The organism is Roseomonas gilardii (genome assembly GCF_001941945.1).
In the GTDB taxonomy this organism is placed as follows: Bacteria; Pseudomonadota; Alphaproteobacteria; order Acetobacterales; family Acetobacteraceae; genus Roseomonas.
Map to the genome: position 1 here is coordinate 1,917,303 of NZ_CP015583.1, position 55,524 is coordinate 1,972,826.

A 55,524-nucleotide genomic window follows, 5' to 3' on the forward strand; every position below is an offset into this window, starting at 1 on the left:
CCCGGTTACGCTTGGTCCCTGGCCCCGGCTGGCACGGCAATGCCTTCATGATGCCGGGCGGCACCACAGTCGGTGGCGGCGACGAGAAACTGTACCTTGATCAGCGCCTCAGAAGCGCAGACGGCTTTACCGCGTCCGGATCACTGGAAGACTGGAAGAACGGCGTTGCCAAACTGATACCGGGGAATTCGCTCGGCATATTCTTCATGTCGGCCGCGTTCGCTGGACCGCTGCTTCGCCCTTTAGAAATGCACGGCGGCGGATTCCACATCTATGGGCAGTCTCAATCAGGCAAGACAACGGCTCTACAGCTAGCAGCGAGCGTGTGGGGGAAGCCTGAGAACGGGCTTGGGCTGCATTCGTGGAACGCAACGCAGAATGGGCTTGAGCATCGGTTCCAAACGGCTAATGACACGCTGCTCTGTCTTGACGAATTGCAGGAGACGGGGCGCACCAATATCGCTGACGCCGTGTACATGGCCGCAAACGGCAGTGGGAAAGGACGGCTCAATAGCGACGCCAGCGCAAGGGAGACACGTAAATGGCGTGCGCTATTCCTGTCCACCGGGGAGATGAGCCTTGAAGACAAAGCGCGCGCGCAAGGCGGTGGAGGGCTTCATGCCGGTGCGGATACACGCTGTCCATCAATTCCAATTCCGGATGGGGGTTGCTTCCAGGGGGTCGGAGCCGACGAGGCTCGAAGCACCCTGGCTGGGGTGGTGAGTTGCTCCAACGCAAACCACGGCGTCGCTGGGTTGGCGTGGATCAAATATCTAGCTGAAAACGTCGAGAACCCTGACTTCATTGAAGGGCTGCGCAGGGGAGTTTCCCGAATTCGCGGTGAACTTGCTCCTAAAGGCGCTGACAATCAGGTTGTGACTGTAGCCGAGCGTTTTGCCATTGTTGCCGTGGCTGGTGAAGAAGCGATCAAGGCAGAGATACTTCCGTGGCCGCCGGGGACCGCCGAGGCTGCGGTGATGGCTGCATTCGGCTGCTGGCTTGCTGATCGTGGCGGGGCTGGCAGCAAGGAAGAGTTGCAACACGCTGATTACGTCAAAGGGGAATTGCTGCGCCTGCACTGCTTGGGGTTCCGTGAAATCACCAGCGACGGAACGCCGGGGGGCGAGAGGATAGGTGAAATGTTTGGTTTCAGGCGGGTGGTGGACGGGATGACCGAATACCTAGTTGCCGCTGCGCGGTGGCCGGTTTTCTGCGGTGGGGTCAATGGATCGCCAATGGCCGTTGCAAAATCTTGCCTCAAAGCCGGTATTCTTATGAAGGGCGACGGGAAGAACCTTACCAAAAAGCATCGCGTCGCTGGGTTTGGCAATGCCCGATACCACACCATCCGCCTCGGAAACCACATCGAGCCGGACGAGCAATTCGAACCCAGCGAAACCATTACGCCTTGAACCCGGCTGAAATCACGGCCTGGGCGGAGAGGACTTCAATCACCCTCTCCATTCAAGTCAAAGCTGTTGTGGTCAAGCCCGCGAATGGTCCAATTCCATGCGGGGCAGCCAACGACACCACCGATCACGACGAAGCCGAGGCCAGGGCGATGGCGGAACACTACGCCGCCCCGCCTGAAAGCGCGTGGGACAATACCCCCACTCCGGAGGAACATCGGCGGCGAATCGAGGCGCTTCTGCGCTCGGCTGGCGGGGCTTGGGAGCCGCCGGAAGGATACCAGCGAGCTTGACCCGACTTCGCGGTCGGAACCCCCGCAGCCGCCCGCCTAGTCACGCCCGATCACGCTGGCCCACGCAAGAGGGGTCTTTGTAAGATATTGACTTTGCTTTGTTCCGACGTTCCGACCATTTTCGTGCGAAGGACACCTATATTCTAAATACACACACGGATCGGGCGCGACGACAGTGTGTGTGGCGCTATATATATCTCTCTATCTCTTAAAAGGTCGGAACAGTCGGAACACTCTCAAAAAACAATGTAAGTCCTAGGGTTTTTGCGTTCCGACTTGCTAAAAAGGTAAGTCGGATTAAGTCGGAACGTCGGAACACAGCGCACTTGCCGCTCCGCCCCGCTAGGACGCTTGCCAGGGCCTTTCCTCCCGTCCGGGCATATTCTCCCCCCGGACGCCTCCGGAGGCCGCTTCTGGCCCATCCTGGCGCCTCGGGAAAAGCCGCGCATATAAACAGGGCTGACCATGCACCCCGCTCTATAAACGGACGCGAAAATGATGATCGAGAATGACTCTCAGAACGCCGCTGAGAATTCAGCCCCGCCGAAGCAAAACCCCCCGCACATGTTCCAGCCCGGCCAAAGCGGCAATCCGGGCGGTAAGCCGAAGGGCGCCGACAGGATCGCGCGCCGTGCAATCAATAAAATCCTGCAAGAAGGATCAGTTGATGTGGCCAAGCGGGTTGTTGCCGCCGCTCAGTCCGGCGATATGCGCGCCGCTGAAATCGTGATGAAGCGCATCATGCCTGAACGGAGGGGCGCTGTTGTGGAATTCGAGATGCCGAAGCTCGAAACCGTTGACGATGCGGTTGAGGCGATGGCGCGGATTTCGGCGGGGGTCACGAACGGAGAGCTTACCACTGCCGAGGCGGCCGATTTGGCGGGGGTCGTTGAGACGTGGCGGAAGACGCTTGAGACGGCTGATATCGCAAGGCGGCTCGAAGCCCTGGAAGCGTCCCGAACGGTGAATTGAGGCAGCGGCAGGCCTCTTATAAAGGCTTAGCTGCAATTAGCATTTGCATTACCGCCGGGTGTCAAGATCACTTAGGTCAGCCCTAGAAGGGTGTCCAGTTGGGGTTAAGACACATATCTGAATTCTGCTTTAGCCCCTTATAGCGTTGATCATCCAGCTTTTGCTTCATGCAGGTCAAATCATCCTCGCATGGCGCAGTCAGTTGAGAAAATAGTTTTTTCAGCAACGCTGCATCGGATTGTCCTGCACGAACTGCTGGAAGTGCTTGATTGGCAAAACCAGGAACGGAGGACTGACGCGTCATAAGGTAGCGCTGTAATCTCTGACGCGATGCGGACCATCCCTCATATAGCTGTCTTTGTCCGTCATTTATGGCTTTGCACCATTCGGGGGCATCATCTGAGCAATCAAATAGCTTCGTCGGTGTATCATTTAGCACTGCAATAGCGAAGCCCGCGCAGTAGGAGGCTCGCAAATCTGTATCGCTAAGCTGGGATTGTGCATGGCTTGATAAAGTACACAACAGGAGCGCCACGCTTACAGCGACAGCCTTCCACATGAATGATGCTCTCTCGGCCATATGGCTGCCGGACCATAAGTACTGATCTTCGCTGCTGATAGCCTCAACATACGTGGCCAGCATGAAACCAAAGGAGAGGTACCACGCGTCGGCGGGCCGCGAAGCCTATGCGGAGGGGCTACCCTGCCGGAAAGGACACGGGCGCGACGGGAGGATGCAAGACAGGCAGTGCACCGCCCTGGGGGCCGGAATGTCCGGGCAGTGTCCGGGCGTTTCTCAGAAAACGGAAGGTTCGGTCCCCGCTATCTCATCATAAATATTTGATTTTGATGAGTATTTTTGGTGCGCCCGCTGGGGCTCGAACCCAGGACCCCAAGATTAAAAGTCTCGTGCTCTACCGACTGAGCTACAGGCGCCCAAGAAGGGTCGGCCGGACGGATAGCACAGGCTCCGCGTCTCGCGAAGAGCGCGGAGCCTGTGTCCGGCGCGGAAAGAAGGGCGAGGCCGTGGTGGCCCCGCCCGTCAGCAGGCCGGCTTACTGGCCTTCCGGCACATCTGCCGAGACGCGCAGGCGGATCAGCTTGTCGGGCTCCCGCACCATGCCGCTGGAGCCGCTGCCGCGCTTGATCTTGTCCACGACCTCCATGCCGGAGATCACGCGGCCCCAGATCGTGTACTGGCCGTCCAGGCTGGCGGCCGGGGCGAACATGATGAAGAACTGGCTGTTCGCGCTGTTCGGGTCCTGGGTCCGGGCCATGCCGCAGGTGCCGCGGATGAAGCGCGCCTTGGCCGGCGGGCTGAACTCGGCCGGCAGGTTCGGCAGGGGGCTGCCGCCCGTGCCGGTGCCGGTGGGGTCGCCGCCCTGGGCCATGAAGCCCTCGATGACCCGGTGGAACGGCGTACCGTCATAGAAGCCCTGGCGCGCCAGGGTCTTGATCCGCTCCACATGCTTCGGGGCCAGGTCGGGGCGCAGCTCGATCACCACGCGCCCATCCTTGAGGTCCATCAGCAGGATGTTCTCGCGGTCGGCGGGCGCCGCGGCTTCGGTACTCTCGCTCATCAAGGATCCTCCGGCGATCAACGTCGTGGCGGTCAGCAGAGTGCGTCGCCGCATCTGGAACTACTCTCCCGTGGCATTCCGCACGCGGGCCAGCGTGCGTTCGAGCGTCAGGGCGGGAACGAAAGACGAGACATCCCCCCCCAGCCGCGCAATTTCCTTCACGAAACGCGAGGAAATGAACTGGTTGCGCTCGCTGGCCATCAGAAACACCGTCTCGATGCCATTGTCCAGCCGGTGGTTCATGCCCGCCATCTGGAACTCGTAGTCGAAATCCGACACCGCCCGCAGGCCGCGCACGATCATCCCGGCGCCGACCTCGCGCGCGAAGCCGATCAGCAGGCTGTCGAAGGGGCGCACGTCGATCGGCGTGCCGGTCCGGTCGGTCACCGCCCGCATCTCCGCCTGGACAAGCTCGACGCGCTCCTCCAGCGGGAAGAGCGGCCCCTTTCCCACATTGACGGCGACGCCAATGACCAGCCGGTCCACCAGGCGCGCCGCCCGGCTGATGACGTCCAGGTGGCCGTTGGTGACCGGGTCGAAGGTCCCCGGATAGAGGCCGATCCGCTCGGCGCGGGCGGCCCTAGCCATCCTCCCCCTCCCCGTCATCCACCACGGGGAAGCAGGATGTCACGCGTTCGTTATCGTCCAGGCGCAACATGGTGACGCCCATGGATGTCCTCCCTGTGACACGCACCTGATCCACCGGCAGGCGGATCAGCCGGCCATTGTCGGTGACGAGCATGACATCATCGCCCGGCTTGGCGGGGAAGGTCGCCACGACCTCGCGCCCCGTGCGCTTGCTCAGGCTGATATTGGCGATCCCCTGCCCGGCCCGGCCGGAGACGCGGTACTCATAGGCGGAGGAACGCTTGCCGAAGCCCTGGTCGGTCACGACCAGCAGCAGCTCCTCGGCCGCCTCCAGCTCGGCGAAGCGCTCGGCGGAGAGCGCGACCTCCTCGCCATCCTCCATCGGCTCATCTGCCTCCACGGGCGCCTCCAGGGAGGCGGCCTCCTCGGCCCCCTCCTCCGTCTCGGCACCGTTGCGGCGCCGGGCAGCGGCGGCCTTCAGATAGGCGGCGCGCTCGGCACTGTCCGCCTCGACATGGCGCAGCACGGAGAGCGCGATCACCCCGTCGCCATCCGCCAGCCTGATGCCACGCACGCCGGTGCTGTCGCGCCCGGCGAAGACGCGCAGCGTGTCCGTCTCGGCCACGAAGCGGATGCAGCGGCCGTTGCGGGTCGCCAGCATCACGTCGTCGCCCTCGCGGCAGGTCTGCACGCCGATCAGGCTGTCACCTTCGTCCAGCTTCATGGCGATCAGGCCGGAGGAGCGGACATTGCGGAAATCCGACAGCCGGTTGCGGCGGACATTCCCGCTGGCCGTGGCGAAGACGAGGTGCAGGTTCTCCCACAGCCCCTCATCCTGCGGCAGCGGCAGCACCGCCGTCACCTGCTCGTCCTGCTGCAACTGCAGGAGCTGGCGCAGCGAGCGGCCGCGCGCCGTCGGGCTGGCGAGCGGCAGCTTCCAGACCTTCTCGCGGAAGGCCATGCCCCGGCTGGTGAAGAACAGCACCCACTGGTGCGTGTGCGCGTTGAAGGAACGCACCACCACGTCGTCCTCGCGCGTCCCGGCGGCGGAACGCCCGCGCCCGCCGCGGTTCTGCGCGCGGAAGCTCTCCAGCGTGGTGCGCTTGACATAGCCGTCGCGGGTCATGGTCACGACCATGAGACCCGGCTCGATCAGGCTCTCGTCGTCCTGGTCCAGCACGCCATCGACGATCTCGGTGACGCGCGGCGTGGCGATCTGGGCGCGGACCTCGGCGAGTTCCTGCGACATCAGCTCCAGCCGGCGCACATGGCTGGCCAGGATGTCCAGCAGCTCTCGGATCCGGCCGCCGACCTCGTCCAGCTCGGCGATGATCTTCTCGCGCTCCAGGCCGGTCAGGCGCTGGAGGCGCAGCTCCAGGATGCCCCGTGCCTGCGTTTCCGTCAGGTGGACCGTGTCGTCGATCACGACATTGCCGCTGTCATCCACCAGCGCCAGCAGCGCGCCGACATCGCCCGCCGGCCAGGCGCGCGCCATCAGCGCCTCGCGCGCCGTGTTGGCGTCGGGGCTCTGGCGGATCAGGCGGATCACTTCGTCGATATTGGCGACGGCGATCGCCAGGCCGATCAGCAGGTGGCCGCGCTCGCGCGCCTTGTTCAGGCGGTGGCGCGAGCGGCGGAGGATCACCTCCTCGCGGAAGTCGATGAAGGCCCGCAGCGCGTCCTTCAGCCCCATCTGCCGCGGTCGGCCCTTGTCCAGCGCCAGGATGTTCGCAGCGAAGGAGATCTGCAGCTGCGTGAAGCGGTAGAGCTGGTTCAGCACCACCTCCGGCGTCGCCTCGCGCCGCAGCTCGATCACGATGCGCATGCCAGAGCGGTCGCTCTCGTCGCGCAGGTCGGAAATGCCTTCCACCTGCTTGGAGCGGACCAGCTCCGCGATGCGCTCCAACAGCGTGGTCTTGTTGACCTGGTAGGGGATCTCCGTGACCACGATGGCATTGCGGTTGCCGCGCAGTTCCTCGATCGCGGTGCGGGCGCGCAGCGGGATGCCGCCCTTGCCGGTCTCATAGGCGGAGCGGATGCCGGCGCGGCCCAGGATCAGCCCGCCGGTCGGGAAGTCCGGCCCGGGGACGATCCGGATCAGCTCCTCCAGCGAGATATCCGGCTCGCGGATCATCGCCAGCGTGGCGTCGATGATCTCGCCCGCATTGTGCGTCGGGATGTTCGTCGCCATGCCGACGGCGATGCCGTTGGCGCCGTTGACCAGCAGGTTCGGGAAGGCCGCCGGGAGCACACGCGGCTCCTGGGCACTCTCGTCGTAGTTCGGCTGGAAATCGACCGTGTCCTCGTCGATCCCGGCCAGCAGCGCGGCGGCGGACTTCGCCAGCCGCGCTTCGGTGTAACGCATCGCCGCCGGCGGATCGCCGTCGATGGAGCCGAAATTGCCCTGGCCGTCGATCAGCGGCAGCCGCATCGAGAAGGGCTGCGCCATGCGGACCATGGCGTCATAGATCGCCGCGTCGCCATGCGGGTGATAGACACCCATCACGTCACCGACCACGCGGGCCGACTTACGGTGCGGCTTGTCGGGCGTGTAGCCCGCCTCGTGCATGGCGAAGAGGATGCGCCGGTGCACGGGCTTCAGCCCGTCCCGCGCATCCGGCAGGGCGCGCGAGACGATCACGCTCATCGCATAGTCGAGGTAGGAGCGGCGCATCTCCTCCTCGAGCGCGACGGGCGTCCCGCTCAGCGGAATGCCCGCGCCATTCTCATCCCCGCCGTTGCCGGCGCCGTCCTCGGTCTCGCTCACGCTGTCATCCTAGAAAAGTCTCGGGCCGGAAATCGGGTCGGGCCTCAGAACGGGATATCGTCGTCCAGGTCGCCCTTGGGCGCATCCCAGCCGCCACCACCGCCGCCGCCGCGCGACGGTGAGCGGCTGCCGGAACCGCCGCCCGGGGAACTGCCCCCCTGGGAGCCACTGCCGAAGCCGCCACGGTCGCCGCCGCCGGAGCGGCCACCACCCCCGAAGCCACCGCCACCGCCACCGGAATAGCCGCCGCCCTCACCACCCTCGCCGCCGCCGGCGCGGCCGCCGATCATGGTCAGCTCGCCGCCGAAGTTCCGCAGCACGATCTCGGTGGTGTAACGGTCCTGGCCGTCCTTGTCCTGCCACTTCCGGGTCTCGAGCTTGCCCTCGATATAGACCGTGGAGCCCTTGCGCAGGTACTTCTCGGCCACCTCGCCCAGGCGCTCGTTGAAGATCGCCACGGAGTGCCACTCGGTCCGCTCCTGGCGGTTCCCCTCGCGGTCCTTGAAGGTCTCGCTGGTGGCGATGCGCAGGTTCACCACCTTGCCACCGTTCTGGAAGTTGCGGACCTCGGGGTCGCGCCCCAGATTGCCCACCAGGATCACCTTGTTGACGCTGCCGGCCATTCATCCACCTCTTGCCTGGCATCGGGCCTCTCCATCGCCCCGGCCAGGGGACGGGTGGGACAGGACACCGGGCCGACTCGTATCGCCCCGTGCGGCACGGCCGACAGGGTCGGGCGAACTTACCCAAGGGAAGCCGCGCTCGCCACCCCCAGGGGAATTTCGCCCGGAAAGCGGGCGGAGGCGCCCTGCGGCGACCCCCACCCACGGCGTGGATATGGTATCACGGTTGCAAGAACACAATGTGAACTGACCGGCAAACCCTGCCATAATCCGCCGCTCACAGCATGTTCCGCGGGAACCTTCAGGGACCCATCCGCTTTGCCCGACAGTCTTCCTCCCCGGTCCCCCTCCCGGACCCGCCGTCCCGGCCGCCGCACCGCCTCCGGCCAGGACACAGCCCAGGACACCAGCATGGCCGCCTCCCGCGACACCGACCTCGCCACTGCCGATGCCGCCACCGCCGCCCCCTCCCGGGCGGGCGTGACGAAGCCGTCCGGCGCGCCGGGTTCCAGGGAAGGCCATGGCGAGGGCCACGCCGCGTTCAGGCCGGTACAGGGCCCGGCCATCCGGGTCCGGGGCGCGCGGCAGCACAACCTCAAGAATGTCGACCTCGACATCCCGAAGGACACGCTGACGGTCATCACCGGCCTGTCCGGCTCGGGGAAGTCCTCGCTCGCCTTCGACACAATCTATGCCGAGGGGCAGCGGCGCTATGTGGAGAGCCTGTCGGCCTATGCCCGGCAGTTCCTCCAGCTCATGGGCAAGCCGGACGTGGACAGCATCGAGGGACTGTCCCCGGCCATCTCGATCGAACAGAAGACCACCTCGCACAACCCGCGCTCCACGGTCGGCACGGTCACCGAGATCCACGACTACATGCGCCTGCTCTGGGCGCGGGTCGGCGTGCCCTATTCCCCCGCGACCGGCCTGCCGATCGAGGCGCAGACCGTCTCCATGATGGTGGACCGGGTGCTCGGCATGGGCGAGGGCAAGCGCCTGCTGATCCTGGCGCCCATCGCCCGCGGCAAGAAGGGCGAGTGGAAGAAGGAACTGGCCGAGCTCCAGCGCCGCGGCTTCGAGCGCGCCAAGATCAACGGCACCCTCTACCGGCTGGAGGAGGCGCCGAACCTCGACAAGAAGCGCAAGCACGACATCGAGGCCGTGGTGGACCGCATCGTGGTCCGCCCCGGCATGGAGAGCCGCCTCGCCGACAGCTTCGAGACGGCGCTGGGCCTGGCCGACGGCGTCGCCTATGCGGAGGATGCCGACAGCGGCGAGCGCACCGTCTTCTCCTCCCGCTTCGCCTGCCCGGAGAGCGGCTTCACCATCGAGGAGATCGAGCCCCGGCTCTTCTCCTTCAACTCGCCCCAGGGTGCCTGCCCGGTCTGTGACGGGCTGGGCACGGAGAGCTATTTCGACCCCGCCCTGGTGGTGCCCGACGACCTGCGCCCGTTGGCCGAGGGGGCCGTGGCGCCCTGGGCCGGCGGCTCCTCCTCGGCCTATTATGACCAGACGCTGGAAAGCCTGGCGAAGCACTTCAAGGTCTCGATGAAGACCCCCTGGACCGAGCTTCCGGCCGCCGTGCGCAAGGGCATCCTGCACGGCACGGGCGGCGAGGTGGTGACGCTCCGCTACAAGGACGGGCTGCGCGCCTACGAGGTGAAGAAGCCCTTCGAGGGCGTCCTCCCCAACCTGGAGCGCCGCCTGCGCGAGACGGACAACCCCTGGGTGCGGGAGGACCTGGAGCGCTACAAGGCCGACCGCCCCTGCAAGGCCTGCCAGGGCGCGCGCCTGAAGCCCGAGGCTCTGGCGGTGAAGGTCGCCGGCCTCCACATCGCCCAGGCCAGCGAGCTGTCGATCCGCAAGGCCATGGAATGGTTCGCCAATGTGCACGGCACCCTGACCGTGCAGCGCCAGGAGATCGCCGGCCGCATCCTGCGCGAGATCAACGAGCGCCTGCGCTTCCTGGTGGATGTGGGGCTGGACTATCTCAGCCTTTCCCGCTCCTCCGCGACCCTTTCGGGCGGCGAGAGCCAGCGCATCCGCCTCGCCTCGCAGATCGGCTCCGGCCTGACCGGCGTGCTCTACGTGCTGGACGAGCCTTCGATCGGCCTGCACCAGCGGGACAACGAGCGCCTGCTCACCACGCTGCGGCGGCTGCGCGACCTCGGCAACACCGTGCTGGTGGTGGAGCATGACGAGGACGCCATCCGCGCCGCCGACCATCTGATCGATATCGGCCCGGCCGCCGGCAAGGGCGGCGGCAACGTCATCGCCCAGGGCACGCCCGAGGAGGTCGCGGCCAACCCCGACAGTGTCACCGGAGCCTATCTCTCCGGCCGCCAGCGCATCGAGGCGCCCGCCGAGCGCCGCCGGCCCGACCCGGAGAAGATGCTCCGGGTCGTCGGCGCGCGCGGCAACAACCTGAAGGACGTGAGCGCCGAGATCCCGCTCGGCACCTTCACCTGCGTCACCGGCGTTTCCGGCGGCGGCAAGTCCACGCTGGTGATCGAGACGCTCTACAAGGCCGTGGCGCGGCGCCTGATGGGTTCCGGCACCGTCCCCGCCCCGCACGACCGGATCGAGGGTCTGGAATACCTCGACAAGATCATCGATATCGACCAGTCCCCGATCGGCCGCACGCCCCGCTCCAACCCGGCCACCTATACCGGCCTCTTCGCGCCGATCCGGGACTGGTTCTCGGAACTGCCGGAGTCCCGGGCGCGCGGCTACAAGCCGGGCCGCTTCTCCTTCAACGTGAAGGGCGGCCGCTGCGAGGCCTGCCAGGGCGACGGCGTGCTCAAGATCGAGATGCACTTCCTGCCGGACGTCTACGTCACCTGCGACACCTGCAAGGGCAAGCGCTACAACCGTGAGACGCTGGAGGTCCGCTTCCGCGACAAGTCCATCGCCGACGTTCTGGAAATGACGGTGGACGAGGGCTGCGAGTTCTTCTCCGCCGTGCCCGCCATCCGCGACAAGCTGGTGGTGCTGCGCGAGGTCGGCCTCGGCTACATCCATCTCGGCCAGCAGGCGACGACGCTCTCGGGCGGCGAGGCGCAGCGCATCAAGCTGGCCAAGGAACTGTCCCGCCGCGCCACCGGCCGCACCCTCTACATCCTCGACGAGCCGACCACCGGCCTGCATTTCGAGGATGTGCGCAAGCTGCTGGAACTGCTCCAGGCACTGGTGAAGCAGGGCAACACGGTGCTGGTGATCGAGCACAACCTGGAGGTCATCAAGACCGCCGACTGGCTGCTCGATCTCGGGCCCGAGGGTGGCGAGGGCGGCGGCCGCATCGTCGCGGAGGGCACGCCGGAACAGGTCGCGGCCAACCCGGACAGCCACACGGGCCACTTCCTGGCGCCCCTGCTGCCGGCGCCGAAGGCGAAGCGCAAGCGGGCCTGACCCCCCGACTCCGCGCCACCTGTTCCCAGGCGGCGCGCGGCGGCCCCACACTCCTTTCCGTTCAACAGAGGGAGGGAGAGCGGGATGGCAGGCAGGCTGGCTGGCCAGGTGGCCTGGGTGACGGGGGCCGGCAGCGGCATCGGTAAGGCGGCGGCCCTCGCCCTGGCGGAAGAAGGGGCCGAGATCCTCCTCACCGGCAGGCGGCCGGCGCCGCTGGAGGATGTCGCCAGCCGTATCCGCGCCTCGGGCGGCAAGGCGGAGGTCCAGGCTGCGGACCTGACCGACCCCGTGGCCGTGGAACGGGTGGGACAGGCCATCCAGGCCCGTGGCGGGGCGCTCGACATCCTGGTGAACAATGCCGGGCTCAACATCACCGAACGCGACTGGGGCCGGCTGACCCCTGCCGGGGCACAATCGGTGATCGCGGCCAATCTCGGCAGCGCCTTCTACTGCGTGACCGTGGCCCTGCCCTTTCTGCGGGCACGGGGCGGCGGGGTACTGATCCACACCGCCTCCTTCGCCGGGCGCTTCGTCAGCCCGCTCAGCGGCCCGGCCTATACCGCCGCCAAGCACGGGGTCGTGGCGATGAGCCACAGCCTGAACATGGAGGAATGCATCCACGGCATCCGCTCCACGGTGATCTGCCCCGGCGAGGTCGCCACCCCCATCCTCGACAAGCGGCCCCGGCCCGTCAGCGCCGAGGAGCGTGCCCGCATGGTGCAGCCGGAGGATTGCGGCGACCTGATCCGCTACGTCGCCTGCCTGCCGCCGCATGTGGTGCTGAACGAGGTGTTGATCAGCCCCTGCTGGAACCGCTCCTACGTGGCCCAGCTCCAGCGCGGCGTCTGAACCGGCCCCGTCCTAGACCCGCCCGCGCAGCCCGGCCCAGGCCACCGCGAGCCGGTCCAAGCCGCCGCGCGGCCCGGGCGCCTGGGCAAGGTCCGCCCCGCCGGCGATCCGCCCCAGGTCCCGCCGCGCCAGGACCAGCGGCAGGGCGGCGGCGATAGCCGTCTTCGGCAGGCCTCGCAGGGCTGCCCGCGCCTGCTCCAGAACCGGGAGGGCCTCCGCCGCCAGCCGCCGTGCTACCGCGATCACGGCGGGGGCATCGGGTGCGATGCCCTCGGCCTCGCCACCCGCCTCGGCCAGCATCTCCACCGGCAGCAGGTTGCGCCCCTGCCGCGCCTGGAGAGGCAGGGTCCGCAGCACCCCGGCCAGCCCATAGCCGGCGCCCGCCGATTGCAGCGCCGGCAGCAGGGCCGGCGGCGCCCCCAGCAGCCGCCCCGCCGCCACGGAGAACCCCCCGGCCGAGCCGCGCAGATAGCTCTCGAAGGCGCCCCGGCTCTCGATCTCCTCGGCCTCGGCCTCCCGCGCATCCACCATCGCCTGGAGATCCGCCGCATCCAGCACCCCGGCGGTGACGAGCGCGTGCAGCGGCCCCGCCACCTCGTGCCGCCGCGCCGGCCGGCCCGCCGCCATCTCGTCCAGCGAATCGCGCCACCATTGCAGGCGGATCAGCGCCATCATCGGCTGGCTCGCCACCTCGCGGGCGCGGGCGAGCTCGTTGTTGAAGGCGATCAGCGTGAACAGCGCCTCGCGCTTCTCCGGCGGCGCGAAGAGCGCGCAAAGGAAGCGATCCGGGTCGCTGCGGCGCGCGATCGCGCCGATCTCCGACAATTCAGCCATCGGCCGCCTTCTGGCGCCGCAAAGCCCGCCCCGCAAGGTTGACGCCTCACGGGGAGCCGCCCACCTTCCCGCCGGTTTCAACATTGGGGAGACCTCTCATGGCCTTCAGCCTTCCGCCTCTGCCCTATGATCCCGGCGCGCTCGCCGCCCGCGGCATGTGCCAGGAGACGCTGGAGCTGCATCACGGCAAGCACCACCAGGCCTATGTCACCGCCCTGAACGGCCTCATCGAGAGCAAGGGCCTCGCCGGCAAGAGCCTGGAAGAGATCGTCGCCCAGGCCGGCAAGGGCGGCGCCGACAGCCAGCCCGTGCTGAACCAGGCCGGCCAGCACTGGAACCACATCCTGTTCTGGCAGGTGATGTCGCCCGATGGCGGCGGCGACAAGCTGCCGGGCGCGCTGCAGACGAAGATCGACAGCGACCTCGGCGGCCTGCAGAAGTTCAAGGACGACTTCAAGGCGGCCGGCGTCGGCCAGTTCGGCTCCGGCTGGGCCTGGCTGATCCAGGATGCCTCGGGCAAGCTGAAGATCACCAAGACCCCGAACGGCGCCAACCCGATCTCCACCGGCGAGGGTACGCCCCTGCTCGGCGTGGATGTCTGGGAGCACTCCTACTACCTGGACTTCCGCAACCGCCGCCCGGACTACCTGTCCAACTTCCTCGACAAGCTGGTGAACTGGGAATTCGTCGCCAGCCTGCTCGACAAGGGCCTGAAGTCCGGCCAGTCGGCCTGACCCGCGTCCGGGCGGCCCTGATGGCGCTGCCCGGAAACAGGAAAAGGGGGAACGCCATCGCTGGCGCTCCCCCTTTTTCACGTCCGCTCCGGAGGCCTGGCCCCCGGGTGGCTCCCGCCTCAGCCCTTGGCCACGGCGGTGTCGTTGGCTGCGGTGGGCCGCACCACGCTGCCGATCGTGCCGCGCAGCACGTTGACGCGGACATTGGGGGCGATCTCGACCTCCACCTCGTCCGTGCCTTCCTTGACCTTGGTGATCACGCCCACGATGCCGCCCGCGGTCACGACGCGGTCATTCCGCTTCAGCGACTGGAGCATGTTGCGGTGGTCCTTGGCCTTGCGCTGCTGGGGGCGGATCAGCAGGAAGTAGAAGACCACGAAGATCAGCAGCATCGGGGCGAGCTGCATCACGATTCCGGCGGCGCCGGAACTCCCGGCGATGTCTTGCGCGTAGGCGGTGGAGACGAGCATGAGGGTTGGAGTTTCCCGGCTTGCGATGGATGGGGGCGGAACCTAGCCTTCACCCCCCGCCCGTCAACCCATCCTTGCGGGCCGACCCCATCATCACTGTCCTTCGCAGCAAAACGAGTCCCGTCCAAGTGTCCGAACTTCTGCCGGCCCTGCTCCGGATCGCCGAGGCGCTGGAGCGCCTGGCCCCCGCCTCCCCCGCCCCGCCCGCGCTGGAAGGCGCCGATGCCTTCGTCTGGCACCCCTCCCCCGAGCCGCGCCTCGCCCCCGTGCCCAGCGTGGCCGCGGTCGATGCCTCCCTCCTCCAGGGCGTCGAGGCGCAGAAGGCGCTGCTGCTGGAGAACACCGGCCGCTTCGCCCGGGGGTTGCCCGCCAACAACGCCATGCTCTGGGGCGCCCGGGGCATGGGCAAGTCCTCGCTGGTCAAGGCCGCCCATGCCGCCGCGAACCGGGAAAGGCCGGGCAGCCTGGTGCTGATCGAGATCCAGCGGGAGGACATCCGCACCCTGCCGGATCTGCTGAACATCCTGCGCGCCCAGCCGCGCCGCTGCCTGGTCTTCTGCGACGACCTCTCCTTCGAGCGAGAGGACGCGGACTACAAGGCGCTGAAATCCGTGCTCGACGGCGGCATCGAGGGGCGCCCGGCCAATGTGCTCTTCTACGCCACCTCCAACCGCCGGCACCTGATGCCGCGCGACATGATCGAGAACGAGCGCTCCACCGCGATCAACCCGGCCGAGGCGGTGGAGGAGAAGGTCAGCCTGTCCGACCGCTTCGGCCTCTGGATCGGCTTCCACAACTGCGACCAGCCGACCTTCCTGGCCATGGTGGACGGCTATGCCGAGGCGCTGGGTCTCGACCTGCCGCGCGAGGAGCTGCACGCCCAGGCCAAGGAGTGGCAGGTCACGCGCGGCAGCCGCTCGGGCCGCGTCGCCTGGCAGTTTGTCACCGACCTTGCCGGCCGCCTGGGGCACGCCCTGCCGGCATGACCGCGCCAGGGGATGTCCCGGAAGACCCGCGTGGTGACGGTCCGCCCCCGGGATTGCCCCGAGGGGCGCAGCGGGTGAAGGGGCGCTTCCTCAACCCCGATGGCACGCGCGCCGGGCAGTCGCGGGGCGCGCTCTGGCGCCTGTCGCGCGAGCCCGCCGGACCGCCCTGGCCGGAACGGGTCGAGGACCCGCCGCAGCCGCCCCCGGCCGAGCCGCCGTCCGGCCATGTGGCGGTCACCTTCATCGGCCACAGCAGCTTCCTGCTGCGTTTCGCCGGCGGCCCGACCCTGCTGACCGATCCCGTCTGGAGCGAGCGTTGCAGCCCCTTCGCCTTCGCCGGGCCGAAGCGGGTCCGTCCCCCGGCGATCCCGCTGGAGAAGCTACCACCGGTCGATGCGGTGCTGCTCAGCCACAACCACTACGACCACATGGACCTGCCGACCCTGCGCCGGCTGAGCCCCGTGCCGATCGTCACGGGGCTGGGCAACGGCGCCTATCTGGCCCGCAAGGGCGTGCCAGGGGCGGTGGAACTCGACTGGTGGCAGGAAACACCGCTGCCCGGCGGGGCCACGGCCACCTACCTGCCGATGAAACATTTCTCCGCCCGTACACCGTTCGACGGCGGGCGGATGCTCTGGGGCGGCTTCGCGGTGCGGACGAGGGAAGGCCGGCGGCTGATCTTCTGCGGCGACACCGCCTATGGCCCGCATCTGGCCGAGATCGGCGCCCGGCTGGGACCCTTCGCCGTCGGGCTGGTCCCGATCGGTGCCTTCGTGCCTCGCTGGTTCATGCACGTGGTGCATGTGGACCCGACGGAGGCCGTCCAGGCCCGCTCTGACCTGCGGATCGGAACGGCCATCGCCATGCATTTCGGCACATTCCGCCTGACGCGGGAGACTTTCGATGCGCCCGTGAAGGGCATGGAGGCTGCCCGCGCAGCCTCCGGCCTGCCGGAATCGGCCTTCCGCGTTCCCGCTTTCGGCGAAACCCTGATCCTGCCCCTCTGACCTCGCGCGCCCCGATTCAGTGCTTCGGTTCAGCGCACCGGTTCAGCGCACTGGGCCGGTGCCCGGGCCGCCTCGGGCGGAGGAACCGCTACCCGATTCGTCTCGCGGCGTCGCACCGGGCTGGGATGGCGTCACCGCCGGACTTTGGGCACTGCCATGCCCGATCCGGCTGCTGCCGCTGCCGGAATTGTCGCGCGGGGTGGAGCCGCCGCGGGGCGGCGTCACCGCCGGGCTGCTGGCGGTGCCCTTCCCCACGCTGCTGCTGCCGCTGTTCGAGGTGTCGCGCGGGGTGGACTGAGCCCAGGTGGGCGCTGCCAGCAGCGGCGCGGCCATCAGGCCCAGGATCGCGAAGGTGGCGAGGTTTCGGCGCAAGCGGGCTTCTCCTTGCAGGGGGCCGCCACATCCACCCCGCATGGGGCCCCGGTGCGGCGGCTCTCGTTCCGGCGGACCATGACGGCCGGCCTGTGCGGGGCCAACGGCGCCGGGGCGGAAAGGTTTGCGTCCCCCCGCTCCCGCTCCCGCTCCCGGTCCCGGCCCGTCTCAGCCGTTGCCGAAGATGCGCTGCTCCACCTTGTCGCCCACGCGGATACCCAGGCGCTCGGCGGTCCCGGCCGCCAGTTCCAGCGTCGCCCGGACCGGGCCATTGCTCTGGATGACCGCTTCGCTGCGCGGCACCGTGCGCTCGGCGATGCGGTCGACGGTGCCGTCCTGCTTGATGAAGATCATGTCGAGCGAGGTGATGGTGTTGCGCATCCACATGCCGCTCTGCATCGGCCGTCCCCAGTCGAACAGCATCCCGCCATCCGGCGCCACGCGCTGGCGGAACATCAGCCCGATGCGCTGCTGCTCGGTATCGGTGGCCATCTCCACGTTGAAGACATGGCGCTTGCCGTCACGGGTGATGATCGTCAGCGGCTCGGCCGGCAGCGGCCGCTGCGGCCCCTGCTGTGCCCCGGCCGGCCGCGCGGCCAGGGCCGGCAGCACGGCCAGCGAGCCGAGCAGGAGGGAGGTCACCTGGCGGCGGCGCATCGCTTTCGGGTCCATGGGGTCTGCATTCCATCCAGTAGAAAGATATGTGGGAAATATTCCCACACAACAGATTGCCGGCTTTGCCGCTCTACACCAAGACCAGGGCCGCCGAAATCCGGACGGATTCCGTCCCGCCCCCCGTCTTCCCCCTCCGGGACCCGCCCCCTAGGCTGTGCCGCGATCAAGCTTCCGACCTGCAGTGATTCCCGCGATGGAGACGCCCAAATGGAAATGACCGGTGAACGGCGGATCGAGGCGCCGCGCCAACGGGTCTGGGATGCCCTGAACGACCCGGAGGCGCTGAAGGCCGCGATCCCCGGCTGCGAGTCGCTGGAGCGGACGCCGGAGGGCGGCTACACCGCCCGCGTCGCGGTGCGCATCGGCCCGATGGCGGCGAAGTTCAGCGGCAAGGTCAGCCTGACCAACATCAACGCCCCGGAATCCTACACCATCAGCGGCGAGGGCAATGGCGGCGCCATGGGCTTCGCCAAGGGCGGCGCCGATGTGAAGCTGGAGGAGGTGACCGACGCCGTCACCCTGCTGCGCTATGCCGTGAAGGCGCAGGTCGGCGGCAAGATGGCCCAACTCGGCGCCCGGCTGGTGGACAGCACCGCCAAGCAGATGGCCGACCAGTTCTTCGACCGCTTCGCCGCCAATATCGGCGTGCCGGAGCCCGAGGAGGTGGCCGCCAGCGCCGCCGCCACTCCCGTCGAATCCCCCATTCCCAAGGCCGCCGACAGCGCCGTGAGCGGCCTGGCCCTTGTACGCGCCATGATGCCGCGCGAATTCCTGGGGCAGAGCATGGTCTTCTGGGGCGGGCTGGTCGTCTGGCTCCTGATGATGGCGCTGATCTTCCTCGGCTGAGGTTTCCCCATACCGTGATATCCGCGACGTGAGCGGCGAGAACCAATCCCCCCATCTTCCGGGCAGCGTGGCCGAGACCCGCCGGCTTCTGGCCGAGGGCGGCTATGTCGCCGATGCCGCCCTGGCGACCTCGGTGCATCTCGCCCTGCGGATGGGCCGGCCGCTGTTCCTGGAAGGCGAGCCCGGCACAGGCAAGACGGAGATCGCCAAGGTCCTGGCCGCGCGCCTGCCGCGCCGGCTGGTGCGGCTGCAATGCTATGACGGGCTCGACCTGAATGCCGCGGCCTATGAGTGGGATCACGCCAAGCAGCTGATGGCGATCCGGCTCGCCGAGGCCGCCGGCGGCGCGGGCGATGCGGCGGCGCTGGAACGCGGCCTCTACGACCGCCGCTTCCTGCAGGAACGGCCCCTGCTCTCCGCCCTGGAAGGCAGCCCGGCCGTGCTGCTGATCGACGAGCTGGACCGCGCCGACGAGCCCTTCGAGGCCTTCCTGCTGGAGATCCTGGCCGACAACCAGATCACCGTGCCGGAGCTGGGTACGATCCGCGCCCAGGTGCCGCCGGTGGTGATCATGACCTCCAACCGGACGCGGGAGGTGCATGACGCCATCCGGCGCCGCTGCCTTTACCACTGGGTGGACTATCCCGACGCGGCGCGGGAGCTTGAGATCCTGGAGGCCCGCGCCCCCGGCCTCTCGGAGCGCCTGTCGCGCGAGGTCGTGGGCTTCGTGCAGGCGCTGCGGCGCGGCCCGGACTGGTTCAAGCTGCCCGGCGTGGCGGAAACCATCGACTGGGCCCGCGCCCTCGCCGCCCTCGGCGCGCGGGAGCTGGAACCCGCTTTGGTCGAGGAGACGCTCGGCGTCCTGCTCAAGTACCAGGACGACATCGCCCGGCTGCGCGGCGAGGAGGCGGCGCAATTGCTGGCGGAGGCCAGGTCAGGTGCGGGGGCCTGAGCCCGAAGGGGGGGCGCCCTCGGGCGCGCGGTTCGCCGGCAACCTGATCGGCTTCGCCCGGCTGCTGCGGCGCGCCGGGCTGCCGGTTGGCCCGGCGGAAAGCCTGGCCGCCGCCGAAGCCCTGGCGATCACCGGGATCGCCGAGCGCGACACGGTGCGCGCCGCACTGCGCGCCACGCTGCTGCACGCCCATGACCATCACGAGGTCTTTGACGGCGCCTTCGACCTCTGGTGGCGCGCCCCCGGCCTGCCTTTGAGCGGCGGGGACAGCGGCGCCGAGGCCACGGAGCGCCTGCCCGCCGCCCGGCGCCTCGCCGAGGCGCTGGCGGCGAACCGCGATCCTTCGGGCGGGGAGCGGGAGGAGAAGCCGGAGGAGGCCAGCCTCTCGGTCAGTGCCTCGGAGCGGCTCGGCCAGCTCGATTTCGAGGCGATGAGCGCCGAGGAGATCGCCGCCGCGAAGCGGGAGATCCGCCGCCTCGCCCTGCCGCTCGCCGCCCGGCCGACGCGGCGCTTCCGGCCCGATCCGCACGGGCCGCGCAGCGACCTGCGCGCCACGGTGCGGGCCAGCCTGCGCCGGGGCGGCGAGATCCTGGCCATCGAGCGCCGCCGGAGGGTGGAGCGGCCGCCACCGCTGGTGGCGATCTGCGACATCTCCGGCTCCATGGCGCGCTATGCCCAGGTGCTGGTGCATTTCCTCCATGCCGTGACCAATGACCGCGACCGGGTCCATACCTTCCTCTTCGGCACGCGGCTGACCAATGTGACGCGGCAGCTCCGCCACCGCGATCCGGAGGTCGCCTTCCAGATGGTCGGCCGCGCCGCGCCGGACTGGTCCGGCGGCACGCGGATCGGCGAGGCGCTGGAGCATTTCAACCGCGACTGGGCGCGGCGCGTGCTGGGCCAGGGCGCGGTGGTGCTACTGATCACCGACGGGCTGGACCGCGCCGGAGGCGAGGGGCTGGGCGAGGCGGCGGAGCGCCTGGCGCATTCCTGCCGCCGGCTGATCTGGCTGAATCCGCTGTTGCGCTACGCGGGCTTCCAACCCAGGTCTCAGGGCATCCGGGCGCTGCTGCCGCATGTCCACGAGCATCGCCCGGTGCACAATCTCGACAGCCTGCGCGCGCTGGTGGAGGCGCTTTCCGCCCCCGGCGGCTTGCCCCGCAAGGCTGCGTCAAGGAGGCCCGCATGAGCGATACCCCCACGGAGAACCCCGTGACGGGCGAGGACATCCTGGCCGCCGCCGATGCCTGGCGCCGGGAAGGCGAGGAGGTGGCCCTGGCCACGGTGGTGGAGACCTGGGGCTCCTCGCCCCGCCCGCCCGGCTCGCGCCTCGCCGTCAGCGGCTCCGGCCGCCTCGCCGGCTCCGTGTCCGGCGGCTGCATTGAGGGCGCGGTGGCCGAGGTGGCGCAGGCGGTGATGCGCGACGGCCAGCCGCAACTGCTGGATTTCGGCATCTCCGACGAGCGCGCCTGGGAGGTCGGCCTCGCCTGCGGCGGCAAGCTCAAGGTCTTCGTGGAGAAGCTGGCTTGAGAACCGAGGTCTTCGCGCGGCTGCGCGCCGCCCAGGCGGAAAAGCGCCCCGTCACCCTGCTGACGCGCCTGCCGGACGGGGCGCAGCGCCTCTGGGGCGCCGGCGAGGATGCGGAGGACACCCCGCCCGAACTGGCCGAGGCCGCCCGCGCGGCGCTGGCCGGGGATGCGGCGCGGAGCGTCGAGCTGGGGGGCGAGACCTGGTTCGTCCATCCGCACAACCCGCCGCTGCGGCTGATCCTGGTGGGCGCGGTGCATATCGCCCAGGCGCTCGTGCCGATGGCGGTGGCGGCGGGCTTCGCCGTGGCGGTGGTGGACCCGCGCCGCGCCTTCGCCACGGAGGAGCGCTTCGCCAGGGGGGCCACGCTGATCCATGAATGGCCTGACGACGCCATGGCCCTGCTCGGCCCGGACCCCCGCAGCGCCGTGGTGACGCTGACCCATGACCCGAAATTCGACGATGCCGCGTTGGACGCCGCGCTGCGCAGCGAGGCCTTCTACATCGGCGCCCTGGGCAGCCGCCGCACCCATGGGAAGCGCCTCGCCCGGCTGGCCGAGCTGGGCCATGGCGAGGCCGCCCTGGCCCGCATCCACGCGCCGGTCGGGCTGAACATCGGCGCCGTCACCGCGCCGGAGATCGCGGTCTCCATCCTGGCGGAGATCGTGGCGGTGCGCCGTGGCGCCGCGCTCGGGCGGAGGACGTGATCTTCGGCCCCACCCCGCTGGCGGAAGCGCTGGGCGCCGTCCTGGCCCATACCCACCGGCTGCCGGGGCGCGTGCTGAAGAAGGGCACGGTGCTGGACGCGGCCGCCCTGGCCGCCCTGTCGGAAGCCGGGGAGCGCGAGGTCATCGCCGCCCGGCTGGAGCCCGGCGACGTGGCCGAGGACGAGGCCGCCGGCCGGCTGGCCGAGGCGCTGCTGCGGCCCGGCCTCACCCGCTCCCGCGCGGCGACCGGGCGGGTGAACCTCTTCGCCGGGGTGCCGGGGGTGCTGGCGCTGGACGTGGCGCTGATCGACCGGCTGAACGCGCTGGACGAGAGCCTGACCCTGGCCACGCAGCCGGCCTTCGCGCCCCTGTCGGCGCGGGAGATGGCGGCCACCATCAAGGTCATTCCCTTCGCCGTGCCCGGCGCCGTGCTGGAGGAGGCCGAGGCCCTCGCCCGGGCGGGGCATGCCCTGTCCTTCCATCCCTATCGCCCCTTCCGGGCCGGGCTGGTGATGAGCAGCCTGCCGGGCATGAAGGAGAGCATCCTCGCCGGCACGCTGGAGGCGACGCGCGCCCGGGTGGAGGCGGTGGGCGGCGAGCTGCTGCCCGCCGAGCAGGTGCCCCATGAGGAGGCCGCCATCGCCGGGGCCCTGCACCGGCTGCGGGCGGCGGGCGCCGAGCTGCTGATGGTGATCGGCGCCTCCGCCGTGGTGGACCGGCGCGATGTCGGCCCCGCCGCCATCACCCGCGCGGGGGGTGGGATCGAGCATTTCGGCATGCCGGTGGACCCGGGCAACCTGCTCTGCCTGGGGCGCCTGGAGGGGCTTCCGGCCCTGGTCCTGCCCGGCTGCGCCCGCAGCCCGGCGCTGAACGGCTTCGACTGGGTGCTCCAGCGCCTGGCCGCCGGCATTCCCGTCACCGGGCGCGACATCCAGCGGCTGGGCGCGGGCGGGCTGCTGATGGAGATCGAGACCCGCCCCCTGCCCCGCGCCGCCGCCGGGCGGGCCGAGCCTTCCCCCCGCCCCGGCCATCGCCCGGTGGCCGCGCTGGTGCTGGCCGCCGGGCTGTCGCGCCGCATGGGGCCGGTGAACAAGCTGCTGGCCGAGGATGCCGCCGGGCGGCCCATGATCGCCCGCACGGTGGACCATGTCCTGGCCAGCCGGGCCGAGCCGGTGATCGTGGTGACCGGCCATGAGCGCGAGCGCGTCGAGGCCGCGCTGGCCGGGCGCCCCGTGCGCTTCGTGCATGCGGCGGACCATGCCGAGGGGCTTTCCGCCTCGCTCCGCGCCGGGCTGGGGGCGGTGCCGGAGGAATGCGAGGGTGCGCTGGTCTGCCTCGGCGACATGCCGCTGGTCGGGCCCGGCACGCTGGACCGCATCCTGGACGGCTTCGACCCGGCGGCGGGGCGAAGCGTGGTGCAGCCGGTCCATGAGGGGCAGCCGGGCAATCCGGTCCTCTGGGGGCGGGAGTTCTTCGCCGAGATCGGTGCCCTGACCGGCGACCGCGGGGCGCGCGGGCTGCTGGCCCGCCATGCCGCCCATCTCGCCGCCGTCCCCGTGACCGAGGATTCCGTGCTGCGCGACTTCGACACGCCGGAGGCTCTGGCACGGCTGGCCGCCCCGGCCTGACGCGGGCGGCGGAATGCCGCGATCCCTGGGGGCGGGAGGGTCCGGGTCGGTTGCCGGGGCCTGACCGGGTGGCCGGGTGCGGAGCAGGCCGCTGGATGGGCTCCTTTAGGGCTTTAGCATTTTAGGATTTTAGGACTTTATCCGCCCCGCTGGGTGCCGCTCGCACCCTCTCCCTGCCGGGGAAGGCAACGGCGCCCATGACATGGCGGTGGTGACATGGCGGTGAAGCCTTGCCCGGGCGCGGCGGATCGGTGATTATATTCCTATGCCACGGGCCTGGCCGGATGGCAAGCATGGCTTCGGAAACCCAGCCTCCGCCCGATGCCTCCCGGAAGGGGATGACCCCTTCCGGGAAGGCCGTTCAGCCCGTCACCGCATTCGCGCCCGGCTTCAGCCGCACACCGGGGCGGATGTGGCGGAACGGCAGGGTGGAGGGGTCGGCCACCACCGGCCCTGGCGCCACCGCCACCAGGACGCGCCCGGCGATGGGCTGGAAATCCGCGCGGAAATGCACGCTGGATTTCAGCGCCAGGATGCGTTCCCGCGCCGGGTCGATGCCGAAATGCCGGATCAGCATCTGGTCCAGCGCCTGCATCTTGCGGCTGGTGACGATCACCTTCACGCCGCCAACGGCGAGCAGGGCCGAGGGGCCGAGATCGACCCGGTTCCCCTTGGCCATCGGCCCGGTGCAGGTGAAGCGCCCGTCCGAGAGGCGGGTCACCACCCCGGTCACCTCTGCCGGGGCGCCATCGGTCTTGCCGCCGAGGGCGAGGGTGACGGTGGCCCCCTCGCCCGCCGCATGCAGCGCCGCGGCGCTCCCGGCATCGTTGATCAGCGCGACGGTGGCGTCCCGCGCGTCCTGGCGCACCAGTTCCCGCAGCAGCCCGGTCGTGTCGCCATGGCCGCCGCCGCCGGGATTGTCCTGCGTGTCGGCGATCACCACGGGGCCCTTGACCTCCCGCGACAGGCGGATGGCGGTGGCGACGGCCTCGGCGGCATCGAGCAGGTCGGGCACGAAATCCGCCTCCCGCCGCGCCAGATCGGCGAGGAAGCCCTCGGCGGCATCGTCCGCCGCCTCCTGGCTTTCGGCATAGGCGGCGACGGCCATGCCGCAATCGGCGAAATCGGCATAGGGGAAGCCGAAGCAGAAGCCGAGCTCCACCACGCCCTGCGTCATGGCCTCCAGCCGCGCCCGCTCCGCCATCACATCGGCCATGGGCGAGACCAGCGTGCATTGCCCGGTGATCGGGGTCCAGTAATCCGCCTGCCGGAAGCTCTTCGCGAAGGGCGCGCCGCGTTCGATGCGGCGGAGCAGCAGCTCCACCGTCCGGGCGCCGCATTCCGCGCCGTCCACATGCGGATAGGTACGGTAGGGCACGAGGATATCGCTGTGCGCCACCATGGCGGCGGTCAGGTTGGCATGCGGGTCCAGGCTGGCGCCGATCGGGATGTCGCCGGCCACGGCGCGGAAGCGGCGCAGCAGCTCGCCCTCCGCATCGCCGAAACCCTCCGCCACCATGGCGCCGTGCAGCTCCAGGTAGATCGCGTCGAGCGGCCCCTGCGCCATGGCCTCCTGCAGATCGTGCAGCAGCAGCGCCGCCATGCGCTCGAAGGCCTCGGCCGTGACGGGGCCGGAGGGGCCGGTGGTGGCCCAGCTCAGCGGCGCCACGGCGATGCCCTTCGCCTCGGCCGCGCGGATGGCGCCGGCGGCGGGGAAGCTGGTCGGGCGGATCACGTCCAGCATCGCGGCGGGCCGCAGCAGCGGCGGCGCCCCGCCCGGTGCCAGGAAGTCGGCCCAGGTGGCGGGGCGCGGGGCGAAGGAATGGCTTTCGTGCTGGAAGCCGCCGATGGCGATGCGCATGGCCCTCAGCCCCTCGCCACGCCGGCCGTGGCGAGCACCGCGTCGGCCAGGACGCTGGCCCCGGCCTCGGCCCATTCCGACGTGATGCTCTCTTCCTCGTTGTGGCTGATGCCGCCATGGCAGGGCACCCAGATGAAGCCGGTCGGCAGCTTCTGCGCCACATAGACCGCGTCATGGCCGATGCCGGTCGCCATGTCCTTGTGGCGATAGCCGCGCCGCCGGGCGGCCTCGCGCAGCCGATCCGCCAGTTCCGGGGCGAAGGGGGTGTGCGGCGAGTACCAGAAGTCCGTCACCTCGACCTCGACGCCGCGCTGTGCCGCCACCTCGGCGCCACGGGCCTTCAGCGCGTCGGCCATGGCCTTCAGCGCCGCCGGGTCGCCATGGCGCATGTCCACGCTGAACCAGGTCTCGGAGGGCACGACGTTGCGCGAGGAGGGCGTGACCTTCACCACGCCCACCGTGCCGCGCCCGTCGGCCCCGGCGGCCAGCGCGATCTCCTCCACCGCCTGCATGAGGATGGCGGCCGCGACGAGGGAGTCGCGCCGCCCCTGCATCTGGCCCCCGCCATGCGAGTCGGCGCCGCGCACCGTCACCTCCAGCCAGTGCTGCGCCAGGGCATGGGTCACGATGGCGAGGTCCACCCCCTCCCGCTCCAGCACCGGCCCCTGCTCGATATGCAGCTCGAAATAGGCACCGAGCTTCTGCAGGTCGGCGGGATCGGCCTCGCCCTTCCAGCCGATGGCCTCCAGCGCGTCGCCGAAGCGGGCGCCCTCGGCATCGCGCTTGTCCAGGATCTCCTGCTCCGTGAAGATCCCCATGGCCGCGCCGCTGCCCATCATCGGCGGCGAGAAGCGGGCGCCTTCCTCGTTGGTCCAGTTGACCAGCACGACCGGCGCCTCGGTCTCGATGCCGGCCTCGTCGAGCGCCCGCATCACCTCCAGCCCGGCCAGCACGCCCAGCACGCCGTCGAACTTGCCGCCGGTCGGCTGGGTGTCGAGATGCGAGCCCATGGCCACGGCGGGCCGCGACGGGTCCCTGCCCTCCCGCCGCAGCACCATGTTGCCCAGCCGGTCGGTGGTGACGGTGAGGCCGATCGCCTCCCCCCAGCGGGCCAGCAGCTTGCGCCCCTCGCCATCCTCGGCGGTCAGGGTCTGGCGGTTGCAGCCGCCCTTCGCCGTGCCGCCGATCCGCGCCATCTCCATCAGCGAGTCCCAGAGCCGCGCGCCGGAGATGAGAAGGTTGCTGCTGGCACTCATGCGCGGGCTCCTGGCGCGAGGGGTTCGACGCCGCACCACTCGGCCATGGTCAGGGCGATGGTGCGGGTGATGTCGTGCATGCTGGCGAGGCCGACGCTCTCGTCGATGCCGTGGATGTCCTGTGCGTCGGGGCCGAAGACCGCCGAGGGCGTGCCCTGGTAGAGGGTGAAGAAGCGCCCGTCGGTCAGCCCGGAGGCGGCATAGTGGCGCAGTTCCTCGCCCGCCGAAGCCGCGTAATGCCGCTTGGCGAGGCGCACGATGTCGCTCTGCATGTCGAAGACGCAGCCTTCGGCATGGAAGCCCTTGAATTCCAGCTTCACCTGCGCGCCGCGCAGCCGCGTGTCGGCGGCGAGCTTTGCCACCAGCGCCTCGATATCCGCCTTCGCCTGCGCTGCCGGATAGCCGACCATGACGCCGACCCGCAGCCCGATCCGCGCCCGCGTCGGCACGGAGGAGTTCCACTCCCCGCCCTCGAAGCTGCCGAGATTGACGTTCACCGGGTGGTTCACGCCGTGGAAGGAGGCGTGCACGCGCTCGGCGCGGTTCATCTCCGCCTCGTACTCCTTGAAGCCGGCGGCGATGATCCCGGCGGCCTCGATGGCATTCACGCCGGCATGCATCTCCCGCACATGGGTCGGGCGGCCGGTGACGGTGACCCAGGCCCAGATCACGCCGACCTCGGCGGAATAGACGGCGGCGAAGCCAGGGCCGGGCTCCGGGATGATCACGGCATCCGTGCGCGGCAGGGCCAGCATGGCGGCGAGCGCGCCGTTGCCGGTGCATTCCTCCTCGATCACCGCCTGCATCTGCACCTCGGCGGCGGGCTGCACGCCGGCCCGGCGCAGCGCCTCGAAGGCGGTGAGGTAGGAGACGATCCCGGCCTTCATGTCACCGGCGCCGCGCCCGTACATCCGCCCGTTCCGCACCGACGGCTCATAGGGCGGCGTGACCCACAGGTCCGCCGCGCCTTCCGGCACCACGTCCACATGGCCCTGCAAGGCGAGGCTGCGGCCGCGCCGTTCGCGCGGGGTGAAGACCGCCACGACATTGTCGCGCCCGTCATAGGGGATCAGCGGCGGCGAGAATCCGGGATGGTCCTTCAGGGCCGCCGGATCGGTGGGCACGCGGCGCGGGGCGAGGCCCAGCGCCTCGAAGTTGCGGGCCATCTCGTCGAGGGCACCCTGCTCCTGGCCCAGCGTGGAGGGGCAGCGCACGAGGCGCGCCAGACGCTCGACGGAATCCGCTTCCAGCGAGGCGGTGGCGTCCAGGATCGCGCGGCGGAGGCCGGGATCGAGCGTCATGGCCGGCGCCCCTGTCCGAGGGAGAGGGATGCGGCGGTGCCGCCGTCCTGGGTCTTGGCCATGTCGCCTCCGGTTGAATGCCGGGGGCGGAGGCTAGACCCTAAGCCCGGCCGGCGGAAACACCCGGAGGCGGGTTTTTCGGGCCGTAAACAAGGGGATACGTCTGAAAGCCGGGCATATGCCGCGCGCCCTGCCCAAGGGGCCGGCAACCGCGTGAAGGGTGGATTTCGGGGTGTTCGGGAATGGTCGGAGCGGCGGGATTCGAACCCACGACCCCCAGTCCCCCAGACTGATGCGCTACCAGGCTGCGCTACGCTCCGTGCGGAGGCCGTCTAGCATCGGCACACCGCCCCGCCAAGCCCCCTGCCCCAAAAGCTTCGCGGCGGCGCGGGGAAAAGCGGGGTGCCGCTCAGAATTCCCGGCTGGGGCTGCGGGTGATGAAGCGGATGCGGGCGGCGATGGATTCCAGTTCCTCCAGGCATTCGACCAGAAGGTCCTCGCGCCCGATCGGCGTTTCCGGCGCGGGCGGGTTCGCCGCGGACTCGGCGCCGCTGTCGCGCAGCAGGCGCTGCACGCCCTTGATCGTGTAGCCCTGGGTGTAGAGCAGGTCGCCGATCCGCTTCAGCAGGGCGATGTCGTCCGGCCGGTAGTAGCGACGGCCGCCGCCGCGCTTGAGGGGGCGGACCTGCGGGAACTTGCTTTCCCAGAAGCGCAGCACGTGCTGCGGGATGTGCAGGTCCTCCGCCACTTCGCTGATGGTGCGGAAGGCCGTGGGCGCCTTGCGCGGGCGGAGCGGGGTGTCTTCCATCACCTCAGACGGCATCAGTAATCATCCTGGGAATCGGCCTCCCCATCCGCTGGCAGGGAATCGCCGTTGATGCGTGCCTTGAGCACCTGACTCGCCCGGAAGGACAGGACGCGGCGGGGCGAGATCGGCACCTCGATCCCGGTCTTCGGGTTGCGTCCGACGCGCTGGGCCTTCTGGCGGACGGTGAAGGTGCCGAAGGCGGAGAGCTTCACCGGATGGCCCGCCGCGAGGCTGGCCGAGATCCGTTCCAGGACATCCTCCAGGAGCGCGGCACTCTCGTTCCGGGACAGTCCCACCTGCGCGTAGATCGCGTCTGCGAGATGCGCGCGCGTGACGGTCTGCATGCCCATCCATACCCCGGCTTGCCCATGGAAATGGAGTGAAAACCGCCCCTTGGTGGGGCGTCAACCACGAACGGGGATTCGGCACCACACTGCGGCACGGAAGCCACAGAACGGCCCGCGCCATAGAGGGGCTTTCGCGGGGAGCGCCGGCGAGGAAGGCGGACGGGATGGAAAACGGGCGCGAGGGCACCCCTCCCGGCGGACAGAGCCGCCGGAGTCCGCTACGGCGAGGCCGACGCGCGGAGGGTTTTTAGTAGCGCGCCAGCGCCGCGCCCCAGGTCAGGCCGCCGCCGATGGCCTCCATCAGCACGAGGTCGCCCCGCGCGATGCGGCCATCGCGGGTGGCTTCGGCCAGGGCCAGCGGGATCGAGGCGGCGGAGGTGTTGGCGTGCCGGTCCACGGTCACCACCACCCGTTCGCGCGGCAGGCCGAGCTTCTTGCCCATGGCCTCGATGATGCGGAGATTGGCCTGGTGGGGCACCAGCCACTGCACGTCGGAACGGTCCAGCCCATTGGCCGTCAGGGCTTCGTCCACCACGGCGGCGAGCTTGGAGACGGCGTGGCGGAAGACCTCGCGCCCCGCCATGCGCAGCAGGCCGGGGCCGCCGGTGCTGCCGGCCCCGCCCTCGACATGCAGGATGTCGGCGAAGCGCCCATCCGCGTGCAGGTGCCAGGAGAGCAGCCCGCGATCCGCATCCTCGGAGGCACGCAGCACCGCCGCGCCGGCGCCGTCGCCGAACAGCACGCAGGTGCCGCGGTCGGACCAGTCCACGATGCGGGAATAGACCTCCGTGCCGATCACCAGCACGGTGCGGGCCTGGCCGCCGCGCATCAGGGATTCCGCCATGCCCAGCGCATAGACGAAGCCGGTGCAGGCGGCGGAGAGATCGAAGGCGATTCCGGACGGCGCGCCGATCGCCGCCTGGATCAGCGCCGCCGTGGAGGGAAAGGCGCTGTCCGGGGTCGAGGTGGCGACGATCACCGCATCCACTTCGGCGGCCGCGATCCCCGCCTGCTCCAGCGCCCGCAGCGCCGCCGCCGCGCCCATGGAGGAGGCCGTCTCCCCCTCTGCGGCGATATGGCGCTGGCGGATGCCGGTGCGCTCGCGGATCCATTCATCCGAGGTGTCGAGCCCATAGGCCCGGGCCAGTTCCTCGTTGCTGAGGGCACGTTCGGGCAGGTAGCCGCCGGTCCCGGCGATGATGGCGCGCATGGGCGGTCGATTCTTCAGCGGAGGGCGGAGGACAGGCCCGGGGTTTCGTGGCCGGGCGCGACGCGGCCCGGATCGTGCTGGGATTCGGCCTTCGCAGGCCCGCCGGCGGGCGCGGTCCCGTCCTCCGGCACGGCGGCCGCGGGGCCTCGCCGCAACAGGGCGGCGCCCTCGCGGATGCGCTCGTTGAAGCCGTGGCTCACCATGTCCAGCGCCACGTCCACGGCATGGGCGAAGCCCAGCGCGTCCGTGCCGCCGTGGCTCTTCACCACCACGCCGTTGAGCCCGACCAGCACCGCGCCGTTGTAGCGGCGGGGGTCCATGTAGTCGCGCAGCCGGTCCAGCGCCGGCCGCGCCAGCAGGTAGCCGATCCGCGCCAGGATGGTGGAGGTGAAGACCTGCTTCAGCAGGCCGCCCATCAGCTTCATGGCGCCCTCGCCCGTCTTCAGGGCGATGTTGCCGGTGAAGCCGTCCGTCACCACCACGTCGGTCGTGCCGGCGGTGATGTCGTGGCCTTCGACGAAGCCGCGGAAATTCGGGCCCAGATGGCTGTCGCGCAGGATCTCGGCGGCCTGGCGGACGCGCTCGTCGCCCTTCAGCTCCTCCGAACCCACGTTCAGCAGCCCGATGGTCGGCGCCGGAAGGCCGAGCACGGCGCGGGCGAAGGCATCGCCCATCACGGCGAACTCGACCAGGTTGCGCGCGTCGTACTGGACGTTGGCGCCCAGGTCGAGCAGCACCACGTCGCCGCGCGCGGAGGGGCCGATCGCCGCCAGGGCGGGACGGTCGATGTCCGGCAGCGTCTTCAGCACGATCTTGGCCAGCGCCATCAGCGCGCCGGTATTGCCGGCCGAGACGACGCCCGCCGCCTCGCCGCCCGCCACCGCGTCGATCGCCATGCGCATGGAGGACCCCCGCACGCGCAGCGCGGCGGTCGGCTTCATGTCGCCCGGGATGGCCTCGGCGGCATGGCGCAGGCTGCAGACCCGGGCCGCGCGCGGGCGGCGGGCCAGCAGGCCCGAGAGCCTCGCCTCGTCGCCCAGCAACAGGAAGCGGGCCTCGGGGTGGCGTTCCGCCGAGAGCTCGATCCCGTCCAGCACGGCGTCGGGGGCGTTGTCGCCGCCCATCGCATCGATGGCGAGCGAATAGGCGGGCACGCGGCCCGCGATGGACCCTTCGGACACGACAGGTCTCGCGGTGCCGTCGTGGCTCAGGTGCGGACCGCGGCCTTCAGGGCGTCGCCAGCCTGCACGACCTCACGGCCGTCGTAGTGGCCGCAGGAGGAGCAGACATGGTGCGGGCGCTTCAGCTCGCCGCAGTTCGGGCACTCGTGATAGGCGGAGGCGGTGAGGGCCTCGTGGCTGCGACGCATGCCGCGGCGGGAGGGCGAGACTTTCTTCTTAGGGACGGCCATGGTCGCCGGGCCTTTCTAAAATGGCTTCTGCAAGAGCTGCATGAATTGGGCGCGATCGACCGGAATCGATGCAAGCTGAGGGCGGGCCTCTACCACCCGCCCCCCCGAGAAGCAAGTCTGGAAGCAAGCCCGAGGGGACAGGGCTGTCCCGTTCAGTCGCCCCGCTTCAGGCGGCTCAGCGTGGAGAAGGGAGTGACGGGCTTGTCGCCCGCCCCTTCCGGCCCGAGTCCCGCCCCCGGGGCGCGCGGATAGGGGTCCAGGGACAGGGCGAGCTGCTGCGCCAGTGCCTCGCCCAGGTCGAGCACGCCATTCTCGGCCTCCACCTCGTCCGGGCCTTCCAGGATGTCCTCCTCGTCCGGCTCCCCGGGCTCGGCGCCGGGCGGCACGCGCCAGTCGATCTCCTCCTCGATCTCCTGCGGCACCGGCTCCAGCGTCACCACGCAGGCCTGGGTCACGCTGGCGCGCATCTGGCCGCGCACCGCGATGCTGCCGCCGGCCTGCGGGGTCAGCGCCACCTTGGCCTCCAGCTTCTCCAGCGACAGCAGGCCCAGGCGGCGGGCCACGGCCTCCCGCTCCTCCGGCGTGGCGGAAAGGCTCTCGCGCTGGCCGGAGCGGGGGATGTTGGCCAGCACCACGGGCCGGGAGAATTCGTTCTTCATCAGGTCTGGAACTCCAGCAGGTCGAGGCGGCCGGCGGCGAGATCGCCGATCTCCCGGGCCGAAAGGGCGGCGGCGATCCGGTGGGCGCGGGCGGCCAGCAGGGCCGGGGCGCCCTCCGGCGGCTCGCCCCGCCAGATGTTGCGGGCGAGAGCCGCCTCCAGGGGGGCTGCCAGGGGAGCCGACTCCGCCATCCCGGCCCCACCCATGGCCTCCTCATAGGCGCGGGCACGGCCATGGAACGCCTCCCACATCGTCTTCACGCGCCTGCCGATGGACATGTCGCCCACGCCCATCTCCCGCAGGTTCAGGTCCATGTCGGCAAACATCGCGTCGAAGACCGCCTGGGCGAGATCCCGTCCGCGCGGGTCGGGATCATGGCGCAGCCGGTGCACCAGCAGCGCCACATGCAGGGCGATGGCGTCGAAGCGCCCTTCCAGCGTGTCGGGCACCCCGATCGTCCCGAACAGGCTCGGCGCGCGGGCCGCCGCCACGCTGGCGGTGTAGAGCTCGAAGCCCACGCGCTCGAAGGGCTTGCGCCGGAGGAGGCCGAGAAGGCCCATATTCTGTCCCGATCACCGTTTCGAAGCTGCCCCGCCCGCTCAGCACCGTTGACCGGAGGGCAAGGCGGTGGCAATCCGCCCGACGAGATGGCCCGCGCCCCCTCCCCAGTCAATCGCCGCCCCTCGGGGCGATCCCGCCTTCTGCCAGCCGGCCGCGCCGGTCTCGCATTGGCCATGGCAGCACTGCTCGCCGTGCCCCTTGGTGGCTGTTCGGTCTTCGGCGCTCCGCGCGAGATCCGCGGCAACCGGGTGGACCCGGAGCAGCTCGCCCAGATCACGCCCGGGGTGCAGACGCGCCAGGACGTGACCGCGCTGCTGGGCTCGCCCAGCGCCACCGGGACCTTCGATCCCAACGAGTGGTATTATATCAGCGAGGTCACCCATATCCGCCCGGCCCAAATGCCGGGGGTCAGCGACCAGCGCATCGTCGCCATCACCTTCGACCAGGGCGGCGTGGTGCGGAACATCCGCGAGCTGACCGACAAGGACAGGAACAACGTGTCCTTCGTGTCGCGCGAGACCCCCTCGCCCGGCACCGAGCGCAGCGTGCTGCAGCAGCTCTTCGGCAATATCGGCCGCTTCAACGGCGCCGGCAGCTCCGCGGGCTCCGCCACCAACGAGCAGGGTCCGGGCGGCGGTCCGGGCCGCTAGGGCGGTCTCCCTTCGCCTCGGCTCACGTCAAACGCCTTGGCCCGTTGTTTCCGGCCTGTCGTTTCCTGAGCATCTTCACCCGGTCGGGCGACCCCGCCCGACCGGGATCTGCTCCGCCCCCTCCTCCCGGCCGACACGGCATCCGCGCCGCGGGACGGGTGCTTTCCCGTCAGGCCAGGGCCGGGCGCGTCGCGGAGACCCGCCACAGCGCCAGGGCCAGCGCCGGAAGCAGCAGCAGGTTCACCGCCTCCCAGCCCAGCCATTCGTGCAGCAGGCCGGAGCCCAGGGCGGAGCAGGCCACCGTGCCGAAGACGATGCAGTCATTGACCGCCTGGACCCGGAAGCGTTCCGCCGGAGCATGGCTCTCGCCCAGCAGGTTGGTGGCACCCACGAACATGAAGTTCCAGCCGACCCCCAGCGCGACCAGCGCCACGGAGAAATGCGCGAACTGCCGGCCCGCCAGATTGGCCAGCACGCAGGCCGCCGTCAGCGCCACGCCCCAGAGGATCACCCGCCGCGCGCCGAAGCGCGTGATCAGCCGCCCCGTGATGAAGCCGGGCGCGAACATCGCCAGCGAATGGAGCTGGATGACCGTGGTGCTTTCCCCGATGCCGAAGCCGCAGAGCATCATCTCCAGCGGGGTGGAGGTCATCACGAGGTTCATGGTGCCGTAGGCCACGGCAGCGGTCAGCGCCGCCGTCACGAAGGCCGGGCGGGCCAGGATTTCCGCCACGCGCAGCGCGGTCTTCGGCCGGGGCGGCGGCGGTGGCAGGCGGGTGAAGGCCAGCAGCGCGAGGCAGCACAGCGGCAGCAGCGACAGGGTGAGGTAGGTGCCGAGGAAAAGCACGGGCTCCACCAAGCCGCGCGTGTGCTTCACCAGCTCCGGCCCCAGCGCGGCGGACAGGATGCCGCCCGCCATGACGAGGCTGATCGCCCTGGGGCGATAGGCCGGGGTGGCGACCTCGGCGGCGGCGAAGCGGTAGTGCTGCGCCACGCCGGCGCCCAGGCCGGCCGGGATGGAGGCCAGGCAGTAGAGCATGAAGTCGCCCCGCCAGACGCCCCAGGCGAAGGCCAGCGCCCCGGCGAAGGACAGCAGCGCCCCGATGACGAAGCCCGGGCGGCGGCCGAGGCGGGCGAAGACCATTCCCGCCGGGATGGAAGCGGCCATGGTGGCCAGCATCTGCAGCGCCATCGGCAGGGTGGCGAGCATCTTGTTGGGCACGAGGCTGTAGCCGATCAGCGCCGACATCGCGACCTGCCCCACCACGGCCGCGTTGCTCAGCGCCTGGCAGCAGAAGAGCAGGCGGATGGTGCGCCGCATCCCGGCGGGCTCCCCCGGCATGGCGGGGGGAGCCGTGGCTCCGGCGGGCTGCGCTGCGCTCATCAGAAGTGGCTCCATCCCCCCCGTGGCACGGAAACCGCCCGCCCCGACCGGTCCAGTACCGTGACCGAGGCCGGGCCGGCCCGGAAGCGCCCGATCCGCGCGACGGGGATGCCGCTGCGGCGGGACGCTTCCTCCACCCGGGGCGCATCGGCGGGATCGGCGGCGAAGAGCAGCTCGTAGTCGTCGCCCCCGGCCAGCAGCGGCAGCAGCGCGGAGTCGTCATCCGCCACCGCCGAGCGCGCCGGGCCGGACAGCGGCACGCGGCCCATCTCGATCGTCGCGCCGATCCCGGCGGCGTGGCACAGATGCCCGAGATCCTGCACCAGCCCGTCGGACACATCCATCGCCGCCCGCGCCACGCCCCGCAGCGCGACGCCCAGGGCGAGGCGCGGATCGGGCAGGCGGTAGCGGCGCAGCAGATACCCCTCCGGATCGGGCGGCAGGCGCTCCTGCCCCACCGCCAGCCCCAGCGCGCCGTCGCCGATGGAGCCGGAGACCCAGACATCGTCGCCCGCCCGCGCCCCGTCGCGGCGCAGCGCCGCGCCGGGGGGCACCGTGCCCAGGATGGTCAGGGAGTGGCAGGCGGGGCCGGGGGTGGAGACCGTGTCGCCACCCAGGACCTGGAGGCCGAAGATCCGCTGGTCCTCGGCCAGCCCTGCGGCGAATCCGGCGACCACGGATTCGGCCGTGCCGCGCGGGAAGGCCGTGGTGAGCAGATAGCCCAGCGGCTCCGCCCCCATGGCGGCGAGGTCGGACAGGTTGGTGCGCAGCAGGCGGCGGGACACCGTGTCCGGCGGGTCGGTGGGGAGGAAGTGCACCCCCTCCACCATCGCATCCGCCGCCAGCACCAGGGTCCGGCCGGCGGGCGGGTCGAGCAGCGCCGCGTCGTCCAGCAGGCCGAGCGCCTCCGGCGCCGCGAGGGGCCGGAAGTGCCGGGCGATCAGCCCGAACTCCCCGGGAGACGGCGCTCCGGCGGGGGGTAGGGCCTCGGGCGGATCGGGGAGCAAGGCCGGTTCAGGCGCGGGTCGGGTTGAACTCGCCGGTCCGCAGGTCCTTGGCCATGGCGTCCAGCACCCCGTTGGCGAAGCGCGGCTCGGCGCCGTCGAAGAAGCCGTGGGCCACGTCCATGTACTCGTTGATCACCACCTTGGCCGGCGGCTCGTTGCTGGACCAGAGCTCTGCGGCCGCGGCCCGCAGCAGGGCGCGCAGCACCGGGTCGAGCCGGTCCATGCTCCAGCCGGCGGACAGGTGCGCGGCCACGATCGGGTCGATGGTCTCGGCGTTCTTCGCCACGGCGCGGACGATGCTGGTGAAGAGCGGCACGTCGGCCTGCGGCACCCGCCCTTCCTCGAACCCGCCCTCGCCCGGCAGCGCGCCGAGGCGGTGCTGGATGAACTGCTGGATGATGGCCTCGGCATTCTCGCCGGCGGCCTCGGACTGGAACAGGGCCTGCACCGCGGCCACGCGGGCGCCCAGGCGCGGCCGGGCCTTGTTCCCGCCGCCCTGCCCCTTGCTCTTCGTGTTGCTCTTCGGCGTGTCGCTCATTCGGTCAATCCCAGGCTTCGGGCGAGCGCGATCTGGCCGATCAGCGCATGGGCCGCCTCCGCCCCCTTGTTGTGCCGGTCCGGGCGCGAGCGCTCGATGGCCTGCTGCAGAGTCGCGACGGTCAGCAGCGCGAAGCCCACGGGGGCCGCGGTCTCCACGGTGATGTCCATCACGCCGCGGCAGGCTTCCCGGCAGATGTGTTCGTAATGGTCGGTGTCGCCCTTCACCACGCAGCCGAGGATCAGGTAGCCGTCATGGCCGCCCCGCTCCCCCTTCGCGTTCAGGGCCATGCGCAGCGCCGCCGGCAGCTCGAAGGCCCCCGCGACGTCCACCACCTCGGTCCGGGCGCCGATCTGCTCCAGCACCGCCAGGGCGCCGTCGCGCATCCCGCCGACGACCTGGGCGTAATAGGGCGCCTGGATCAGCAGCACGCGCGGCGCCGGCCCTTCCAGGACCGCCTGGCCGCGTTCCGGTGCGTCCTGCGTGCTCATGCCTGGTTCCCCTTCTGGCCGGCCTTCCCGCATTCCGAGATCGGCCGCGTGTCCACCACCGTCAGCCCATAGCCCTCCAGCCCGACGATGGGGCGGGGGTGGTTCGACAGCAGCACCATCTCCTTCACGCCCAGATCCGTTAGGATCTGCGCGCCGATGCCGTAGTCCCGCAGCTCCGGCGCCGCGCGGCCGTGCCCGGCGCGGACCCGTTCGCTCAGGACCGTCGGCTTCATCTCGCGCAGCAGCACGACCACGCCATGGCCGGCGCGGCCGATCTCCTCCATCGCGGCGTGCAGCTCGGCCGGCCCCTGGCGGCTGAGCGTGTCGGCCAGCATGTTCACCGCGTGCATCCGCACCAAAGCGGGGCCGTTGCGGTCGGGCTCGCCCTTCACCAGGGCGATGTGCTCGCCGTACTCGATGGTGTTGGCATAGACGATGATCTTCCAGGGCCCGCCCGGCGCATCCTCCAGCACGTTCTCCTCGACCCGCTTCACCAGCCGCTCCGTGCGGCGGCGATAGGCGATCAGGTCGGCCACGGTGCCGAGCTTCAGCCCGTGGTGCTGGGCGAAGGCCACGAGGTCCGGCAGGCGGGCCATGGTGCCGTCGTCGTTCATGATCTCGCAGATCACGCCGGCGGGGTTCAGCCCGGCCAGGCGCGCGAAGTCCACCGAGGCCTCGGTATGGCCGGCGCGCACCAGCACGCCGCCCTCGCGCGCCGCCAGCGGGAAGACATGGCCCGGCGTGACGATGTCGCGGCGGCCCATCTCCGGGTTGATCGCGACCGCCACGGTGCGGGCGCGGTCGGCGGCGGAGATGCCGGTGCTCACCCCTTCCCGCGCCTCGATCGAGACGGTGAAGGCGGTCTGGTGCCGGGTGCCGTTGCTCTGGCTCATCAGCGGCAGGCCCAGCGCCTCGACCCGGGCGCGGGTCATGGCGAGGCAGATCAGCCCGCGCGCGTGGCGGGCCATGAAGTTGATCGCGTCCGGCGTGGCGAACTGCGCCGGGATCACGAGGTCGCCCTCGTTCTCGCGGTCCTCGTCGTCCACGAGGATGAACATGCGGCCGCGGCGGGCCTCCTCGATCAGTTCCTCGGTCGGGCTGAGGAAATCGGACAGCGAGGCGGAAACGGGCTGGTTGGTCGCGGAGGCGCTCATGCCTCGAACTCCTTCAGGCGGGCGACATAGCGGGCCAGCATGTCGATCTCGAGATTCACCTTCGCGCCCGGGCCCAGCGCGCCGAAGGTGGTGACCTCCCGGGTGTGCGGGATCAGGTTCACGCCGAAGAGGCTGCCCTTCTCCCCGTTGCCCATGACCTCGTTCACCGTCAGCGAGACGCCGTTCAGCGTCACCGAGCCCTTGGGCGCGATGAAGCGGGCCAGGGGTGCCGGCGGCCGGAAGACCCAGCGTTCCGAGCCGTTCTCCGGCGTCACCGAGACCACCTCCGCCAGCCCGTCCACATGGCCGGAGACGACATGGCCACCCAGCTCGTCGCCCATGCGGAGCGGGCGTTCCAGGTTGATCCGGGTGCCGGGTTTCCACTCGCCCAGCACGGTCAGCGACAGGGTCTCGGCGGAGGCTTCCGCCTCGAACCCCTCGGGCTCCAGCGCCACGGCGGTCAGGCAGCAGCCGTTGCAGGCGATGGAGGCGCCGAGCTGCGCCCCCTCCAGCCAGCCCGGCGGGGTGCGGACATGCAGGCGCATGTCCCGCCCCTCGCCGATCGGGGAGACGGAGAGGACCTCTCCGGTGGCGGTGACGATTCCAGTGAACATCAGGCGCGCTCGAACTCGCTCAGCAGGTCGGGACCGCACGGGATGGTGGCGGTGCGACGGAACTTGGGAATGGCGGCGAGGGAATCCACCGGCAGGGCCTGCGCGGCGGGCAGGCCATCGCCCCCCATGATGCCGGGAGCATGGAACCAGGCGAGCCGATCCACCAGTCCCGCGCGAAGCAGGGAAGCCGCGAGCGTGGCGCCGCCCTCGACCATCAGCCGGGTCACGCCCCGCGCCGCCAGGGCGCGCAGGATCGCCTCCGGGTCCAGCCGGTCGGAATCCCGGGCACCGCTGGGATCGGCGGCGGGCCTGCCGGAGGGCGGCACCACCACCAGCGTGGCCCCGGCGCCGGACAGCCGGTCCATCGCCGCGCGGTCGTGCCCCGCCACGGTCAGCACCACCACCTCCCCCCGCGCATGCACCGCCTCCGGCCCGCCTTGCAGCAGGCGGGCGGTGGGCGGGGTGCGGAGGCGGGTGTCGGCCACGGCGCGCAGGATCGGGCGCGGGGTGAAGCCCTCCAGCCGGCAGCTCAGGTCGGGATCGTCGGCCAGCACCGTGCCGCTGCCGACCAGGATGGCGTCATGCGTGCCGCGCAGCGCGTGGGTCAGCCGCCGTGCCTCGGGGCCGGTGATCCAGCGGCTTTCGCCCGTGCGCGTGGCGATGCGCCCGTCGAGCGTGGTGGCGAGCTTGAGCGTGACCAGCGGCAGGCCGGTCTCGATGCGGCGGATGAAGCCGGCGTTCAGCGCCCGCGCCTCCGCCTCCAGCACCCCTTCCGTGACCTCGATGCCGGCCTCCCGCATCCGGCGGATGCCGTTGCCGTTCACCCGGGGGTCGGGGTCGCGCAGGGCCGAGACCACCCGCGCCACGCCGGCCTTCGCCAGGGCATCGACGCAGGGCGGGGTCTTGCCCCAGTGGGAGCAGGGTTCCAGCGTCACATAGGCGGTGGCGCCGCGCGCCGCCTCGCCCGCCCGGGTCAGCGCGTTCACCTCGGCATGCGGGCGGCCGCCCGGCGAGGTCCAGCCGCGCCCGACCACCACCTCGTCGCGCACGATCACGCAGCCGACGGCGGGGTTCGGCCAGGTGTTGCCCAGGCCGCGCGCCGCCAGGGCCAGCGCGACGCGCATGTGCTGCCGGTCGATCTCTGTCGCGGGGATGTCGTTGTCGTGAGGCATGGCGAAGGGGGGCGGGTTTGGCACCCCCCTCAGCCATTGTCCAGCGAACCGAGCAGGTCCTGGAAGTCCTTCGCCTCGCGGAAATTCTCGTAGACGCTGGCGAAGCGCACATAGGCGACCTGGTCCAGCTCCTTCAGCCGCTCCAGCACCATGCGGCCGATCTGCTTGGAGGTGACCTCGCTGTCGCCGTCCGTCTCCAGCCGCCGTTGCAGGCTGTTGACGATGCGGTCCACCGCTCCCTCCTCCACCGGCCGCTTGCGCAGCGCCACGCGGATGGAGCGGCCGAGCTTGTCGCGGTCGAAGGGCACGCGGCGCCCGTCGGTCTTCACCACCGTCAGCTCGCGGAGCTGCACCCGCTCGAAGGTGGTGAAGCGCTCGCCGCAGCCGTTGCAGACGCGGCGGCGGCGGATGGAGTTGCCCTCATCGGCCGGCCGGCTGTCCTTGACCTGCGTATCCTCGCTTCCGCAGAAAGGGCAACGCACCGGCCGGCGGTCCCGTCAGGCCTGGTAGATCGGGAACCGGGTGCAGAGTTCGAGGACCCGGGCCTTCGCCGCCGCCTCGGCCGCGCTGTTGGCCCCGGCATCGTTGGCCTTGCCGAGCCCTTCGAGAACCTGGCCGATGAGCTGCCCGACCTCGCGGAACTCGGCCTCGCCGAAGCCGCGCGTGGTGCCGGCGGGGGAGCCCAGCCGCACGCCGGAGGTCACCATCGGCTTCTCCGGGTCGAAGGGGATAGCGTTCTTGTTGCAGGTCAGGTGGGCGCGGTTCAGCGCCGCCTCGGCCAGCTTGCCGGTCAGCGACTTGGGCCGCAGGTCCACCAGCATCAGGTGGTTGTCCGTGCCGCCGGTGACGATGCCGAAGCCCAGCCCTTGCAGCGTCTCGGCCAGGGCCTTGGCATTGGCGACCGTCTGGCGGGCATAGGCGCGGAACTCGGGGCGCAGCGCCTCGCCGAAGGCCACGGCCTTGGCGGCGATGACATGCATCAGCGGCCCGCCCTGGAGGCCGGGGAAGACGGCGCTGTTGATCTTCTTGGCCAGCGCCTCGTCATTGGTGAGGATCATGCCGCCGCGGGGGCCGCGCAGGGTCTTGTGCGTGGTGGTGGTGGTGACATGGGCGTGGGGCACCGGCGAGGGATGCGCGCCACCCGCCACGAGGCCGGCGAAATGCGCCATGTCCACCATGAAGTACGCACCCACCTCGTCCGCGATCTCGCGGAAGCGGGCGAAGTCCCAATGCCGGGCATAGGCGGAGCCGCCGGCCACGATCACCTTGGGGCGGCTTTCCCGCGCGATGCGGGCGACCTCCTCCATGTCGATGAGCTGGTCCTCGCGCCGCACCGTATAGGGCGCGACCTTGAACCACTTGCCCGACTGGTTGGCCGGGGAGCCGTGGGTCAGGTGCCCGCCGGCGGCGAGGTCGAGGCCCATGAAGGTGTCGCCCGGCTGCATCAGGGCGAAGAACACCGCCTGGTTGGCCTGGGCGCCGCTATGCGGCTGGACGTTGGCGAAGCCGGCGCCGAACAGGGTCTTCGCGCGCTCGATCGCCAGGGACTCGGCGATGTCCACGACCTCGCAGCCGCCATAGTAGCGGCGGCCCGGATAGCCCTCCGCGTACTTGTTGGTCAGCACCGAGCCCTGGGCCTCCATCACCGCGCGGGAGACGATGTTCTCGGAGGCGATCAGCTCGATCCCGTCCTGCTGCCGCGCCAGCTCCCCGGTCAGGGTGGCGGCGATCTCGGGGTCGGTCTCGCTCAGCGGCGCGGAGAAGAAGCGCGACAGGTTCGGGGCGGTGGTCTGGTCGTTCATCGGAAGCCTCAGGCGGAGGGCGTGCGTTCGGGGGTCAGCTTGGCCACGCGGCGCTCGTGCCGGCCGCCCTCGTAGGGGGTGGTCAGGAAGGCGCGGACGGCATCCAGCGCCACTTCCGCCCCGATCATCCGCGCGCCGAGCGCGATGACGTTGGCGTCGTTGTGCTGGCGGGTCAGCCGGGCGCCGGTGACGTCGTGCACCAGGGCGCAGCGGATCTTCGGGTGGCGGTTGGCCGCGATGGAGATGCCGATTCCCGTGCCGCAGACCAGCACGCCGAACTGGGCATGGCCGGAGGCGACCGACTGCGCCACCTTGTTCGCGAAATCCGGGTAATCCACGCTTTCCGGCCCGTGCGTGCCGAAATCCTCGACCGTGTGGCCGGCGCCTTCCAGCGCCTTCTTCAGCGCGGCCTTCAGCTCGACGCCGGCATGGTCACTGCCCATCGCCACCATGAACGTGGCGCGCGGGGGGGAGGATTGTGTCATGTACCGTTCCCTACCATGGCTGGTGGTTCCGTGAAACAACGACCACCCGTTGTGGTCGCCCGGGCTGCCATGCACCGGTCGTGGCCGCCGGGGCCGGTCATCCAGGGGCGCCGGGCGACAGGCGGGCCAGGAACGCTTCCGTCCGGCGGATCGCGTCGGCGCGGGCCGCCGCGTCGGTTCCCATCCGCACCCGGCCATCGCCCTTCGGGGTGATCGCCATGCCGGAGAGTTCCCGCACCGGCATATGGGGCTGGTCGAAGCCATGTTCCGCCCCCGGATAGGTCACGCTTTCGACGACGGGGCCGGCCTGTCTTGCCAGGGCCTCGCAGAAACGCGCCGGGGTCCAGCCATCGGCACCGCCCAGCAGCATCAGCACGGGCGATGCCGGATCGAAGGGCGGCAGGGCGCGTCCGGTGCGGACGCAGCCGGGATAGAGGGCCACGGCCCCCCGGATAAGTCCTTCCGGCACGGGTCCGAAGGCCCGGTTCACCGCCGCGAGCACGGTGCTGCCGCCATGCGACCAGCCCAGCAGCATGACGCCTCCGGACAGCGCCCAGGGCTGCCGTTCCGCCCAGGCGGCGGCGGCCAGGGCGTCCTCGCGCCGCAGGTTCTCCGGCTGGATGCCGCGCTCCCCGCCATGGCAGACCTCCGCGACGCCGCGCGGCCCGAAGCTGTCGGGGAAGAGCACGGGATGACCGGCGGCAGCGAGGCGGGCGGCCCAATCGGCCTCCCGCGCCGGCAGGTGCATGGGGCGATCCGGCCCGCCCAGGCCGCCGCAGCCATGCAAGGCGACCACCGGGACTCCCCTTGGGACGCCCTCGGGCAGCACCAGCAGGGCGCGGAGCGCGAGGCCGTCCGGGCCGGGGAAGGTGATGGGTTCCGGCGCCGCCACCGCCGGCCGGGATGCGGCGAGGCCGGAGAGCAGGCAGGCCAGGAGCGCCAGCCGGCGGAGACGGAACGGGTTCATGCCAGGGGACTCCTGCTGGGACTCCTGCGGGGACTGCGCGGGCGAGCCCCTTCCGGTTCCGGCCGCAGCCCCGCGCAACGGGAATTTGGCATCCGGCGGCGGTTTGGCCACATAGGGGGCTCCGATGGCCGGACCGCCCCTCGCCGCCCGCGGCGCCCGGCGGTTCCGTTTTGCAGAGGCCCGAGAACAGCGTGATCATTCCCAGCTTCCCCCTCGCCCGCCCGCGCCGCAACCGGCGCGACGACTGGACCCGTCGTCTCGTGGCCGAGAACCGGCTTTCGGTGGATGACCTGATCTGGCCGATCTTCATCCGCGAGGGCGACGGGGCGCCCGCCGAAGTCGCCTCCATGCCCGGCCAATTCCGCGTCGGCCTGGACCGCGTGGTGGAGCATGTGGGCCAGGCGGTGGAGCTGGGCATCCCGGCCATCGCGCTCTTTCCGGCCACGCCGGCCGCGCGGAAGGATGCCGAGGGCAGCGAGGCGCATAATCCGGAGAACCTGATCTGCAGCGCCGCGCGCGCGCTGCGGGCCGCCTTCCCGAAGCTCGGGCTGATCGGCGACGTGGCGCTCGATCCCTATACCGACCATGGCCATGACGGGGTGATCCGCGACGGCTATGTCCACAACGACGATTCCGTCGCGGTGCTGGTGAAGCAGGCGGTGGTGCAGGCCGAGGCGGGGATCGACTGCCTCGCCCCCTCCGACATGATGGACGGCCGCATCGCCGCCATCCGCCGGGCGCTGGACGACAAGGGCCTCGTGGACACGCGGATCATGTCCTATGCGGCCAAGTACGCCTCGGGCTTCTACGGCCCCTTCCGCGACGCGCTGGGTTCCGGCGGCGCGCTGAAGGGGGACAAGAAGACCTATCAGATGGACCCGGCCAATTCCGACGAGGCGCTGCGCGAAGTGGCGATGGACCTGTCGGAAGGCGCCGACATGGTCATGGTCAAGCCGGGGATGCCCTATCTCGACATCATCCGCCGGGTGAAGGACGAGTTCGGCGTCCCGACCTTCGCCTATCAGGTGAGCGGCGAGTACGCGATGCTGATGGCGGCCATCCGCAACGGCTGGCTGGATGGCGACCGCGTGGTGCTGGAGGCGCTGATGAGCTTCAAGCGCGCCGGCTGCGACGGGGTGCTGACCTATTTCGCGCTGGACGCCGCGCGGCGGCTGCGCGCCGGCTGAAGCGGAAGGCCCCCGGGAGAGTGACCTCCCGGGGGCGTCATGGTCAGCGGTGCTGCGGCGGCACCGGGCGGATGCGGCCGCGCGGGGCCGGCGGGGCGGCGGGCGCCGGGGTGTCGAGGAAGACCTCGCGCAGCCGCCCGGCCAGATAGGTCTGCGCCTCCTTGGCCTTGGACAGCACGGCATCGGCACCGAAGAATTCGTGCGTCACGCCGGGATAGACCTGGCGCTCGACCGGCGCGTTGGCGCGGCGCATCGCTTCCTCCAGCCGGGCGCCGTCATCGGCCAGCGGGTCGATCTGGGCGTTGACGATGATGGTCCGCGGCATGCCGCGCAGGTCGGCCTTGCCGTAGATGTTCAGGCGCGGGTCCTGCAGGTCCGATCCGCCATTGGTGTACTGGCCCAGGAACCACAGCAGCGCCGGGGTGCCGAGCGGCTTGGCATTGGCGAACTGCTTGTAGGACGGCGTCTGGTCGGTGCCCGCGACCGGATAGATGGCGCCCACAGCCAGCGGCTTCGGCGCGTTGCCGGCATGGGCCGCGAGGGCCGTGGCCAAAGCGAGGTTGCCGCCCGCGCTCTCGCCCACGATGGCGACCTTGTTCGGATCGGCGCCCAGCACCGTGGCGTTGCGCACCGCCCAGACATAGGCGGCATAGGCGTCGTCATGCGCGGCGGGGAACTTGTTCTCAGGCGCCTTGCGGTAGTCCACCGAGACCACGACGGCGTTCGCATCGGCCGAGAGGGCGCGGCAGGAGCTGTCGTAGGTGTCGAGGTTCGCCAGCACCCAGCCGCCGCCATGGAAATAGACGATCAGCGGCAGCGGCTTCTGCCCCCGGCGCTCGGGGAGCTGCGCCGAACTGTAGACGCGGGCCGGCAGGGCGCCGCCCGGGCCTGGGATGGAGATGTCGCGCACCAGCGGCAGCGGGCGCGGGTCGGTGGACTTGCCGGTCTGGCGCAGCAGGTTCTTCACCGCGTCGGACAGGCCGGGCTGGAGCCGGGCCTCGAGCGGCGAGAGGGTCTCGACCGGCTTCGGGTTCAGCGAGGCGAGGCTTTCCAGCAGCGCCTTCATCTCGGGGTCCGCCAGGCCCGTGGGGTCGGCCGGGCCGGCGGGCGGCGCGGAGGTGTTCGCGCAGCCAGCCAGCAGGGCGGGCATCCCGAGGCCCAGGAACAGGGCAGATCGGCGGGAGAACGGTGTCATCGGGCGGGTTTCCTCCGGTTTCCGGACCCGGCCGCGAGAGCCGGGAAGACGGTCCGGGAACGCCGGGACGCCGGCACGGTTCCCGCCGGCCGCACATGGCTGATACGTTTCGTCACGCTGCAACCGTTGCGGGTGGTTGCCCTTCCGCGCCCGGGATGCCTCAGCCGCGCGCCAGGAAGCGGGCCACGAGGGAGGTCTGGGACAGGCTCATCAGCGCCGGCGCATGGCCACAGCCGGGGATCACCGCCAGCTCGGTGCCGGGCCGTTCCAGCATCCGCGCGGCCGTGTCCGGCAGGAGCAGCGGGCTTTCCTCGCCCCGCAGCAGCAGCACCGGCAGGTCCAGCATCCGCCAGAGCGCCCAGAGATCGACATCGGCGGGTGGCGAAAGGCGCAGCGGCTCGCCGATCGCCGGGTCGTAGTGCAGCACCAGCCGCCCATCGACCGTCGCCCGCGCGCTGGTTTCCGCGAGGTGATGCCATTGCGCGTCCGTCAGCCGGCCGAAGCCGGCATGGATCGCGCGCAGGTGCCGCTCCAGCGCCGCGATATCGGGAAAGGTCAACGCTTCCGACAGATAGGCGCCGATATGCGCCAGGGCGGCCGCCGGGATGAAGGCGCCCACGTCGTTCAGCACCAGGCGCCGCAGCCGGTTGCCCGGCAGGGCCGCCACCGACATGCCGATCAGCCCGCCCATGGAGGTGCCGACCCAGTCATAGGGCCGCTCCAGCGAGGCCAGCATCGGCGCCAGCCCGGTCACATAGGTCGGCACGCTGTAGAGCGCGCCCTCGACCAGCCAGTCGCTGATGCCGCGCCCGAAGATGTCGGGGCAGATCACCCGCCGCCCCTGCCCGGCCAGGAGGCGGGCCAGCACGTCGAAGTCCCGGCCGGTGCGGGTGAGGCCGTGCACGCAGATCACCGGATCGCCGTCCAGCGGGCCCCATTCGGTCCAGCGCAGCGTCGCGGCGAAGGGGTTGAAGCGGCAGCGATAGGCCCCGGTCCGGGGCGGCTCCGCCCAGCTCCTTTCAGGGATGGTCATGCGAAGGCGTCTCCCGCTCCGAGTCGTGCCAGGGCTGTCGCGGGCGGATGCTTCCATGCCCTGGCCCGCTTTCCGATCACGATCCGTCCAGGGCCGGCGGCGATCGCGGCGGCCCGCTGCGCGCAGTCCTCGGCTCCCCCTGGCGCCCGCAACCTCCGCGCCCATACTGCGCGGGCATGCGCCGCCCGCACCATCCCCGCCATCACCCGCCGCGCCGCCCGCTTCGCGCCGCCTTCGCGGTTCTGGCCCTGCTCGTGGCGCTGGCCCTGGCCGCGCTGGCGGGAAGCCTGTGGTGGACGCTGCCGGCGCGCGAGGCGAGCTTTTCGCTGCCCGGGCTCTCCGCCCCGGTGGAGGTGACGCTCGACGACCATGGCATCCCCCGCATCACGGCGCGCAATGAGATGGATGCGGCCATGGCGCTGGGCCTGCTGCATGCCCGCGACCGGATGTTCCAGATGGACCTGATGCGGCGCGGCGCCTCGGGCCGCCTCAGCGCGATCGCCGGCCCGGCGGCGCTGCGTGCCGACCGCTTCATGCGCGTGCTGGGGCTGTCCGGAAGGGCCGAGGCCGACCTCCCGGCCCAGGCGCCGGAAACGCGGCGCCTGCTGGAAGCCTATGCCGCCGGGGTGAATGCCTGGATCGCGGAACGCGGCCGCTTCGCTGCGCCGGAATTCCTGCTGCTGGGCGCGCCGGAGCCCTGGCGGCCCGCCGACAGCCTGCTCTGGGGCAAGCTGATGGGGCTTTATCTGTCGGGCAACTGGCGCACGGAACTGGCCCGTGCCCGGCTGGCACGCAGCCTGCCGCCGGAGCGGATCGAGGAGCTCTGGCCCGCGGATGAATCCTCCGGCCGGGCCGAGGTGGCCGCGCTCGATCCGGCGATGCTCGGGCGGCTGCTGGCCGCACTGCCCGAATTTCCGGGCGACGCCCCGCTGCCGGACAGCGCCTCCAATGCCTGGGCCGTGGCGGCACGGCGCTCCACCACCGGGGGCGCGCTGCTGGCCTCGGACCCGCATCTGGGCTTCGGGGCGCCGATCCTCTGGTATCTGGCACGGATCGAGCTGCCGGAGGGGCGCTTCCTGGCCGGGGCCACGGCGCCCGGCGTGCCCTTCGTGGTGATCGGCCGCAGCGAGCGGCTGGCCTGGGGCTTCACCACCACCCATTCCGATACGCAGGACGTCTTCGTCGAGCGCCTCGCCGGCGCGGAGGGCTACGAGACGCCGGACGGCCCGCGTCCCTTCGCGCTGCGCGAGGAACGGATCGCCGTGCGCGGCCAGTCCGACGAGGTGCTGCGGGTGCGGGAGACCCGCCATGGGCCGGTGGTGTCGGATCTGGAAACGGGCGGGGATGTTCCCCTGGGAACCGTGCTGGCGGTGCAGATGGCCAATCTGGCGCCGGGCGACACGGCGGCCTCCGGACTGCATGCCCTGAACCGGGCCGCGACGCTGGAGGAGGCCGGCGCCGCCGTGGCGCGCATCAGCAGCCCGGCGCAGAATGTCGTGGTGGCGGATGCGGCGGGCGAGGTGGCGCTGTTCCTGGCGGGCCGCACGCCCATTCGCGCCTCGGGCGATGGCGCCATGCCGGCGCCGGGTTGGGACGGCAGCCATGACTGGACCGGCTGGATCCCCTTCGCGGAGATGCCGAACACGCTGCGCCCGGCCTCCGGCGCCGTGGCCAATGCGAACAACCGGGTGCAGCCGCAGGACTCGCCCGTCTTCCTCGGGCGCGACTGGTTCGGCGACTGGCGCTTCCGCCGCATCGCCGGCGCGCTTGCCGCCCGGCCGCGCCATGCGCCGGAGGATTTCGTGGCGCTCCAGGAGGATACGGTCAGCCTGCTGGCGCGCGAGATGCTGCCGCGCCTCCGGGCCATTCCCCGCCCCGCCGGGCTGGCCGGCGCGGCGCGCGACCTGCTGGATGGCTGGGACGGCGAGATGGCGGTGGACCGGCCGCAGCCGCTGATCTTCAACGCCTGGATGCAGGAGGCCGGTGCCCTGGCCCTGCGGGCTGGCGGCGTGCCGGAGGGGAGCTGGGAGGCGGGGCCGGAATTCCTCCGCTTCGTGCTGACCGACCCGGCGGGCGCCGCCCACTGGTGCGGCCCGGCAGGCTGCGACGCCCTGGTGGCCGAGGCGCTGTCCCGGGCCAGCGGCGGGCTCGCCACGCGCTTCGGACCGGACCCCGCCGCCTGGCGCTGGGGCGAGGCGCACCGGGCGCTGTTCGAGCATCCGCTGCTGCGCTACGTGCCGCTGCTGTCGCGCCTGACCCGGATCAGCGTGCCGACGCCGGGCGACGACCAGACGGTGAACCGCGGCGGCTACCGTCCCGACTTCGCCCATGTGCACGGGGCAGGCCTGCGGCTGGTGGCGGATCTGGGCTCGCCGGACGGGCTGCTGGCGGTGATCGCCACCGGCCAGTCGGGCAATCCCCTGTCCTCCCACTGGGCGGACCTGAACACCGCCTGGGCGGCGGGGCATCCCCTGCGGCTGAGCCGGGAGGCGCCCGTGGCGGGAAAACTGCATCTTTCTCCCGCTCCGGCACGTTGAAACGGCATTGATGCATTGCGGCCGGGCTCCGCAATCACGAGAATAAGAGGGACGATGCTTTCCCGCAGCCCCACCCGACCGCAGTTCTTCTACACGACCACGCCCCTGCCCTGTCCCTATCTGCCGGGACGGACGGAGCGGAAGATCGTGACCGAGCTCGCCGGGCCGGATGGCGAGGCGCTGCACGACCGGCTGTCGCGCGCGGGCTTCCGCCGTTCCCACAACATCGCCTACGCGCCCGTCTGCCCGGGCTGCCGCGCCTGCATCCCGATCCGCATCCGGGTGGCGGACTTCGCCCCCGACCGCACGCAGCGCAAGGTCGGACGCGGCAATGCCGACCTCCAGGGCCGCGAGACGCCTGCCCGCGCCACGGCGGAACAGTATGCGATCTTCCAGCGCTACCAGCAGGGCCGCCATGGCGATGGCGACATGGCCTCGATGGGTTTCTACGACTACCGCGCCATGGTGGAGGACACGCCGATCACCACCCGCGTGATCGAGTTCCGCGAGGCGCCGGACCGGCTGGTGGGCGCCTGCCTGACGGACATGCTGGGGGACGGACTTTCGGCCGTCTATTCCTTCTATGACCTCAACTCGGCGCGCCGGTCGCTCGGCACCTTCACCATCCTCTGGCTGGTGGAACACGCCGCGCGGCTGGGCCTGCCCTATGTCTATCTCGGCTATTGGGTGCCGCAGAGCCGGAAGATGGCCTACAAGGCCCGCTTCCGCCCGAGCGAGGTGCTGACCGGCGGCACCTGGCGGCCCCTCACGGATGCCGAGATCGAGGGCGAGAGCGAGACGGTCGCCGCCTCCCCCGCCCCCGTGGAATGACGCTGGAATAGCCCCCGCCGGGACTGCCCGGCCACTTCCCCGCCCGTCAGGCCACGGGCGCGGCGAGCGGCGGCGGGGCCAGGCCGTTCGCGGCGGGGCCGGCCTCGGTCCTCACCTCTCCCCGGCAGACCTCGTGCAGCATGGCGGCCAGCCCCGCCGGCTTGCGCCGCGTCCAGGGCGCCTGCCGCAACGCCGCCCAGAGTTCCGTGTGGCCCGCCTGATGCCTTTCCCGGATGGAGGCGCGGGAGAACTCGGCGTCGCTGCCGGAGATCGCCGTGCTGCCGGGGGCATAGGTCACGTGCAGGATGTCCATCCGGCTGGTCCGGGCCAGCGCCTCCTCCGGCTGCTGGTCCTGCGCCGCCAGTTCGGGCCGCGCCTCGCGCAGCAGGTTCCGGGCGTGGCAGAGATCCACCCGCGCGGCCAGGGAGCGGATGCCGCGGCAGGTCCGGCTGGCATACTGGATTTCCTTCTGCCGCCACTGCACCCCGTCCATGCTGTCCGGCACCGGCCCCTGGTGGTTCCAGAGGTCGATGACGAAGACGATGCAATGGCCCTCCGGCGGACCGCGCAGGATCGCCTCCAGCGGGGTGTTGGACACGCAGCCGCCATCCCAGTAGGTGCGGCCGCCGATGCGCTGCGGCGGAAAGGCCGGCGGCAAGGCACCGCTGGCCATGACATGCTCGGGGGTGATGCGGCTTTCCCGGCTGTCGAAGAAGACCAGCTCGCCCGCTTCCACATCCGTGGCCCCCAGGCTGAGCCGCGTCCCGCCCTCCGGGCCGAGGCGGTCGAAGCGGATCAGCCCCTCCAGGGTCCTCCTCAGTGGCGCCGTGTCGTAGAAGCTGAGCGCCGCCTCCGAGCCCGGCGGCGCCAGATAGGGCCCCGGGACGCGGGGGGTGAAGAAGCCCGGCTGGCCCAGCAGCAGCGCCTCCCAATAGCTGAACGCGTCGGACAGGCGCGGATTCCGGCCACGCGGGAGCGGATCGGGGCGGGAGATGGTGCGCCAGAACTCGGTCAGCCGCTCCAGCCGTTCCGCCGGCTCGTTGCTCGCGATCAGCGCCCCGTTGAAGGCACCGATGGAGATGCCGATCACCCAGTCCGGGGCGAAGCCGGCCTCTTCCATCGCCTGATAGGCCCCGACCTGATAGGCGCCGAGCGCGCCACCCCCCTGGAGCGCGAGGATGACCGTGGGCTTCGGCCCGTTCTGGGGACGCACCCGGACCGGGGTGGTGGCGACCGGGGGATTGGCCATGCAGGCCCTCCTGAACCATGGCTGGAACGCGGCCCTCCCGGCCGGGCCGATCATTCCATCAGGAGAATGCTAACCCGGCGGGTGGGCGCTCCGCACGCGATTCCACCCCCACCGCCCGGCAGCGGCCTCAGCCGTCGAAACTATTGCTCTTGGGAAAGCCGTTGGGCGGCAGCTTGCCGGCGCCGGCGCGGTTGCCCAGCCAGCCGGACAGCGCCGTCTCCGTGCGGGTGCGGTCGCCGAGTTGCCAGGTCAGCCCCTCCGCGCGGCGGAAGACCTTCACATCCGACAGCCCGCCATCCTTGTAGCCCTGCAGCGTCACGCCACGGCCCCGGCTCATCTCCGGCACCTGCTCCAACGGGAAGACCAGCAGCTTCCGGTTGTCGCCGATCACCGCCACGCTGTCGCCCTCGACATCCGCCACCACGAAGAGCCGGTCGGGCGCTTCCACGGTCAGCACGTTCTTGCCGGTGCGCTTCTCGGCCAGCAGGTCCTCGGCCTTCGCGATGAAGCCGCGCCCGGACTTGGAGGCGAGCAGGAACTTCAGCCCTTCCTTGTACACGAAGGCGGCGATGATCTCGTCCTCGTTGCCCAGATCGACCATCAGGCGCACGGGCTGCCCGTCGCCCCGCCCACGTGGGAGGGCGTCGGCCTTGATGGTATAGGCGCGGCCGTTGGAGGCCATGAAGACGATGCGGTCCGTGGTCTCCGCATGCAGGCTGAGCTGCAGGGAGTCGCCTTCCTTGAAGCGCAGCTCCGCTTCCGGCGGCAGGTGCCCCTTCTGGGCGCGCAGCCAGCCCTTCTCGGACAGGATGACCGTGATCGGCTCGCGCTCCACGAAGGCGGAATCGTCCACCAGCGCCGCCGCCGGGGCCTGGGCCTGCACCGTGCGGCGGTCGCCCAGCGTGCCGGAGCCGAACTTCTCCCGCGTCGCTTCCAGCTCCTCGCCGATCCGCTTCCAGCGCGCCGCCTCGCTGGACAGCAGGCGCTGCAGCGTCTTGCCCTCCGCCGTGAGCTTCTTGTGCTCCCGTCGGATCTCCATCTCCTCCAGCTTGCGCAGGGCGCGCAGGCGCATGTTCAGCACCGCCTCGGCCTGCACCTCGGTCAGCGAGAAGGTGCGGATCAGCGCCTCCTTGGGGTGGTCCTCCTCGCGCACGATGCGGATCACCTCGTCGAGGTTGAGATAGACGGCGAGGTAGCCGTCCAGGATCTCCAGCCGCCGCTCGATCGCCGCCAGCCGGTGCTGGGAGCGCCGCACCAGCACCACCTCCCGGTGGTCCAGCCAGTGGCGCAGCACCTCCTTCAGCCCCATCACGCGCGGGGTGCGGTCGGCGGCGAGCACGTTCATGTTCAGCGGGATGCGCGATTCCAGCGGCGTGGCGCGGAACAGCGTTTCCATCAGCATGGCGGGATCGACCGCACGCGTCTTCGGCTCCAGCACCACGCGCACCACATCGGTGCTCTCGTCCCGCACATCGGCCAGCAGGGGCAGCTTCTTCTGCTCCAGCAGCTCGGCGATCTGCTCGATCAGGCGGGACTTGGCGACCTGGTAGGGGATCTCCGTGACCACGACCTGCCAGATGCCGTTCTTGAGCGGCTCGACCTCCCATTTCGCGCGCAGGCGGAAGCCGCCGCGCCCGGTCTCGTAGGCGCTCAGGATCGCCTCGGGGCTTTCCACCAGCACGCCGCCGGTCGGGAAATCCGGGCCGGGCACATGGCGGACCAGTTCGGCCGTGGTCACATCGGGGTTGCGCACCAGTTCCAGCGCCGCGGCGCAGAGCTCCCCCGCATTGTGCGGCGGGATCGAGGTCGCCATGCCGACCGCGATGCCGTTCGCACCGTTGGCCAGAAGGTTCGGGAAGGCCGCCGGCAGCACCACCGGCTCCCGCTCCTCCCCGTCATAGGTCGGGCGGAAATCGACCGAGTCCTCCTCGATCCCCTCCAGCAGCGCCTTGGCCACCTCGGTGAGCTTGGATTCGGTGTATCGCATGGCCGCGGCGTTATCGCCGTCGATGTTGCCGAAATTCCCCTGCCCCTCGACCAGCGGGTAGCGGGCGGCGAAATCCTGCGCCAGCCGCACCAGGGCCTCGTAGACCGAGGCGTCGCCATGCGGGTGGAACTTGCCGATCACGTCGCCCACCACGCGGGCGCATTTCTTGAAGCCGCCCGCCGGGTCCAGCTTGAGCTGGTGCATGGCCCAGAGCAGCCGCCGGTGCACCGGCTTCAGCCCGTCCCGCACATCCGGCAGGGAGCGCGAGACGATGGTGGACATCGCATAGGCGAGGTAGCGCTCGCTCAGCGCCTCGGCCAGCCGCGTCTCGTTGACGCGCCCGCCTTCCGGAAGGGTCTTCAGGTCATCCGGCATCGCTCAGTCCTCTCGCCCGATGGTGTTCTTGCTTCGTTCTTGATCTCAAGATGGCGTTCTACGCCGAAACCTCGCCGGGGGGAACCTCCGGCGGCCCCCCAGGGAGTTCCCCAGGGAGTTCCCCGGGCGCCGCCAGGGCGGAGACGCGGTCATAGAGCATCTCCCGCGCCGCGGGGACCGGCCGGTGCCGCGTGCCGAAGGCGTCGCGGGCCAGGAAATGCCCCGTCAGCCGTAGCCCGGCGGCCCAGTCCTCCGGCCCGGAGGCCGCCTCCGCGTCGCGCAGGAAGGCCGGCAGCGGCAGGAGGCGGTCGCGATAGGGCTCCGCCACCGCAGCGCAGACGGCCCGGCCGGTGCGGGGAGAGACATGCGTCAGCCCCTCGGAGACCCCCGTCTGGGCGCAGCGGGACAGGTCGAGCCCATAGCCCAGATCGGTCAGCAGCATCAGTTCCCAGCGGATATAGTCGGGCAGCAGTTCCGGTGTCGCCGCCGGCTGCGCGCCCAGGCGCGCCAGGATCGGCAGCAGCCCCCGGAACAGGCGCGGATGCGGCTCCCGCTCCGGCAACGCCTCGCCCGCCACGGCACAGGCGGCGGAGAGCAGCGCGAGCGCCAGCGGGTCCTCCATCGCCAGGGCGGCGGTGGCGTGGACCATCTCGCCGCTCAGGTTGCCGAGCTGGTCGGCCAGCCGGGCCCGCCAGCGTGCCTCGATCAGGTTGCCGGCCTGCCAGACCGCCACCTGGCCGCGGGAGGTGCCGCCATGGACCATGCCGCCATGGCGCCCATGCGTCTCGGTCAGCACCACCGCCACCGCCCCGCCCTCGCCATAGGGGCGGGCATCGAGGACGATGGCCGGGGCCTGCCACTCGATCAGGGGGCTACCCCTCTTCCTCGTGCAGGCCGATGGCGCGCAGCCGGGCGCGCTCCTCGTCCCAGCCCGGGCGTTCCTTGACGTTCAGGAAGAGGTGGACACGGCGCTCCAGCAGGCGGGTCAGCTCCTCCCGCGCCCGGCGGCCGATCTCCTTGATGCGGGCGCCGCCATCGCCGATCAGGATCGCCTTCTGGCTGGCCCGGCCGACATAGATGGTGCAGTCCACCCGCACGCTGCCGTCGCGCCGCTCCTGCCAGCTCTCGGTCTCCACCGTGGCGTGGTGCGGCACTTCCTCATGCGTCTGGCGCAGGATCTGCTCGCGCACGATCTCGGCGGCCAGCATCCGCTCGTTGAGGTCGGACAGCTCGTCCTCCGGGAAGAGCCAGGGCCCCTCCGGCATGGCCTCGGCCAGCTTCGCGGTCAGCCGCTCCAGCCCGTCGCCGGTCTCGGCGCTGACCATGAAGGTTTCGGCGAAGGTGAGCTGCTCGTTCAGCGCGGCGGTCAGCGGCAGCAGGCGCTTGGTGTCCAGCAGGTCGGTCTTGTTCAGCACCAGCCAGAGCGTCGGGGAGCCGCGCTTCAGCCGGGTGACGATGGCCTGCACCGCCTCGGTCAGCCCGGCCCGCGCATCCACCACCAGCAGCGCCATGTCGGCATCCTGCGCGCCCGTCCAGGCGGCGGCGACCATGGCGCGGTCGAGGCGGCGCTTGGGGCGGAAGATGCCCGGCGTGTCGGTCAGCACGACCTGGGAGCGGCCGTGCATCAGCACTGCCCGCACCCGGAAGCGCGTGGTCTGCGGCTTGGGCGAGACGATGGTGACCTTGGCGCCGGTCAGCCGGTTCACCAGGGTGGACTTGCCGGCATTGGGCGCGCCCAGAACGGCGACGATGCCGGCCCGGGTGGGACCAGTGGCCGGCGCCTGTGCGGAAGGCGTCCCCGCCTCGCCGGCAGGCGGCGGCCCATCCTGCGGGCCGGCCGGTGGCAGGGAATCCTCGGGCGTGTCCGCCCCGCTATCGGTCATGATTCGTCTTCTCGGGCCCGCGCCGCTCCAGGAGTTGGAGCAGGGGCCGGGCCGGTGTTTCCGCGTCCCTCCGGCGGCAGGCCGGCCAGCCAGGCCTCGGCAGCAGCCTGCTCGGCGGCGCGCTTGGTGTCGCCCTTGCCCTCGGCGGTGCGGCCCTGGGCCTGCACCTCGATCACGAAGACGGGCGCGTGGGAGGGGCCGGTGGTGGAGGCCGTCCGGTACACCGGCAGGCCCAGGCCACGGCCCAGCGTCCATTCCTGCAGGCGGCTCTTGGCCGACATGGGCGGGGTCGGGTCGGCGGCCATCATCTCGGCCCAGTAGCGGCGGACGAAGCGCTGCGCC

General features: G+C 70.9%; 53 protein-coding genes, 2 tRNA genes and 1 pseudogene (2 of these 56 running past the window's edge). 18 read left to right on the forward strand and 38 right to left on the reverse strand.

The window, feature by feature from the left end; translation table 11 throughout:
- Both RGI145_RS08680 and RGI145_RS25000 read left to right on the forward strand, forming a co-directional pair.
- Positions 1–1,412: the 3' portion of a DUF927 domain-containing protein gene (locus RGI145_RS08680; protein ID WP_075798040.1), read on the forward strand. Its footprint begins 592 nt before the window's first position; only the last 1,412 of its 2,004 coding nucleotides appear in the window; the start codon falls outside the window, past its left edge; the stop codon is at positions 1,410–1,412.
- Between the two features lie 785 nt (positions 1,413–2,197).
- A complete protein-coding gene (locus RGI145_RS25000; RefSeq protein ID WP_156878480.1) occupies positions 2,198–2,674 on the forward strand; it encodes a DUF5681 domain-containing protein in 477 nt (158 codons plus the stop codon).
- An 82-nt stretch (positions 2,675–2,756) separates the two neighbouring features.
- Here RGI145_RS25000 and RGI145_RS25005 read toward each other — a convergent pair whose 3' ends face one another.
- From RGI145_RS25005 to ssb, 6 genes are all read right to left on the reverse strand, one after another.
- Positions 2,757–3,233 (reverse strand): hypothetical protein, encoded by a 477-nt coding sequence (locus RGI145_RS25005; protein ID WP_156878481.1) that lies wholly within the window; start codon positions 3,231–3,233, stop codon positions 2,757–2,759.
- A gap of 301 nt (positions 3,234–3,534) precedes the next feature.
- Positions 3,535–3,610, reverse strand: a tRNA-Lys gene (locus tag RGI145_RS08690).
- 119 nt (positions 3,611–3,729) lie between these two features.
- A complete protein-coding gene (locus RGI145_RS08695; RefSeq protein ID WP_075798042.1) occupies positions 3,730–4,254 on the reverse strand; it encodes a peptidylprolyl isomerase in 525 nt (174 codons plus the stop codon).
- A 60-nt stretch (positions 4,255–4,314) separates the two neighbouring features.
- Positions 4,315–4,842 (reverse strand): pantetheine-phosphate adenylyltransferase, encoded by a 528-nt coding sequence (coaD, locus tag RGI145_RS08700; protein ID WP_075798043.1) that lies wholly within the window; start codon positions 4,840–4,842, stop codon positions 4,315–4,317.
- A complete protein-coding gene (gene gyrA / locus RGI145_RS08705; protein WP_237183280.1) occupies positions 4,835–7,516 on the reverse strand; it encodes a DNA gyrase subunit A in 2,682 nt (893 codons plus the stop codon). Before gyrA ends, coaD begins: the two co-directional genes overlap by 8 nt.
- Before the next feature lie 137 nt (positions 7,517–7,653).
- Positions 7,654–8,232 carry a single-stranded DNA-binding protein gene (gene ssb / locus RGI145_RS08710; RefSeq protein WP_075798044.1) on the reverse strand — a complete coding sequence of 193 codons (579 nt, stop codon included), beginning with the start codon at positions 8,230–8,232 and terminating at the stop codon, positions 7,654–7,656.
- A 411-nt stretch (positions 8,233–8,643) separates the two neighbouring features.
- Between ssb and uvrA the strand changes: the two genes are divergently transcribed.
- Together uvrA and RGI145_RS08720 are read left to right on the forward strand one after the other, a co-directional pair.
- Positions 8,644–11,640: an excinuclease ABC subunit UvrA gene (uvrA, locus tag RGI145_RS08715; RefSeq protein ID WP_237183249.1), complete on the forward strand. Its 2,997-nt coding sequence runs from the start codon at positions 8,644–8,646 to the stop codon at positions 11,638–11,640.
- A gap of 84 nt (positions 11,641–11,724) precedes the next feature.
- The gene (locus RGI145_RS08720; RefSeq protein ID WP_075798045.1) at positions 11,725–12,489 is read left to right on the forward strand and encodes an SDR family oxidoreductase; all 765 of its coding nucleotides are present in this window, start codon (positions 11,725–11,727) and stop codon (positions 12,487–12,489) included.
- 12 nt (positions 12,490–12,501) lie between these two features.
- Here the strand turns inward: RGI145_RS08720 and RGI145_RS08725 are convergent, their stop codons facing one another.
- Positions 12,502–13,323 (reverse strand): phytoene/squalene synthase family protein, encoded by an 822-nt coding sequence (locus RGI145_RS08725; protein WP_075798046.1) that lies wholly within the window; start codon positions 13,321–13,323, stop codon positions 12,502–12,504.
- 98 nt (positions 13,324–13,421) lie between these two features.
- Here RGI145_RS08725 and RGI145_RS08730 point away from each other — a divergent pair, with 98 nt between their 5' ends.
- Positions 13,422–14,057, forward strand: coding sequence for a superoxide dismutase (locus tag RGI145_RS08730; RefSeq protein WP_027282434.1), 636 nt, complete (start codon positions 13,422–13,424; stop codon positions 14,055–14,057).
- A gap of 119 nt (positions 14,058–14,176) precedes the next feature.
- Here RGI145_RS08730 and yajC read toward each other — a convergent pair whose 3' ends face one another.
- On the reverse strand, positions 14,177–14,527 hold the full coding sequence (gene yajC / locus RGI145_RS08735) for a preprotein translocase subunit YajC (protein ID WP_075798047.1): 351 nt from the start codon (positions 14,525–14,527) through the stop codon (positions 14,177–14,179).
- Positions 14,528–14,655: 128 nt separating this feature from the next.
- Between yajC and RGI145_RS08740 the strand changes: the two genes are divergently transcribed.
- The 3 genes from RGI145_RS08740 (at position 14,656) to RGI145_RS25010 (ending at position 16,818) form a co-directional block, all read left to right on the forward strand.
- A complete protein-coding gene (locus RGI145_RS08740; RefSeq protein WP_075798048.1) occupies positions 14,656–15,513 on the forward strand; it encodes an ATP-binding protein in 858 nt (285 codons plus the stop codon).
- 74 nt (positions 15,514–15,587) lie between these two features.
- Positions 15,588–16,520 (forward strand): MBL fold metallo-hydrolase, encoded by a 933-nt coding sequence (locus tag RGI145_RS08745; protein ID WP_083670571.1) that lies wholly within the window; start codon positions 15,588–15,590, stop codon positions 16,518–16,520.
- A gap of 58 nt (positions 16,521–16,578) precedes the next feature.
- Complete coding sequence (locus tag RGI145_RS25010) at positions 16,579–16,818, forward strand: hypothetical protein (RefSeq protein WP_156878482.1); 240 nt, start codon at positions 16,579–16,581, stop codon at positions 16,816–16,818.
- Between the two features lie 242 nt (positions 16,819–17,060).
- Here RGI145_RS25010 and RGI145_RS08750 read toward each other — a convergent pair whose 3' ends face one another.
- Positions 17,061–17,564, reverse strand: coding sequence for a DUF192 domain-containing protein (locus tag RGI145_RS08750; RefSeq protein ID WP_075798050.1), 504 nt, complete (start codon positions 17,562–17,564; stop codon positions 17,061–17,063).
- Positions 17,565–17,774: 210 nt separating this feature from the next.
- On the opposite strand from RGI145_RS08750, the gene RGI145_RS08755 reads away from it, so the two are divergent.
- The 6 genes from RGI145_RS08755 to RGI145_RS08780 are packed head-to-tail and all read left to right on the forward strand — an operon-like array spanning position 17,775 to position 23,227.
- A complete protein-coding gene (locus RGI145_RS08755; RefSeq protein ID WP_075798051.1) occupies positions 17,775–18,413 on the forward strand; it encodes an SRPBCC family protein in 639 nt (212 codons plus the stop codon).
- A gap of 28 nt (positions 18,414–18,441) precedes the next feature.
- Positions 18,442–19,365 (forward strand): AAA family ATPase, encoded by a 924-nt coding sequence (locus RGI145_RS08760; RefSeq protein ID WP_075798052.1) that lies wholly within the window; start codon positions 18,442–18,444, stop codon positions 19,363–19,365.
- Entirely contained in the window at positions 19,352–20,554 is a 1,203-nt protein-coding gene (locus tag RGI145_RS08765; protein WP_075798053.1) for a vWA domain-containing protein, read from the forward strand. Before RGI145_RS08760 ends, RGI145_RS08765 begins: the two co-directional genes overlap by 14 nt.
- Positions 20,551–20,895, forward strand: a complete 345-nt coding sequence (locus tag RGI145_RS08770; protein WP_075798054.1) for an XdhC family protein — start codon at positions 20,551–20,553, stop codon at positions 20,893–20,895. The genes RGI145_RS08765 and RGI145_RS08770 overlap by 4 nt, the downstream gene beginning before the upstream one ends.
- Positions 20,892–21,599 (forward strand): XdhC family protein, encoded by a 708-nt coding sequence (locus RGI145_RS08775; RefSeq protein WP_075798055.1) that lies wholly within the window; start codon positions 20,892–20,894, stop codon positions 21,597–21,599. The genes RGI145_RS08770 and RGI145_RS08775 overlap by 4 nt, the downstream gene beginning before the upstream one ends.
- Positions 21,596–23,227: an NTP transferase domain-containing protein gene (locus RGI145_RS08780; protein WP_075798056.1), complete on the forward strand. Its 1,632-nt coding sequence runs from the start codon at positions 21,596–21,598 to the stop codon at positions 23,225–23,227. Before RGI145_RS08775 ends, RGI145_RS08780 begins: the two co-directional genes overlap by 4 nt.
- A gap of 361 nt (positions 23,228–23,588) precedes the next feature.
- On the opposite strand, the gene RGI145_RS08785 is transcribed toward RGI145_RS08780, so the two are convergent.
- From RGI145_RS08785 to RGI145_RS08835, 11 genes and pseudogenes are all read right to left on the reverse strand, one after another.
- A complete protein-coding gene (locus RGI145_RS08785; protein WP_075798057.1) occupies positions 23,589–25,088 on the reverse strand; it encodes a M81 family metallopeptidase in 1,500 nt (499 codons plus the stop codon).
- Positions 25,089–25,093: 5 nt separating this feature from the next.
- On the reverse strand, positions 25,094–26,344 hold the full coding sequence (locus RGI145_RS08790; protein WP_075798058.1) for a Zn-dependent hydrolase: 1,251 nt from the start codon (positions 26,342–26,344) through the stop codon (positions 25,094–25,096).
- Positions 26,341–27,645, reverse strand: a complete 1,305-nt coding sequence (locus RGI145_RS08795) for an ArgE/DapE family deacylase (protein WP_075798059.1) — start codon at positions 27,643–27,645, stop codon at positions 26,341–26,343. Before RGI145_RS08795 ends, RGI145_RS08790 begins: the two co-directional genes overlap by 4 nt.
- Before the next feature lie 243 nt (positions 27,646–27,888).
- Positions 27,889–27,965: transfer RNA gene (locus RGI145_RS08800), tRNA-Pro, on the reverse strand.
- Between the two features lie 194 nt (positions 27,966–28,159).
- Positions 28,160–28,468, reverse strand: a pseudogene (locus RGI145_RS08805) (MerR family transcriptional regulator); the annotation flags it as partial.
- Positions 28,468–28,797: an integration host factor subunit alpha gene (locus tag RGI145_RS08810; RefSeq protein ID WP_075798061.1), complete on the reverse strand. Its 330-nt coding sequence runs from the start codon at positions 28,795–28,797 to the stop codon at positions 28,468–28,470. The pseudogene RGI145_RS08805 and the gene RGI145_RS08810, both read right to left, overlap by 1 nt.
- A gap of 250 nt (positions 28,798–29,047) precedes the next feature.
- Positions 29,048–30,010, reverse strand: a complete 963-nt coding sequence (locus RGI145_RS08815) for a beta-ketoacyl-ACP synthase III (protein WP_075798062.1) — start codon at positions 30,008–30,010, stop codon at positions 29,048–29,050.
- Positions 30,011–30,024: 14 nt separating this feature from the next.
- Positions 30,025–31,191 (reverse strand): phosphate acyltransferase PlsX, encoded by a 1,167-nt coding sequence (plsX, locus tag RGI145_RS08820; protein WP_075798063.1) that lies wholly within the window; start codon positions 31,189–31,191, stop codon positions 30,025–30,027.
- A gap of 26 nt (positions 31,192–31,217) precedes the next feature.
- Positions 31,218–31,421: a 50S ribosomal protein L32 gene (gene rpmF, locus RGI145_RS08825; protein WP_026033043.1), complete on the reverse strand. Its 204-nt coding sequence runs from the start codon at positions 31,419–31,421 to the stop codon at positions 31,218–31,220.
- Between the two features lie 152 nt (positions 31,422–31,573).
- Positions 31,574–32,080 carry a YceD family protein gene (locus RGI145_RS08830; RefSeq protein WP_075798064.1) on the reverse strand — a complete coding sequence of 169 codons (507 nt, stop codon included), beginning with the start codon at positions 32,078–32,080 and terminating at the stop codon, positions 31,574–31,576.
- Positions 32,080–32,640: a ubiquinol-cytochrome C chaperone family protein gene (locus RGI145_RS08835; RefSeq protein WP_075798065.1), complete on the reverse strand. Its 561-nt coding sequence runs from the start codon at positions 32,638–32,640 to the stop codon at positions 32,080–32,082. Before RGI145_RS08835 ends, RGI145_RS08830 begins: the two co-directional genes overlap by 1 nt.
- A gap of 174 nt (positions 32,641–32,814) precedes the next feature.
- On the opposite strand from RGI145_RS08835, the gene RGI145_RS08840 reads away from it, so the two are divergent.
- Positions 32,815–33,291, forward strand: coding sequence for an outer membrane protein assembly factor BamE (locus tag RGI145_RS08840; protein WP_083670572.1), 477 nt, complete (start codon positions 32,815–32,817; stop codon positions 33,289–33,291).
- A gap of 169 nt (positions 33,292–33,460) precedes the next feature.
- On the opposite strand, the gene RGI145_RS08845 is transcribed toward RGI145_RS08840, so the two are convergent.
- The 11 genes from RGI145_RS08845 to RGI145_RS08895 all read right to left on the reverse strand — a co-directional run bounded on the left by RGI145_RS08845 (position 33,461) and on the right by RGI145_RS08895 (position 42,905).
- Positions 33,461–34,675 carry an MFS transporter gene (locus tag RGI145_RS08845; RefSeq protein WP_075798067.1) on the reverse strand — a complete coding sequence of 405 codons (1,215 nt, stop codon included), beginning with the start codon at positions 34,673–34,675 and terminating at the stop codon, positions 33,461–33,463.
- A complete protein-coding gene (gene thiL / locus RGI145_RS08850; protein WP_075798068.1) occupies positions 34,675–35,682 on the reverse strand; it encodes a thiamine-phosphate kinase in 1,008 nt (335 codons plus the stop codon). Before thiL ends, RGI145_RS08845 begins: the two co-directional genes overlap by 1 nt.
- 7 nt (positions 35,683–35,689) lie before the next feature.
- A complete protein-coding gene (nusB, locus tag RGI145_RS08855) occupies positions 35,690–36,220 on the reverse strand; it encodes a transcription antitermination factor NusB (RefSeq protein WP_075798069.1) in 531 nt (176 codons plus the stop codon).
- The gene (gene ribH / locus RGI145_RS08860; protein ID WP_027281362.1) at positions 36,217–36,711 is read right to left on the reverse strand and encodes a 6,7-dimethyl-8-ribityllumazine synthase; all 495 of its coding nucleotides are present in this window, start codon (positions 36,709–36,711) and stop codon (positions 36,217–36,219) included. Before ribH ends, nusB begins: the two co-directional genes overlap by 4 nt.
- Positions 36,708–37,865, reverse strand: coding sequence for a 3,4-dihydroxy-2-butanone-4-phosphate synthase (ribB, locus tag RGI145_RS08865; protein ID WP_075798070.1), 1,158 nt, complete (start codon positions 37,863–37,865; stop codon positions 36,708–36,710). Before ribB ends, ribH begins: the two co-directional genes overlap by 4 nt.
- Positions 37,862–38,479, reverse strand: coding sequence for a riboflavin synthase (locus RGI145_RS08870; RefSeq protein ID WP_075798071.1), 618 nt, complete (start codon positions 38,477–38,479; stop codon positions 37,862–37,864). The genes ribB and RGI145_RS08870 overlap by 4 nt, the downstream gene beginning before the upstream one ends.
- On the reverse strand, positions 38,479–39,675 hold the full coding sequence (gene ribD / locus RGI145_RS08875) for a bifunctional diaminohydroxyphosphoribosylaminopyrimidine deaminase/5-amino-6-(5-phosphoribosylamino)uracil reductase RibD (RefSeq protein ID WP_418314500.1): 1,197 nt from the start codon (positions 39,673–39,675) through the stop codon (positions 38,479–38,481). The genes RGI145_RS08870 and ribD overlap by 1 nt, the downstream gene beginning before the upstream one ends.
- Before the next feature lie 5 nt (positions 39,676–39,680).
- A complete protein-coding gene (gene nrdR / locus RGI145_RS08880; protein ID WP_075798073.1) occupies positions 39,681–40,133 on the reverse strand; it encodes a transcriptional regulator NrdR in 453 nt (150 codons plus the stop codon).
- Between the two features lie 15 nt (positions 40,134–40,148).
- Entirely contained in the window at positions 40,149–41,453 is a 1,305-nt protein-coding gene (gene glyA, locus RGI145_RS08885) for a serine hydroxymethyltransferase (RefSeq protein WP_075798074.1), read from the reverse strand.
- A gap of 8 nt (positions 41,454–41,461) precedes the next feature.
- A complete protein-coding gene (gene rpiB / locus RGI145_RS08890) occupies positions 41,462–41,938 on the reverse strand; it encodes a ribose 5-phosphate isomerase B (protein ID WP_075798075.1) in 477 nt (158 codons plus the stop codon).
- Positions 41,939–42,035: 97 nt separating this feature from the next.
- The gene (locus RGI145_RS08895; protein ID WP_083670573.1) at positions 42,036–42,905 is read right to left on the reverse strand and encodes a dienelactone hydrolase family protein; all 870 of its coding nucleotides are present in this window, start codon (positions 42,903–42,905) and stop codon (positions 42,036–42,038) included.
- 191 nt (positions 42,906–43,096) lie between these two features.
- On the opposite strand from RGI145_RS08895, the gene hemB reads away from it, so the two are divergent.
- Positions 43,097–44,092, forward strand: a complete 996-nt coding sequence (gene hemB, locus RGI145_RS08900) for a porphobilinogen synthase (protein WP_027281370.1) — start codon at positions 43,097–43,099, stop codon at positions 44,090–44,092.
- A 43-nt stretch (positions 44,093–44,135) separates the two neighbouring features.
- Here the strand turns inward: hemB and RGI145_RS08905 are convergent, their stop codons facing one another.
- Together RGI145_RS08905 and RGI145_RS08910 are read right to left on the reverse strand one after the other, a co-directional pair.
- Entirely contained in the window at positions 44,136–45,287 is a 1,152-nt protein-coding gene (locus RGI145_RS08905; RefSeq protein WP_075798076.1) for an alpha/beta hydrolase, read from the reverse strand.
- A 160-nt stretch (positions 45,288–45,447) separates the two neighbouring features.
- Positions 45,448–46,320: an alpha/beta fold hydrolase gene (locus RGI145_RS08910; protein WP_075798077.1), complete on the reverse strand. Its 873-nt coding sequence runs from the start codon at positions 46,318–46,320 to the stop codon at positions 45,448–45,450.
- A gap of 176 nt (positions 46,321–46,496) precedes the next feature.
- Here RGI145_RS08910 and RGI145_RS08915 point away from each other — a divergent pair, with 176 nt between their 5' ends.
- Positions 46,497–48,857 carry a penicillin acylase family protein gene (locus RGI145_RS08915; protein ID WP_075798078.1) on the forward strand — a complete coding sequence of 787 codons (2,361 nt, stop codon included), beginning with the start codon at positions 46,497–46,499 and terminating at the stop codon, positions 48,855–48,857.
- A 54-nt stretch (positions 48,858–48,911) separates the two neighbouring features.
- On the forward strand, positions 48,912–49,688 hold the full coding sequence (locus RGI145_RS08920) for an arginyltransferase (protein ID WP_075798079.1): 777 nt from the start codon (positions 48,912–48,914) through the stop codon (positions 49,686–49,688).
- A gap of 46 nt (positions 49,689–49,734) precedes the next feature.
- Here the strand turns inward: RGI145_RS08920 and RGI145_RS08925 are convergent, their stop codons facing one another.
- The 5 genes from RGI145_RS08925 to rnc form a co-directional block, all read right to left on the reverse strand.
- The gene (locus RGI145_RS08925; RefSeq protein ID WP_075798080.1) at positions 49,735–50,937 is read right to left on the reverse strand and encodes a patatin-like phospholipase family protein; all 1,203 of its coding nucleotides are present in this window, start codon (positions 50,935–50,937) and stop codon (positions 49,735–49,737) included.
- A 127-nt stretch (positions 50,938–51,064) separates the two neighbouring features.
- On the reverse strand, positions 51,065–53,299 hold the full coding sequence (gene parC, locus RGI145_RS08930) for a DNA topoisomerase IV subunit A (protein WP_075798081.1): 2,235 nt from the start codon (positions 53,297–53,299) through the stop codon (positions 51,065–51,067).
- A gap of 58 nt (positions 53,300–53,357) precedes the next feature.
- Positions 53,358–54,164: a DNA repair protein RecO gene (gene recO, locus RGI145_RS08935; protein ID WP_075798082.1), complete on the reverse strand. Its 807-nt coding sequence runs from the start codon at positions 54,162–54,164 to the stop codon at positions 53,358–53,360.
- 7 nt (positions 54,165–54,171) lie between these two features.
- Entirely contained in the window at positions 54,172–55,182 is a 1,011-nt protein-coding gene (era, locus tag RGI145_RS08940) for a GTPase Era (protein WP_237183251.1), read from the reverse strand.
- Positions 55,179–55,524, reverse strand: the 3' end of a protein-coding gene (gene rnc, locus RGI145_RS08945) for a ribonuclease III (protein ID WP_075798083.1). The gene runs 395 nt beyond the window's last position; only the last 346 of its 741 coding nucleotides appear in the window; its start codon lies beyond the right edge, outside the window; it ends in the stop codon at positions 55,179–55,181. The genes era and rnc overlap by 4 nt, the downstream gene beginning before the upstream one ends.

What these genes read in the sequence shown, in the direction of transcription:
- RGI145_RS08870 (WP_075798071.1), bottom strand. Translation starts at nt 38,479, where the DNA reads ATGTTCACTGGAATCGTCACCGCCACCGGAGAGGTCCTCTCCGTCTCC.
- RGI145_RS25005 (WP_156878481.1), bottom strand. Translation starts at nt 3,233, where the DNA reads ATGTGGAAGGCTGTCGCTGTAAGCGTGGCGCTCCTGTTGTGTACTTTA.
- RGI145_RS08835 (WP_075798065.1), bottom strand. Translation starts at nt 32,640, where the DNA reads ATGGGCCTTCTCGGCCTCCTCCGGCGCAAGCCCTTCGAGCGCGTGGGC.
- RGI145_RS08770 (WP_075798054.1), top strand. Translation starts at nt 20,551, where the DNA reads ATGAGCGATACCCCCACGGAGAACCCCGTGACGGGCGAGGACATCCTG.
- RGI145_RS08920 (WP_075798079.1), top strand. Translation starts at nt 48,912, where the DNA reads ATGCTTTCCCGCAGCCCCACCCGACCGCAGTTCTTCTACACGACCACG.
- RGI145_RS08925 (WP_075798080.1), bottom strand. Translation starts at nt 50,937, where the DNA reads ATGGCCAATCCCCCGGTCGCCACCACCCCGGTCCGGGTGCGTCCCCAG.
- RGI145_RS08755 (WP_075798051.1), top strand. Translation starts at nt 17,775, where the DNA reads ATGGAAATGACCGGTGAACGGCGGATCGAGGCGCCGCGCCAACGGGTC.
- RGI145_RS08695 (WP_075798042.1), bottom strand. Translation starts at nt 4,254, where the DNA reads ATGAGCGAGAGTACCGAAGCCGCGGCGCCCGCCGACCGCGAGAACATC.
- glyA (WP_075798074.1), bottom strand. Translation starts at nt 41,453, where the DNA reads ATGAACGACCAGACCACCGCCCCGAACCTGTCGCGCTTCTTCTCCGCG.
- RGI145_RS08830 (WP_075798064.1), bottom strand. Translation starts at nt 32,080, where the DNA reads ATGAAGAACGAATTCTCCCGGCCCGTGGTGCTGGCCAACATCCCCCGC.
- ribH (WP_027281362.1), bottom strand. Translation starts at nt 36,711, where the DNA reads ATGAGCACGCAGGACGCACCGGAACGCGGCCAGGCGGTCCTGGAAGGG.
- RGI145_RS25000 (WP_156878480.1), top strand. Translation starts at nt 2,198, where the DNA reads ATGATGATCGAGAATGACTCTCAGAACGCCGCTGAGAATTCAGCCCCG.
- RGI145_RS08905 (WP_075798076.1), bottom strand. Translation starts at nt 45,287, where the DNA reads ATGACACCGTTCTCCCGCCGATCTGCCCTGTTCCTGGGCCTCGGGATG.
- ribB (WP_075798070.1), bottom strand. Translation starts at nt 37,865, where the DNA reads ATGAGCGCCTCCGCGACCAACCAGCCCGTTTCCGCCTCGCTGTCCGAT.
- nusB (WP_075798069.1), bottom strand. Translation starts at nt 36,220, where the DNA reads ATGAGCGACACGCCGAAGAGCAACACGAAGAGCAAGGGGCAGGGCGGC.
- RGI145_RS08810 (WP_075798061.1), bottom strand. Translation starts at nt 28,797, where the DNA reads ATGCAGACCGTCACGCGCGCGCATCTCGCAGACGCGATCTACGCGCAG.
- rpmF (WP_026033043.1), bottom strand. Translation starts at nt 31,421, where the DNA reads ATGGCCGTCCCTAAGAAGAAAGTCTCGCCCTCCCGCCGCGGCATGCGT.
- ssb (WP_075798044.1), bottom strand. Translation starts at nt 8,232, where the DNA reads ATGGCCGGCAGCGTCAACAAGGTGATCCTGGTGGGCAATCTGGGGCGC.
- era (WP_237183251.1), bottom strand. Translation starts at nt 55,182, where the DNA reads ATGACCGATAGCGGGGCGGACACGCCCGAGGATTCCCTGCCACCGGCC.
- RGI145_RS08910 (WP_075798077.1), bottom strand. Translation starts at nt 46,320, where the DNA reads ATGACCATCCCTGAAAGGAGCTGGGCGGAGCCGCCCCGGACCGGGGCC.
- RGI145_RS08895 (WP_083670573.1), bottom strand. Translation starts at nt 42,905, where the DNA reads ATGAACCCGTTCCGTCTCCGCCGGCTGGCGCTCCTGGCCTGCCTGCTC.
- RGI145_RS08730 (WP_027282434.1), top strand. Translation starts at nt 13,422, where the DNA reads ATGGCCTTCAGCCTTCCGCCTCTGCCCTATGATCCCGGCGCGCTCGCC.
- RGI145_RS08750 (WP_075798050.1), bottom strand. Translation starts at nt 17,564, where the DNA reads ATGGACCCGAAAGCGATGCGCCGCCGCCAGGTGACCTCCCTCCTGCTC.
- RGI145_RS08785 (WP_075798057.1), bottom strand. Translation starts at nt 25,088, where the DNA reads ATGCGCATCGCCATCGGCGGCTTCCAGCACGAAAGCCATTCCTTCGCC.
- rpiB (WP_075798075.1), bottom strand. Translation starts at nt 41,938, where the DNA reads ATGACACAATCCTCCCCCCCGCGCGCCACGTTCATGGTGGCGATGGGC.
- RGI145_RS08815 (WP_075798062.1), bottom strand. Translation starts at nt 30,010, where the DNA reads ATGCGCGCCATCATCGCCGGGACCGGCGGCTACCTGCCCGAACGTGCC.
- RGI145_RS08725 (WP_075798046.1), bottom strand. Translation starts at nt 13,323, where the DNA reads ATGGCTGAATTGTCGGAGATCGGCGCGATCGCGCGCCGCAGCGACCCG.
- uvrA (WP_237183249.1), top strand. Translation starts at nt 8,644, where the DNA reads ATGGCCGCCTCCCGCGACACCGACCTCGCCACTGCCGATGCCGCCACC.
- RGI145_RS08790 (WP_075798058.1), bottom strand. Translation starts at nt 26,344, where the DNA reads ATGAGTGCCAGCAGCAACCTTCTCATCTCCGGCGCGCGGCTCTGGGAC.
- RGI145_RS08795 (WP_075798059.1), bottom strand. Translation starts at nt 27,645, where the DNA reads ATGACGCTCGATCCCGGCCTCCGCCGCGCGATCCTGGACGCCACCGCC.
- yajC (WP_075798047.1), bottom strand. Translation starts at nt 14,527, where the DNA reads ATGCTCGTCTCCACCGCCTACGCGCAAGACATCGCCGGGAGTTCCGGC.
- RGI145_RS08845 (WP_075798067.1), bottom strand. Translation starts at nt 34,675, where the DNA reads ATGAGCGCAGCGCAGCCCGCCGGAGCCACGGCTCCCCCCGCCATGCCG.
- RGI145_RS08915 (WP_075798078.1), top strand. Translation starts at nt 46,497, where the DNA reads ATGCGCCGCCCGCACCATCCCCGCCATCACCCGCCGCGCCGCCCGCTT.
- RGI145_RS08840 (WP_083670572.1), top strand. Translation starts at nt 32,815, where the DNA reads ATGGCAGCACTGCTCGCCGTGCCCCTTGGTGGCTGTTCGGTCTTCGGC.
- RGI145_RS08720 (WP_075798045.1), top strand. Translation starts at nt 11,725, where the DNA reads ATGGCAGGCAGGCTGGCTGGCCAGGTGGCCTGGGTGACGGGGGCCGGC.
- parC (WP_075798081.1), bottom strand. Translation starts at nt 53,299, where the DNA reads ATGCCGGATGACCTGAAGACCCTTCCGGAAGGCGGGCGCGTCAACGAG.
- gyrA (WP_237183280.1), bottom strand. Translation starts at nt 7,516, where the DNA reads ATGCGCCGCTCCTACCTCGACTATGCGATGAGCGTGATCGTCTCGCGC.
- coaD (WP_075798043.1), bottom strand. Translation starts at nt 4,842, where the DNA reads ATGGCTAGGGCCGCCCGCGCCGAGCGGATCGGCCTCTATCCGGGGACC.